At 34.8% G+C, this 57,671-nt stretch carries 63 protein-coding genes (2 of these 63 running past the window's edge); all 63 read left to right on the top strand.

Going from position 1 to position 57,671, the window contains the following annotated elements:
• A protein-coding gene (gene recG, locus O1A01_RS15495) for an ATP-dependent DNA helicase RecG (protein ID WP_270064462.1) crosses the window boundary here: on the top strand, positions 1 to 429 show its end. Its footprint begins 1,620 nt before the window's first position; 429 of the gene's 2,049 nt are visible here — the last part of the coding sequence; the start codon falls outside the window, past its left edge; it ends in the stop codon at positions 427 to 429.
• A gap of 168 nt (positions 430 to 597) precedes the next feature.
• Positions 598 to 1,164, top strand: a complete 567-nt coding sequence (fapR, locus tag O1A01_RS15490; RefSeq protein ID WP_066417683.1) for a transcription factor FapR — start codon at positions 598 to 600, stop codon at positions 1,162 to 1,164.
• A gap of 17 nt (positions 1,165 to 1,181) precedes the next feature.
• Positions 1,182 to 2,192: a phosphate acyltransferase PlsX gene (gene plsX / locus O1A01_RS15485; RefSeq protein WP_066417680.1), complete on the top strand. Its 1,011-nt coding sequence runs from the start codon at positions 1,182 to 1,184 to the stop codon at positions 2,190 to 2,192.
• Positions 2,185 to 3,129, top strand: coding sequence for an ACP S-malonyltransferase (fabD, locus tag O1A01_RS15480; protein WP_066417678.1), 945 nt, complete (start codon positions 2,185 to 2,187; stop codon positions 3,127 to 3,129). Before plsX ends, fabD begins: the two co-directional genes overlap by 8 nt.
• A 1-nt stretch (position 3,130) precedes the next feature.
• On the top strand, positions 3,131 to 3,871 hold the full coding sequence (fabG, locus tag O1A01_RS15475; RefSeq protein ID WP_066417676.1) for a 3-oxoacyl-[acyl-carrier-protein] reductase: 741 nt from the start codon (positions 3,131 to 3,133) through the stop codon (positions 3,869 to 3,871).
• 56 nt (positions 3,872 to 3,927) lie between these two features.
• The gene (gene acpP, locus O1A01_RS15470) at positions 3,928 to 4,161 is read left to right on the top strand and encodes an acyl carrier protein (RefSeq protein ID WP_066417674.1); all 234 of its coding nucleotides are present in this window, start codon (positions 3,928 to 3,930) and stop codon (positions 4,159 to 4,161) included.
• 272 nt (positions 4,162 to 4,433) lie between these two features.
• Entirely contained in the window at positions 4,434 to 5,186 is a 753-nt protein-coding gene (gene rnc / locus O1A01_RS15465; RefSeq protein WP_270064461.1) for a ribonuclease III, read from the top strand.
• A 78-nt stretch (positions 5,187 to 5,264) separates the two neighbouring features.
• A complete protein-coding gene (smc, locus tag O1A01_RS15460) occupies positions 5,265 to 8,831 on the top strand; it encodes a chromosome segregation protein SMC (RefSeq protein ID WP_066417669.1) in 3,567 nt (1,188 codons plus the stop codon).
• 14 nt (positions 8,832 to 8,845) lie between these two features.
• The gene (gene ftsY, locus O1A01_RS15455) at positions 8,846 to 9,835 is read left to right on the top strand and encodes a signal recognition particle-docking protein FtsY (protein ID WP_066417667.1); all 990 of its coding nucleotides are present in this window, start codon (positions 8,846 to 8,848) and stop codon (positions 9,833 to 9,835) included.
• Positions 9,836 to 10,425: 590 nt separating this feature from the next.
• On the top strand, positions 10,426 to 10,755 hold the full coding sequence (locus O1A01_RS15450) for a putative DNA-binding protein (RefSeq protein WP_066417665.1): 330 nt from the start codon (positions 10,426 to 10,428) through the stop codon (positions 10,753 to 10,755).
• Between the two features lie 12 nt (positions 10,756 to 10,767).
• Complete coding sequence (gene ffh, locus O1A01_RS15445; protein WP_066417660.1) at positions 10,768 to 12,114, top strand: signal recognition particle protein; 1,347 nt, start codon at positions 10,768 to 10,770, stop codon at positions 12,112 to 12,114.
• A gap of 126 nt (positions 12,115 to 12,240) precedes the next feature.
• Positions 12,241 to 12,513, top strand: coding sequence for a 30S ribosomal protein S16 (rpsP, locus tag O1A01_RS15440; RefSeq protein WP_066417657.1), 273 nt, complete (start codon positions 12,241 to 12,243; stop codon positions 12,511 to 12,513).
• A 15-nt stretch (positions 12,514 to 12,528) separates the two neighbouring features.
• Positions 12,529 to 12,759, top strand: coding sequence for a KH domain-containing protein (locus O1A01_RS15435; RefSeq protein WP_066417655.1), 231 nt, complete (start codon positions 12,529 to 12,531; stop codon positions 12,757 to 12,759).
• 717 nt (positions 12,760 to 13,476) lie between these two features.
• Positions 13,477 to 13,995: a ribosome maturation factor RimM gene (gene rimM, locus O1A01_RS15430; RefSeq protein ID WP_066413437.1), complete on the top strand. Its 519-nt coding sequence runs from the start codon at positions 13,477 to 13,479 to the stop codon at positions 13,993 to 13,995.
• A gap of 1 nt (position 13,996) precedes the next feature.
• Positions 13,997 to 14,734, top strand: coding sequence for a tRNA (guanosine(37)-N1)-methyltransferase TrmD (gene trmD / locus O1A01_RS15425; RefSeq protein WP_270064460.1), 738 nt, complete (start codon positions 13,997 to 13,999; stop codon positions 14,732 to 14,734).
• Positions 14,735 to 14,863: 129 nt separating this feature from the next.
• The gene (gene rplS / locus O1A01_RS15420) at positions 14,864 to 15,208 is read left to right on the top strand and encodes a 50S ribosomal protein L19 (protein ID WP_066413433.1); all 345 of its coding nucleotides are present in this window, start codon (positions 14,864 to 14,866) and stop codon (positions 15,206 to 15,208) included.
• Between the two features lie 283 nt (positions 15,209 to 15,491).
• On the top strand, positions 15,492 to 16,040 hold the full coding sequence (lepB, locus tag O1A01_RS15415) for a signal peptidase I (protein ID WP_066413432.1): 549 nt from the start codon (positions 15,492 to 15,494) through the stop codon (positions 16,038 to 16,040).
• A gap of 42 nt (positions 16,041 to 16,082) precedes the next feature.
• On the top strand, positions 16,083 to 16,937 hold the full coding sequence (ylqF, locus tag O1A01_RS15410) for a ribosome biogenesis GTPase YlqF (protein ID WP_066413430.1): 855 nt from the start codon (positions 16,083 to 16,085) through the stop codon (positions 16,935 to 16,937).
• Between the two features lie 137 nt (positions 16,938 to 17,074).
• Entirely contained in the window at positions 17,075 to 17,842 is a 768-nt protein-coding gene (locus O1A01_RS15405) for a ribonuclease HII (RefSeq protein ID WP_443081788.1), read from the top strand.
• A 14-nt stretch (positions 17,843 to 17,856) separates the two neighbouring features.
• On the top strand, positions 17,857 to 19,065 hold the full coding sequence (locus tag O1A01_RS15400; protein ID WP_270064459.1) for a hypothetical protein: 1,209 nt from the start codon (positions 17,857 to 17,859) through the stop codon (positions 19,063 to 19,065).
• Positions 19,062 to 19,346 carry an EscU/YscU/HrcU family type III secretion system export apparatus switch protein gene (locus O1A01_RS15395; protein WP_066413419.1) on the top strand — a complete coding sequence of 95 codons (285 nt, stop codon included), beginning with the start codon at positions 19,062 to 19,064 and terminating at the stop codon, positions 19,344 to 19,346. The genes O1A01_RS15400 and O1A01_RS15395 overlap by 4 nt, the downstream gene beginning before the upstream one ends.
• 213 nt (positions 19,347 to 19,559) lie before the next feature.
• The gene (sucC, locus tag O1A01_RS15390; protein ID WP_066413417.1) at positions 19,560 to 20,723 is read left to right on the top strand and encodes an ADP-forming succinate--CoA ligase subunit beta; all 1,164 of its coding nucleotides are present in this window, start codon (positions 19,560 to 19,562) and stop codon (positions 20,721 to 20,723) included.
• Positions 20,724 to 20,741: 18 nt separating this feature from the next.
• Entirely contained in the window at positions 20,742 to 21,644 is a 903-nt protein-coding gene (gene sucD, locus O1A01_RS15385) for a succinate--CoA ligase subunit alpha (RefSeq protein WP_066413415.1), read from the top strand.
• 153 nt (positions 21,645 to 21,797) lie between these two features.
• Positions 21,798 to 22,688 carry a DNA-processing protein DprA gene (gene dprA / locus O1A01_RS15380; protein WP_066413406.1) on the top strand — a complete coding sequence of 297 codons (891 nt, stop codon included), beginning with the start codon at positions 21,798 to 21,800 and terminating at the stop codon, positions 22,686 to 22,688.
• 270 nt (positions 22,689 to 22,958) lie between these two features.
• Positions 22,959 to 25,037 carry a type I DNA topoisomerase gene (gene topA, locus O1A01_RS15375; RefSeq protein ID WP_066413405.1) on the top strand — a complete coding sequence of 693 codons (2,079 nt, stop codon included), beginning with the start codon at positions 22,959 to 22,961 and terminating at the stop codon, positions 25,035 to 25,037.
• Positions 25,038 to 25,620: 583 nt separating this feature from the next.
• A complete protein-coding gene (xerC, locus tag O1A01_RS15370) occupies positions 25,621 to 26,541 on the top strand; it encodes a tyrosine recombinase XerC (RefSeq protein ID WP_066413403.1) in 921 nt (306 codons plus the stop codon).
• An 11-nt stretch (positions 26,542 to 26,552) separates the two neighbouring features.
• A complete protein-coding gene (gene hslV, locus O1A01_RS15365) occupies positions 26,553 to 27,098 on the top strand; it encodes an ATP-dependent protease subunit HslV (RefSeq protein WP_066413401.1) in 546 nt (181 codons plus the stop codon).
• A gap of 14 nt (positions 27,099 to 27,112) precedes the next feature.
• Positions 27,113 to 28,519 carry an ATP-dependent protease ATPase subunit HslU gene (gene hslU / locus O1A01_RS15360; RefSeq protein WP_174522357.1) on the top strand — a complete coding sequence of 469 codons (1,407 nt, stop codon included), beginning with the start codon at positions 27,113 to 27,115 and terminating at the stop codon, positions 28,517 to 28,519.
• Positions 28,520 to 28,544: 25 nt separating this feature from the next.
• The gene (codY, locus tag O1A01_RS15355; RefSeq protein ID WP_066413396.1) at positions 28,545 to 29,324 is read left to right on the top strand and encodes a GTP-sensing pleiotropic transcriptional regulator CodY; all 780 of its coding nucleotides are present in this window, start codon (positions 28,545 to 28,547) and stop codon (positions 29,322 to 29,324) included.
• Between the two features lie 403 nt (positions 29,325 to 29,727).
• Positions 29,728 to 30,117: a flagellar basal body rod protein FlgB gene (flgB, locus tag O1A01_RS15350; protein ID WP_066413394.1), complete on the top strand. Its 390-nt coding sequence runs from the start codon at positions 29,728 to 29,730 to the stop codon at positions 30,115 to 30,117.
• Positions 30,117 to 30,569 carry a flagellar basal body rod protein FlgC gene (gene flgC, locus O1A01_RS15345; RefSeq protein ID WP_066413391.1) on the top strand — a complete coding sequence of 151 codons (453 nt, stop codon included), beginning with the start codon at positions 30,117 to 30,119 and terminating at the stop codon, positions 30,567 to 30,569. The genes flgB and flgC overlap by 1 nt, the downstream gene beginning before the upstream one ends.
• Before the next feature lie 48 nt (positions 30,570 to 30,617).
• Positions 30,618 to 30,878 (top strand): flagellar hook-basal body complex protein FliE, encoded by a 261-nt coding sequence (fliE, locus tag O1A01_RS15340; RefSeq protein WP_066413439.1) that lies wholly within the window; start codon positions 30,618 to 30,620, stop codon positions 30,876 to 30,878.
• A gap of 131 nt (positions 30,879 to 31,009) precedes the next feature.
• Positions 31,010 to 32,593 carry a flagellar basal-body MS-ring/collar protein FliF gene (fliF, locus tag O1A01_RS15335; RefSeq protein ID WP_066413389.1) on the top strand — a complete coding sequence of 528 codons (1,584 nt, stop codon included), beginning with the start codon at positions 31,010 to 31,012 and terminating at the stop codon, positions 32,591 to 32,593.
• A gap of 10 nt (positions 32,594 to 32,603) precedes the next feature.
• Positions 32,604 to 33,623 carry a flagellar motor switch protein FliG gene (gene fliG / locus O1A01_RS15330; protein ID WP_270064458.1) on the top strand — a complete coding sequence of 340 codons (1,020 nt, stop codon included), beginning with the start codon at positions 32,604 to 32,606 and terminating at the stop codon, positions 33,621 to 33,623.
• On the top strand, positions 33,616 to 34,374 hold the full coding sequence (fliH, locus tag O1A01_RS15325; RefSeq protein ID WP_066413385.1) for a flagellar assembly protein FliH: 759 nt from the start codon (positions 33,616 to 33,618) through the stop codon (positions 34,372 to 34,374). Before fliG ends, fliH begins: the two co-directional genes overlap by 8 nt.
• A gap of 6 nt (positions 34,375 to 34,380) precedes the next feature.
• Positions 34,381 to 35,691 carry a flagellar protein export ATPase FliI gene (gene fliI / locus O1A01_RS15320; RefSeq protein WP_066413438.1) on the top strand — a complete coding sequence of 437 codons (1,311 nt, stop codon included), beginning with the start codon at positions 34,381 to 34,383 and terminating at the stop codon, positions 35,689 to 35,691.
• 11 nt (positions 35,692 to 35,702) lie between these two features.
• Positions 35,703 to 36,152 carry a flagellar export protein FliJ gene (gene fliJ, locus O1A01_RS15315; RefSeq protein WP_066413382.1) on the top strand — a complete coding sequence of 150 codons (450 nt, stop codon included), beginning with the start codon at positions 35,703 to 35,705 and terminating at the stop codon, positions 36,150 to 36,152.
• Between the two features lie 5 nt (positions 36,153 to 36,157).
• Positions 36,158 to 36,742: a MotE family protein gene (locus O1A01_RS15310; RefSeq protein WP_066413380.1), complete on the top strand. Its 585-nt coding sequence runs from the start codon at positions 36,158 to 36,160 to the stop codon at positions 36,740 to 36,742.
• 23 nt (positions 36,743 to 36,765) lie between these two features.
• Complete coding sequence (locus O1A01_RS15305; RefSeq protein WP_066413375.1) at positions 36,766 to 37,902, top strand: flagellar hook-length control protein FliK; 1,137 nt, start codon at positions 36,766 to 36,768, stop codon at positions 37,900 to 37,902.
• 5 nt (positions 37,903 to 37,907) lie between these two features.
• Positions 37,908 to 38,549 carry a flagellar hook assembly protein FlgD gene (flgD, locus tag O1A01_RS15300; RefSeq protein ID WP_066413373.1) on the top strand — a complete coding sequence of 214 codons (642 nt, stop codon included), beginning with the start codon at positions 37,908 to 37,910 and terminating at the stop codon, positions 38,547 to 38,549.
• A gap of 23 nt (positions 38,550 to 38,572) precedes the next feature.
• Positions 38,573 to 40,045, top strand: coding sequence for a flagellar hook-basal body complex protein (locus O1A01_RS15295; RefSeq protein WP_333482913.1), 1,473 nt, complete (start codon positions 38,573 to 38,575; stop codon positions 40,043 to 40,045).
• A gap of 36 nt (positions 40,046 to 40,081) precedes the next feature.
• Positions 40,082 to 40,297: a flagellar FlbD family protein gene (locus O1A01_RS15290; RefSeq protein WP_270064457.1), complete on the top strand. Its 216-nt coding sequence runs from the start codon at positions 40,082 to 40,084 to the stop codon at positions 40,295 to 40,297.
• A complete protein-coding gene (gene fliL, locus O1A01_RS15285) occupies positions 40,284 to 40,715 on the top strand; it encodes a flagellar basal body-associated protein FliL (protein ID WP_066413368.1) in 432 nt (143 codons plus the stop codon). Before O1A01_RS15290 ends, fliL begins: the two co-directional genes overlap by 14 nt.
• A gap of 33 nt (positions 40,716 to 40,748) precedes the next feature.
• Complete coding sequence (gene fliM / locus O1A01_RS15280; RefSeq protein WP_270064456.1) at positions 40,749 to 41,747, top strand: flagellar motor switch protein FliM; 999 nt, start codon at positions 40,749 to 40,751, stop codon at positions 41,745 to 41,747.
• Positions 41,740 to 42,915, top strand: coding sequence for a flagellar motor switch phosphatase FliY (gene fliY, locus O1A01_RS15275; protein WP_066413363.1), 1,176 nt, complete (start codon positions 41,740 to 41,742; stop codon positions 42,913 to 42,915). The genes fliM and fliY overlap by 8 nt, the downstream gene beginning before the upstream one ends.
• Positions 42,916 to 42,931: 16 nt before the next feature.
• A complete protein-coding gene (locus O1A01_RS15270) occupies positions 42,932 to 43,294 on the top strand; it encodes a response regulator (protein ID WP_066413358.1) in 363 nt (120 codons plus the stop codon).
• 11 nt (positions 43,295 to 43,305) lie between these two features.
• Entirely contained in the window at positions 43,306 to 43,983 is a 678-nt protein-coding gene (locus O1A01_RS15265; RefSeq protein WP_270064455.1) for a flagellar biosynthetic protein FliO, read from the top strand.
• Positions 43,976 to 44,641: a flagellar type III secretion system pore protein FliP gene (fliP, locus tag O1A01_RS15260; protein ID WP_066413351.1), complete on the top strand. Its 666-nt coding sequence runs from the start codon at positions 43,976 to 43,978 to the stop codon at positions 44,639 to 44,641. Before O1A01_RS15265 ends, fliP begins: the two co-directional genes overlap by 8 nt.
• 15 nt (positions 44,642 to 44,656) lie before the next feature.
• Positions 44,657 to 44,926 carry a flagellar biosynthesis protein FliQ gene (gene fliQ, locus O1A01_RS15255; RefSeq protein WP_066413348.1) on the top strand — a complete coding sequence of 90 codons (270 nt, stop codon included), beginning with the start codon at positions 44,657 to 44,659 and terminating at the stop codon, positions 44,924 to 44,926.
• 1 nt (position 44,927) lies between these two features.
• Positions 44,928 to 45,704 carry a flagellar biosynthetic protein FliR gene (fliR, locus tag O1A01_RS15250; RefSeq protein ID WP_066413346.1) on the top strand — a complete coding sequence of 259 codons (777 nt, stop codon included), beginning with the start codon at positions 44,928 to 44,930 and terminating at the stop codon, positions 45,702 to 45,704.
• Positions 45,705 to 46,793, top strand: coding sequence for a flagellar biosynthesis protein FlhB (flhB, locus tag O1A01_RS15245; RefSeq protein ID WP_066413344.1), 1,089 nt, complete (start codon positions 45,705 to 45,707; stop codon positions 46,791 to 46,793).
• A gap of 27 nt (positions 46,794 to 46,820) precedes the next feature.
• Positions 46,821 to 48,860 (top strand): flagellar biosynthesis protein FlhA, encoded by a 2,040-nt coding sequence (gene flhA, locus O1A01_RS15240; RefSeq protein WP_270064454.1) that lies wholly within the window; start codon positions 46,821 to 46,823, stop codon positions 48,858 to 48,860.
• Complete coding sequence (flhF, locus tag O1A01_RS15235) at positions 48,857 to 49,999, top strand: flagellar biosynthesis GTPase FlhF (protein WP_270064453.1); 1,143 nt, start codon at positions 48,857 to 48,859, stop codon at positions 49,997 to 49,999. The genes flhA and flhF overlap by 4 nt, the downstream gene beginning before the upstream one ends.
• Positions 49,996 to 50,865 (top strand): MinD/ParA family protein, encoded by an 870-nt coding sequence (locus tag O1A01_RS15230; RefSeq protein ID WP_270064452.1) that lies wholly within the window; start codon positions 49,996 to 49,998, stop codon positions 50,863 to 50,865. Before flhF ends, O1A01_RS15230 begins: the two co-directional genes overlap by 4 nt.
• A 12-nt stretch (positions 50,866 to 50,877) precedes the next feature.
• Positions 50,878 to 51,939, top strand: a complete 1,062-nt coding sequence (locus tag O1A01_RS15225) for a protein-glutamate methylesterase/protein-glutamine glutaminase (RefSeq protein ID WP_066413333.1) — start codon at positions 50,878 to 50,880, stop codon at positions 51,937 to 51,939.
• A gap of 11 nt (positions 51,940 to 51,950) precedes the next feature.
• A complete protein-coding gene (locus tag O1A01_RS15220) occupies positions 51,951 to 53,969 on the top strand; it encodes a chemotaxis protein CheA (protein ID WP_270064451.1) in 2,019 nt (672 codons plus the stop codon).
• 79 nt (positions 53,970 to 54,048) lie between these two features.
• Entirely contained in the window at positions 54,049 to 54,498 is a 450-nt protein-coding gene (locus tag O1A01_RS15215) for a chemotaxis protein CheW (RefSeq protein ID WP_412766293.1), read from the top strand.
• An 11-nt stretch (positions 54,499 to 54,509) separates the two neighbouring features.
• Positions 54,510 to 55,133, top strand: coding sequence for a chemotaxis protein CheC (locus O1A01_RS15210; RefSeq protein ID WP_066413324.1), 624 nt, complete (start codon positions 54,510 to 54,512; stop codon positions 55,131 to 55,133).
• Entirely contained in the window at positions 55,133 to 55,627 is a 495-nt protein-coding gene (locus O1A01_RS15205; RefSeq protein ID WP_066413321.1) for a chemotaxis protein CheD, read from the top strand. Before O1A01_RS15210 ends, O1A01_RS15205 begins: the two co-directional genes overlap by 1 nt.
• Positions 55,628 to 55,692: 65 nt before the next feature.
• On the top strand, positions 55,693 to 56,457 hold the full coding sequence (locus O1A01_RS15200) for a FliA/WhiG family RNA polymerase sigma factor (RefSeq protein ID WP_270064450.1): 765 nt from the start codon (positions 55,693 to 55,695) through the stop codon (positions 56,455 to 56,457).
• A 40-nt stretch (positions 56,458 to 56,497) separates the two neighbouring features.
• Positions 56,498 to 56,755 carry a hypothetical protein gene (locus O1A01_RS15195; protein ID WP_066413315.1) on the top strand — a complete coding sequence of 86 codons (258 nt, stop codon included), beginning with the start codon at positions 56,498 to 56,500 and terminating at the stop codon, positions 56,753 to 56,755.
• 3 nt (positions 56,756 to 56,758) lie between these two features.
• The gene (locus O1A01_RS15190; protein WP_270064449.1) at positions 56,759 to 57,211 is read left to right on the top strand and encodes a DUF6115 domain-containing protein; all 453 of its coding nucleotides are present in this window, start codon (positions 56,759 to 56,761) and stop codon (positions 57,209 to 57,211) included.
• Between the two features lie 155 nt (positions 57,212 to 57,366).
• A protein-coding gene (gene rpsB / locus O1A01_RS15185; protein WP_066413309.1) for a 30S ribosomal protein S2 crosses the window boundary here: on the top strand, positions 57,367 to 57,671 show its 5' end (the start). Its footprint extends 403 nt past the window's final position; the window shows 305 of its 708 coding nt (coding positions 1-305); its start codon is at positions 57,367 to 57,369; the stop codon falls past the right edge of the window.

Here is a 57,671-nt window from a genome sequence, read left to right as displayed (position 1 = left end):
GTAAACGTTCCGAATGCGACGATGATGGTTATATACGATGCCGAACGATTTGGGCTTTCCCAATTGCACCAATTAAGAGGAAGAGTTGGACGAGGAGAGCATCAGTCTTACTGTATTTTGTTAGCTGATCCAAAGTCAGAAAACGGAAAAGAACGTATGAAAATAATGACAGAAACGAATGATGGATTCACACTTTCGGAAAAGGACTTAGAATTAAGGGGACCTGGTGACTTTTTTGGAAGAAAACAAAGTGGTGTACCCGAATTTAAAGTAGCTGATATGGTACATGACTATCGGGCGCTAGAAGTTGCGAGACAAGATGCGTATAACATGTTACATTCAGAAGAATTTTGGGTGGATGTTAATTATGAAACGTTAAGAAAGATTGTGTTGGAATCAGGAGTACTAGACGGTGACAAGTTAGACTAGAGCTATTACTAGTCATTAGTTATGACGGTGATTATTTTAAACTTTCATTATTTTCTATAAGAATAGAAAAAGCAGTATGCAAATTATTTTTATGTTGCATTCTGCTTTTTTAATATATATACTACTATTAGTACCTAGTCATAATAGTTCGGATGGAGTTTGATATAGATGAAACGAAATAAAAAAGAACGGCAGCAGTTACTGAAGGAAAAAATAAAAGATAATCCCTTTATTACAGATGAGGAATTAGCTGAATTTTTCCAAGTAAGTATACAAACTATACGTTTAGACCGTTTAGAGCTAAGTATACCAGAATTAAGAGAGAGAATAAAACATGTCGCAGAGAAAACATTAGAAAAAGAAGTACGCTCATTACCAATCGAAGAAGTGATCGGAGAAGTGATAGATCTTGAATTGGATAAAAGTGCGATTTCCATTTTTGATGTAAAAAAAGAGCATGTATTTGTTCGAAATAACATTACGAGAGGACATCATTTATTTGCACAAGCTAACTCTTTAGCAGTTGCTGTTATTAATGATGAGCTTGCCTTAACGGCGAAAGCAAATATTCGATTTACTTCGCCAGTTAAATTAGGACAAAGAGTAGTTGCTAAAGCGATTGTACAAAATGTTGATCGGGAAAAAGGAAGAACAACAGTAGAAGTGAAAAGCACAGTCGGAAATGATGTAGTCTTTTACGGCAGTTTTGAGATGTTTCGTTCTACGAATATGTAAAAGAAAGGAAAATTAAGATGAAAATAGCTATAGATGCAATGGGCGGAGATCATGCACCAAAATCAATTGTTGAAGGTGTGATGAAAGCTATAGAGCATTTTTCTGATATTTCCGTTACATTAGTCGGTAACGAAACGGAAATTAACAAATATTTACATAATAAGACTAATATTACTGTTATACATACAGAAGAAACAATAACTGGTGAAGATGAGCCGGTTAGAGCTGTTAGAAGAAAAAAAGATGCTTCAATGGTGTTAATGGCTAAAGAAGTAAAAGAAGGAAGAGCGGATGCTTGTATTTCAGCCGGAAACACTGGGGCATTAATGACTGCTGGTTTATTAATAGTTGGCAGAATTAAAGGTATTGAAAGACCTGCATTATCACCCACTTTTCCTACAATAGGAGGAGAAGGTTTTTTAATGCTTGATGTAGGAGCTAACGTTGATGCTAAACCAGAGCATTTATTTCAATATGGCGTAATGGGGTCTATTTATTCACAAAAAGTTAGAGGTATTGAAAAGCCGAGAGTAGGACTCCTAAATGTTGGTACAGAGGACAAAAAGGGCAATGAATTAACAAAACAAGCTTATGATCTTTTTAAAGATACCGACACTGTCCATTTTGTCGGGAACGTAGAAGCACGCGACTTGCTAACTGGAGTATGCGATGTAGTCGTCACTGACGGCTTTACGGGGAATGTTGCATTAAAAGCCATTGAAGGAACGGCACTCAGTATGTTTACGATGTTAAAGGAAGTATTAATGAGTGATTTAAAAAGTAAATTGGCGGCAGCAGTACTTAAACCTAAGTTGAAATTAGTAAAAAATAAATTAGATTATTCGGAGTACGGTGGAGCTGCTTTATTTGGTCTGAAAGCACCAGTCGTAAAGGCACATGGATCTTCGGATGCAAATGCTGTTTTTAATGCTATAAGACAAACAAGAGAAATGATTCAGTCAAAAATGGTAGAAAATATCGAAGCTACTATCGAGAAAATGGAATGGACGGAGGAGAAAAATGGGTAAAATAGCTTTTGTTTTTCCTGGTCAAGGATCGCAAACAGTTGGAATGGCACAAGAAATAGCAAATGAACATGCTGATGTAATGGCAGTTTTACATCAAGCAGACAAAAAGTTAGGCTATTCTCTATCTCAATTAATGTTTGAAGGTCCACAAGATGAACTGACATTAACGTTTAACGCACAACCAGCACTATTAACGGCTAGCTATGCGATATTTAAAAAGCTAGAAGAGGCAGGTATTGCACCAGATTATGTAGCTGGTCATAGTTTAGGAGAATATAGTGCCTTAGTAGCATCTAAATCCATTTCGTTTGAAGATGCAGTATATGCTGTTCATAATAGAGGTAAATTTATGGAAGAAGCTGTCCCTGCTGGGGAAGGTACAATGGCAGCAGTTTTAGGGATGGCAGCTGGTGAATTAGAGAAAGTTACGAACGAAGTAACGGAAACTATTGCACCAGTTCAGCTGGCAAATTTAAATTGTCCTGGGCAAATTGTTATTTCTGGGTCAACTGAAGGTGTAAAGGTCGCAAGTGAAAAAGCGAAAGAGGCTGGTGCTAAAAGAGTTATACCGTTAGTCGTTAGCGGCCCATTCCATTCATCTTTAATGAAGCCTGCAGCATCTAAACTAGAGGAAATGTTAAAAGAAATTAAAATTTCTTCACCTACTGTTCCGGTAATTGGTAATGTTGATGCGAAAGAAGTAGTCGATGCTAATGAAATTGAGCAAAAATTAATAGAACAATTATATTCTCCAGTCCGTTGGGAAGAAAGTGTAGAAAGAATGATTGACTTAGGTGTCGATACTTTTATTGAAGTTGGACCTGGAAAAGTACTATCTGGACTTATAAAGAAAATTAATAGACGTGCAACAACATTGCCAGTATACGATATTCAATCGTTACAAGATGCAGTTAAAAAATTACAGGTGGAGGGATAATATGTTAAAAGGGAAAACGGCAATCGTAACTGGAGCATCTCGCGGAATCGGAAAAGCGATTGCGATTGATTTAGCAAAAGAAGGGGCTAACGTAATTGTTAACTATTCAGGAAGCGAAGCGAAAGCAAACGAAGTAGTAGATGAAATAAAGTCGCTTGGTGGTAGTGCTATTGTTTATCGCGCAAACGTAGCCAATATTGATGAGGTGCAAAGCATGGTGAAAGAGGCTGTATCTCAGTTCGGCTCGGTTGATATTTTAGTAAATAACGCTGGAATTACGAGAGATAACTTAATTATGCGTATGAAAGAAGATGAATGGGATGATGTAATTAACATCAACCTAAAAGGGGTATTCAACAGCACGAAGGCTGTTACAAGGCAAATGATGAAACAAAGAGCAGGAAGAATTATTAATATTGCTTCAGTTGTTGGTGTCAGCGGGAACCCCGGCCAAGCTAATTATGTAGCGGCAAAAGCAGGAGTAATCGGATTAACGAAAACAACTGCTAAAGAATTAGCTAGTAGAAATATTACTGTAAATGCAGTAGCTCCTGGCTTTATTACAACAGATATGACGGATAAACTCCCTGAAGAGGTTCGTCAAGAAATGTTAAAGTTAATCCCGTTATCAAGATTCGGAGAAGCTAAAGATATTTCTTCAGTTGTTAAATTTCTAGCATCAGATTCTAGTGCTTATATGACTGGACAAACATTACATGTTGATGGTGGAATGGTAATGTAATAATGCTAGTTTTTTTATAGCACTTCTACTATAATACTTGAGGGGAGGTGAATGTTATGGCAGATGTATTAGCGCGTGTAACAAAGATTATTGTTGATCGTTTAGGTGTTGACGAGTCTGAAGTATCTTTAGATTCAAAATTTAAAGATGATCTAGGTGCTGATTCTCTAGATGTAGTAGAATTAGTAATGGAGCTTGAAGACGAGTTTGATATGGAAATTTCTGATGAAGAAGCTGAAAATATCACAACGGTTGGCGATGCAGTCAACTACATAAATGCAAAGCAATAATTATTTTAAAATGAGGTCCTGCTAATTAGCAGGACTTTCTATTTTTTAAATGAAATAAAAGTTTTTAATCGTTACTTTGTATCTTCCACGTTATTTGGTAAAATAAATATGATATAATACACTTTATCCTGGTGTTAGCGACCGTAAGCCCCCCATCACGTGAAGGGTGTCTAACGGTCGCTAACACCCCGATTGGTTCAACTAACAATCAGCGCAAGCGCTGATTGAAGTTTCACTTTATTATGCGATTAATGTAGTGTTGGAGGCTCTTTATGTATAGAAATAAAAATAAAAGCTTTGAAAAGAGAAGCGAAGTGTTGAAAATAAAATTTCAAACACTACAACAGCAAATTAATATTAACTTTGTGAATGAAAAACTTTTGTACCAGGCATTTACCCATTCATCGTATGTGAATGAGCATCGTAAAAAACCTTATGAGGATAACGAAAGATTAGAGTTTCTAGGTGACGCAGTTTTGGAATTAACTATTTCACAATTTTTGTATAAAAAATATCCGATGATGAGTGAAGGACAACTAACGAAATTACGTGCATCTATTGTTTGTGAACCTTCCCTCGTTTCTTTTGCTAATGAACTTTCCTTTGGGCAATATGTTTTACTAGGAAAAGGAGAAGAGATGACAGGTGGACGAGCTAGGCCAGCATTGTTAGCAGACGTTTTTGAGGCTTTCATCGGAGCTTTATACTTAGATCAAGGATTAGCAACTGTATTCGAGTTTTTAGAAAAATATGTTTATCCTAAAATTAATGACGGTGCTTTTTCTCATGTGATGGATTATAAAAGCCAATTACAGGAGTATGTTCAACGCGATGCTCTAGGCCAGCTAGAATATAAAGTATTACAAGAAAAAGGGCCAGCGCATAATCGAGAGTTTATTTCAATGGTAGCATTAAACGGTAACGAGCTTGGAGTCGGAGTCGGAAAGTCAAAAAAAGAGGCGGAACAACGTGCAGCTCAAATTGCTATTGAGAAACTAAAGAACTCTAAAACAGAGAAGAGTTAAATCCCCCTTAATAGGGGGATTCTTCATGTTGAATGTATATCGTATTAAAATAAATATCATTTGGATGAGGTGAAGGAAATGTACCTCAAACGATTAGAAGTAGTAGGATTTAAGTCGTTTGCAGAAAAGATTAAAGTAGATTTTGTTCCTGGAGTAACAGCTGTTGTTGGTCCAAACGGGAGTGGAAAAAGTAATATTACAGATTCCATTCGTTGGGTTTTAGGAGAACAATCTGCAAAATCTTTACGTGGATCAAAAATGGAAGATATTATTTTCGCGGGCAGTGATAGTAGGAAGCCATTAAATTTTGCGGAAGTAACGTTAACATTAGATAATAATAATAGAATTTTACCAATTGATTATTTAGAGGTTAGTGTAACACGAAGGGTTTATCGTTCGGGAGATAGTGAATATTTAATTAATAATCAAACATGTCGTCTCAAAGATATAGTTGATTTATTTATGGACTCGGGGTTAGGAAAAGAGGCCTTTTCCATCATTAGTCAAGGAAAAGTAGAAGAAATATTAAGCAGCAAGGCAGAAGAAAGAAGAACAATCTTTGAAGAAGCTGCTGGAGTTTTAAAGTATAAAACACGAAAAAAGAAGGCTGAGTATAAATTAGCAGAAACACAAGAAAACCTTAATCGTGTAACAGATATACTGCATGAATTGGAATCTCAAGTAGAACCATTAAAACAACAGGCATCTATCGCTAAAGATTACTTAGAGAAAAAAGAAGAACTTGAAAAAATTGAAGTTGGCGTGATGGTACATGAAATAGAAGAGCTCCATACGAAATGGGAGTCACTGTCTTCAAAAGTAAAAGAGAATAATGAAAAAGAACTAGAACTTTCTACGATGATAAATGAAAGAGAAGCACGTTTGGAGAAATATAAGGATGAATTAAGTGCTTTAGATGAATCTATCCACCATTTGCAAGAAGCGTTATTAATCGTTAGTTCTGATTTGGAAAAACTAGAAGGAAGAAAAGAAGTATTAAAAGAAAGAAAGAAAAATGCTAGTCAGAATAAAGAACAACTAGAGCGTACAGCAATTGAATTAGATGACTATGTTGAAAAGCACGAAGCGAGATTACAAGCGGAAACTTCTGAACTTAAAGCTCTTCGAGAGCAAGTGAAAGAAACAGAAAGATTATTAAAAGAAAAACTAGTTTTACGCGAAGATTTAAATCAAGATATTGAGGAAAAGATAGAGCAACTAAAAAGTGATTATATTGAGTTTTTAAATAAACAAGCATCTTTCCGCAATGAGTTAACTTATTTAAATCAACAACTATCGCAAGAAGAAACGAAGGTGAAGAGACTCGATGAAGTAAATAAAAAATATGTACATGAACGCAAACAAATTGAACTTCGAAAAAATGAAGTGCTCGAAACGCAAGAAAAAAACCGTGAACAGTTAAACTTAGTAGTGGATGAATACCGAAAAGAACAAGTGGAGTTCGAACAGTGGAGAGAATCGTTACAGAAAAAAGAGTCTAGCTTATATAATGCCTATCAATTATTACAACAAGGAAAGTCTCGTAAAGAGATGCTCGAAGCGATGCAAGGTGATTTTGCAGGATTTTTCCAAGGGGTTAAAGAAATATTAAAAGCACGAGAAGAGCAAAAGTTAAACGGTGTACAAGGTGCTGTAGCGGAATTAATACAAGTGAACGAACAGTTTGAAACAGCTATTGAAATTGCCTTAGGAAGTGCTACACAGCACATTGTAGTGAAAAGTGAACAAGATGCGCGTCAAGCGATTTCGTACTTGAAAAAATTTGGATATGGTCGAGCAACCTTTTTACCGATGAATGTAATGAAAGCTAGGAATATTGCGGACTATCAACTATCACAGCTACAAGGACACCCTTCTTTTATCGGAGTAGCGGAAAGTTTAGTTTCGTATAACTCTAATTATAAAAATGTCGTTATGAATTTACTCGGTCATATTGTCATTGCTAAAGATTTAAAGGGAGCAAATGAAATTGCTTCGCTTTTACAACATCGATACCGAATCGTTACGTTAGATGGGGATGTTGTCAATCCAGGTGGATCCATGACAGGAGGAGCTGTTAAGCAAAAAAATAATTCTCTTCTAAGTAGAAGTCGTGAACTAGAAGATATAACAGAAAAGCTTAAAGAAATGGAAACAAAAACAGCCCTAATGGAAGAGCAAGTAAAAGGCTTAAAGCAAAAACTGAAGGTAAAAGAGAAAGATATTGCTAGCTTAAAAGAAAAAGGGGAAAATCTCAGACTAGTTGAACAAGAAATAAAAGCTACACTTAAAGAAATTGAAATAGAAGAGAAAAACATTAATGAACACCTGTCTCTTTATGATTACGAAAAAGGTCAATATGACAGCAATAAACAAAAATCTAGTGATAGAAAAGATGAACTAGAAAAAGAGCTACAAGTAATAAGCGAAAAAATAATATCATTAGATGAAGAAATTGCAGATTTAAATAAGAAGAAGAATGAACAGCATTTAACTAAAGAATCATTAGAAAATGATATTACACAATTTAAAATTGAAGTAGCTAGTAAAAAAGAACGATTGTCTAACCAGGCTGAAAAGGTAAATAATCTTGAAACGGAATTGCTATCTAATAAAGAGAAGTTAATGGAAGTGAAAGATGATTTAGCCTTATTAAATTCTGAAATGACTTCATCCTCCTCGGGCGAAGTCCAGTTAGAACAAGCGGCAAAAGAAAAAATGCAAGATAAAAATGAAACTATTAAGCTAATTGGAGAACGCCGACAGCAAAGACTAAACGTACATGAAAAAGTACACCAAGAAGAAGAAGAGTTAAAAGATATAAAGCGCCAATATAAACTACTTACTACAATCTTAAAAGCGGAAGAAGTACAATTAAATCGTTTAGATGTAGAATTAGATAATAGGCTCGATACCTTAAGGGAAGAGTATATGTTGACATATGAAGCTGCAAAAGAAACATATCCTTTAACGTTGGAAATAGAGGAAGCTAGACGAAAGGTTAAACTAATTAGACTAGCAATAGAAGAACTTGGAACTGTTAATATCGGGTCTATAGAAGAATACGAGAGAGTGTTTGAAAGATATACATTCCTAAATGAGCAAAAAGATGATTTAATGGAAGCGAAAGGTACATTGTTTCAAGTAATTGATGAAATGGATGAAGAGATGAAAAAACGCTTTGAAATTACGTTTACAAATATTCGATCTCATTTTCATGACGTATTTCATTCATTATTCGGTGGTGGACGAGCAGACTTAGTGTTAACAGATCCAAGTGATTTATTGAATACTGGTGTAGACATAGTGGCTCAACCACCGGGGAAGAAACTTCAAAACTTAGGTCTCTTATCTGGTGGAGAAAGAGCTCTAACTGCTATTGCGTTATTATTTTCTATCTTAAAAGTAAGACCAGTTCCATTTTGTATTCTTGACGAAGTAGAAGCAGCACTAGACGAAGCAAACGTACATCGTTTCGCACAATATTTAAAACATTATAGTAAAGAAACTCAATTTATTGTTATTACACATCGTAAAGGTACGATGGAACATTGTGATGTTTTGTACGGTGTAACAATGCAAGAATCTGGTGTTTCCAAACTAGTCTCTGTTCGACTCGAGGATACAAGGGAATTAGTAAAATAGAGAGGGAGTTGTGTATGAGCTTTTTTAAAAAATTAAAAGAAAAAATTACGGTACAAACAGAAACTGTAACTGAGAAGTTTAAGGATGGTTTATCAAAAACACGTGATTCTTTTGCGGGAAAAGTAAATGATTTAGTAGCCCGTTATCGAAAAGTAGATGAAGATTTCTTTGATGAACTAGAAGAAATTTTAATTGGTGCAGATGTTGGTGTTAATACAGTAATGGAATTAATCGACGAATTAAAATTAGAAGTGAAACGTCGTAATATTCAAGATACAAAAGAAGTGAAATCTGTTATTTCTGAAAAATTGGTAGAAATATATGAAAGTGGAGGTAATGCTAGCTCTGAACTGAACTTTCAAACAGATGGGTTAACAGTCATTTTAGTTGTTGGTGTAAACGGTGTTGGGAAGACAACTACAATTGGGAAGTTAGCAAATAAATTTAAACTAGAAGGTAAAAATGTTTTATTAGCTGCTGGAGACACTTTCCGTGCAGGTGCGATTGAACAGTTAGAAGTATGGGGCGAACGTGTTGGAGTAGATGTTATTAAACAATCTTCAGGATCAGATCCAGCAGCTGTAATGTACGACGCTATTCAAGCGGCAAAAGCAAGAAAGGTAGACGTACTTCTTTGTGATACTGCGGGTAGATTGCAAAATAAAGTAAACTTAATGAAAGAGCTTGAAAAAGTAAAGCGTGTAATAGAACGAGAAATTCCTGATGCTCCTCATGAAGTACTACTCGTTTTAGACGCAACAACAGGACAAAATGCCCTGAGTCAAGCTAAAATCTTCTCAGAAGCAACAAACGTTACAGGAATAGCTTTAACGAAACTAGACGGTACGGCTAAAGGTGGTATCGTATTAGCAATTCGAAATGAATTAAATATTCCAGTTAAATTTGTCGGCTTAGGTGAAAAAGTTGACGACTTACAGCCATTCAATGCGGAACAATATGTTTACGGATTATTTGCCGATATGGTAGAACAAGAGCAAGAATAAAGGCATTTTATAAAAAGACGTTGTCCCAAAAGTCAGTAGAGACTGACATTTGGGACTTTTTTTGTAAGTAATCTTACTATGGATCACTAAAATTCCATTAGTAGTATACAGCAAATTGTTTTATTCTATATTTTACTCAAAACATCAATTTTCAAAGCATATACTTATGCATGTGGACCATGTACCATGTAATGAAAGTTGCTGGTTTGGTGTAGGATTGCTAAGTTGTTTTCAATATTTAGAACCGTGAATGGAACGTAGCGGAAGGTGCGAGACTCCAGCGGGAAGAAGAGGAATCGGGAGACCCCGCAGGGCGCAGCCCGAGGAGGCTCCCGTTTCTCCCCCCGGAAAGCGAGTACCTGTAGGAAAGTGAAACGGGTTAACTTAAAACAACCAGTCTATTTTCGGTATTGACCTTTAAGTATCGTAGCAGTGATATTTATGTTGGAATCAAGGCAAAGCATCTGCGGTTTCATATTGAAAAAACACCATTTTACATAATGACAAGAAAAAAACTTGACATCAGTAACAATAGTATGTAAAATAATTGCTTGTAAAGGCATTTCACTTAACAAGGGGAGTGAGCAAAAATGCTTGAAAAAACAACGAGAATCAATTATCTTTATGATTTTTATCAATCGTTGTTAACACCAAAGCAAAAAAATTATATGTCGTTATATTATTTAGACGATTACTCCCTTGGTGAGATAGCAGAGGAATATAATATTAGTCGTCAAGCAGTGTACGATAACATCAAACGTACCGAGCAAATGCTTGAGCAGTATGAAGAAAAGCTTTTGTTATTTCAAAAGTTTCAAGAGCGTCAAAAGTTGTTAACGCAACTTAAAGTATCTATAAATAGTGAATCATCTAAAGAAGAATTACTATTAGTGTTAGAGGCGCTGGAGAAATTAGATTAGGGGGCGGCATACATGGCATTTGAAGGTTTGGCCGACCGTTTGCAAAACACGATTCAGAAAATTCGTGGTAAAGGAAAGGTAACCGAACAAGACGTGAAAGAAATGATGCGTGAAGTTCGTTTAGCACTCCTTGAAGCGGATGTAAACTTCAAAGTTGTAAAGGACTTCGTTAAACGAGTAAGTGAACGTGCTGTAGGTCAAGAGGTAATGAAAAGTTTAACTCCTGGACAGCAAGTCATTAAAGTTGTAAAAGAAGAACTTACAAACTTAATGGGTGGAGAGCAAAGTAAAATTGCAGTAAGTAATCGACCACCAACTGTTATTATGATGGTTGGATTACAAGGTGCTGGTAAAACAACAACTACAGGGAAATTAGCAAACCTATTACGTAAGAAAAACAATAGGAAACCATTACTTGTAGCCGCTGATATTTACCGACCAGCTGCGATAAAACAGCTTGAAACATTAGGGAAACAATTGAGTATGCCTGTGTTTTCACTCGGTGATCAAGTTAGTCCAGTTGAAATAGCTAAACAAGCTATTCAAAAGGCAAAAGAAGACCATCATGATTACGTTCTAATTGACACGGCTGGGCGATTACATGTAGATGAAGCATTAATGGACGAGCTTAAACAAGTAAAGGAAATTTCTCAACCCGACGAAATATTCCTTGTTGTAGACGCGATGACAGGTCAAGATGCAGTAAATGTAGCTCAAAGCTTTAATGAACAATTAGGATTAACAGGCGTTGTATTAACAAAGTTAGATGGAGACACTCGTGGTGGTGCCGCACTTTCTGTTAAGGCAGTAACGAATACCCCGATAAAGTTTGTCGGTCTTGGTGAAAAGCTAGATGCAATCGAAGCCTTCCACCCTGAGCGCATGGCTTCTCGAATTCTTGGGATGGGGGATGTTTTATCCTTAATTGAAAAGGCTCAAGATAATGTTGACCAAGAGAAAGCGAAAGAACTCGAACAAAAGCTTAAAACGATGAACTTTACGTTCGATGACTTTTTAGACCAACTCGGTCAAGTGAAAAAAATGGGACCTTTAAATGAAATTCTAGGCATGTTGCCTGGAGCTAATAAAATTAAAGGCCTAAAAGATGTTCAAGTGGACGATAAGCAAATTGCGCATGTAGAGGCTATCATTCAGTCAATGACAAGAGCAGAAAGAGACAATCCTGATCTCATTAATGCTAGTCGTAAAAAGCGGATTGCTAAAGGTAGTGGTCGTCCAATTCAAGAAGTAAACAGACTACTGAAACAGTTTGAAGATATGAAAAAGATGATGAAACAAATGACAAATATGTCGAAAGGAAAAGGAAAAAAGGGTGGATTTAAGCTTCCATTCATGTAAAAACTTTTCTGAAATCATTTATTTTTACTCTATATTTTCAACTGACAAGAAAAAACACTTTACAAACTTTTAACTAATTGTTATCATACTATCTTGTGTGAAATATTTTCGGAGGTGCTATATAAAATGGCAGTAAAAATTCGTTTAAAACGTATGGGTAGCAAAAAATCCCCATTCTATCGTATCGTAGTAGCAGATTCTCGTTCTCCTCGTGATGGACGTTTCATTGAAACAGTTGGAACTTACAACCCAGTTACTCAACCAGCTGAAGTAAAAATCAATGAAGAATTAGCTTTAAAATGGTTACAAGATGGTGCTAAACCTTCTGATACAGTGCGTAACCTTTTCTCTAATCAAGGAATCATGGAAAAATTCCATAACGCTAAATTAAGCAAGTAATTCTTAGGAGAAAAAATGACAGAACTCATTAGAACGATTGTAACAGCGTTGGTAGATCATCCAGATCAAGTAAGTGTGACAAAACAAGAGACTGATGATGTAGTTTTGTATCAGCTTACAACACACCCAGATGATTTAGGGAAAGTGATAGGCAAGCAAGGTCGAATTGCAAAAGCGATTAGAACAGTTCTATTCGCAGCGGCCTCTCATAATGAAAAACGTGTACAATTAGAGATCTTAGAGTAGGGGAGGCTATTAATAGCTTCCCTTTTTCTATGCTTGTACTCACAACAGAATTCCATACTTCCAATAAAATATAGCTTAATAACTCATTCACTATTGAACGTGTCTAAAGTGAATGGAAAATACTAAACTTATCCAACATCTACTTGTTAGATTTAAAGGTAGACATCCATGTATGTGAAATCTGCACAATGGATGATAAAATTAGGTGGCTCTTGTTTATAAAAGCTGCAATGTTTGAGCTTTCAAGATTTAGAACCGAGAGTGGAACGGAGCGGAAGACACTTGACTCCAGCGGGATGTAGAGGGAAGGTCGAGACCCCACAGGCGAAGCCGAGGAGGCTCGACTCCACGAAAAGCGTAGGCGGCTCGATCAGGTCCCATCAAACTGGACTTTTTCCGCAGGAGATAAAGGAAACACAGCGAACGAATGTGAGCTGATGTTGACTTATCGTACGGAGGAAAAGGAAGTTTGAGCCGGACCTAGCCGCTGAAGCTAGACATCTCCCCGCGGAAAGCAAGTGTCTGCAGCGAAGTGAAACGGACTACCTTAAAACGTATAACAACAATCAATGCTATATATAATGAAATGCTACTTTTCCTAAAGAAACCTATATTCAAGGTAGCCTAGTCAATAATTTCAAATGGTTTCCATAAATTTTTTAGTTTGCAAAAATCTATTTACATAGGTAATACTATTTCTATAAAGAGGTGAATAAAGTGACAAAATGGTTTAATGTTGGAAAGTTAGTAAACACACATGGAATAAAAGGTGAAGTAAGAATTGTTTCAAGAACGGACTTTGCCGACGAACGTTACGAAGTTGGAAATAAACTTTATTTATTTTTACCAAATGAAACAGAACCGATCGAAGTAGTAGTTGAATCACGTCGAGTACATAAGTCGTTTGATTTAGTGAAATTTGAAGGTTTTCATAATGTTAACGAAGTAGAAAAATTTAAAGGCTCAATCGTTAAAGTTCCCGAGGATCAATTAGGAGAACTGGAAGCGGATGAATTTTATTTTCACGAAATTATTGGTTGCAAAGTAATTTCATTAGAATCGAATGAAGAGCTAGGTACTATTAAAGAGATATTAACACCTGGTGCAAATGATGTTTGGGTCGTTAAAGGAAAAGGTGGAAAAGAGATTTTAATTCCATATATCGAACAAGTCGTGAAAGAAGTTAACATTGAAGAAAAGATTGTGAAAATATTACCACTGGAAGGCCTTCTTTAAGATGAAGATAGATGTACTTACTTTATTTCCAGAAATGTTTCAACCAGTCTTCCAAACATCCATCTTAAAGAAAGCTGCAGAAAAAGAAGCAGTACAATATCGTGTTATTAATTTTAGAGACTATTCTTCCAATAAACATAAAACCGTGGACGATTATCCATATGGTGGAGGAGCGGGAATGGTTTTAAAGCCGCAACCAGTTTTTGATGCTATTGAAGATTTAACGAAGGAAGAAACAAAAAAGCCACGCATTATTTTAATGTGTCCACAGGGTGAAACATATACACAAAAAAAGGCCGAACAATTCGCAAAAGAAGACCATCTCATCTTTATATGTGGACATTATGAAGGCTACGATGAACGAATTCGATCTCATGTTGTTACAGATGAAATATCCATTGGTGATTACGTCTTAACAGGTGGTGAGTTAGCCTCAATGGTAGTAATTGATAGTGTCGTAAGGCTATTACCTGGTGTATTAGGAAAAGAGGCATCACATGAACTTGATTCCTTTAGTACTGGGTTGCTAGAACACCCTCATTATACACGACCTGCTGAATATAAAGGTTATAAGGTGCCTGACGTGTTGCTCTCGGGAAACCATGAAAAAATTGAACAGTGGCGTTCAAAAGAATCTTTAAGAAGAACTTTTGAAAGAAGACCAGACTTACTAGATAAATATGAACTATCCGAGCAACAGAAAATTTGGTTAAAAGAGATAGAGAATGAGAAGAACTAATATTGCATCTTCCTTATAAATATGTTAATATATTCTTTGTGACTTAGCTATTGCTATGTTTAAAAACGATGTTCCGCTGCATGAAAAATAGTAATGGAATGAGCATCTGTGGAAAAGGAGAAGAATACTATGCAAAAACTTATTCAAGAAATTACACAATCTCAACTTAAAACAGACCTTCCTACTTTTAAGTCTGGGGATACTGTACGTGTACACGTTAAAGTTGTAGAGGGTACTCGTGAACGTATTCAGATTTTCGAAGGTGTTGTTATTAAGCGCCGTGGTGGTGGAATTAGCGAAACATTTACTGTACGTAAAATTTCTTACGGTGTAGGTGTAGAACGTACATTCCCAGTACATTCACCAAAAATCGATAAATTAGAAGTTATCCGTCGCGGTAAAGTACGTCGTGCTAAACTTTACTACTTACGTGAGTTACGTGGTAAAAAAGCGCGTATTAAAGAGATTCGATAATAAAGGAAAAAGAGCTTGCTTATCAAGCTCTTTTTTTTACACTATAAAAGTTTAGTTTCTCCCGATAAAATGATGATGAAATAGATACGCATATAGGAAAATAGGTATATTTCATCTCTTATAAGTTTTCATCCAAATATGATAAGGTATATAATAGATTAAGCTACAAAAAAAGGCTTGCATACACTAGCAGAATTAATATTTTGTCGAATGTATAGTAGCCCAATAAAAACTTCATATTTATAAGTAGATAAAATGATTCTTAGGTAGTGGAGGAACAAATATGGCAAAAGCTAAAAGTGAACTTTGGGAATGGATAAAAGCACTTGCGATTGCTGTTATATTAGCAGCAGTCATTCGTTATTTCTTTTTTGCACCGATAGTAGTAGATGGAGAATCAATGATGCCTACTTTACACAATGAAGACAGAATGATTGTAAACAAGATCGGTTACAAAATAGGGAAACCAGATCGATTTGATATCGTAGTTTTTCATGCAACGGCAGATAAAGATTACATAAAAAGAATTATCGGATTACCAGGAGATGAAGTTCAATACAGAAATGATGTTTTATACATAAATGGCGAACCGTTTGAAGAACCTTACTTAGACGAGTACAAAAACGGAGTAGATGGATTATTAACAGAAAACTTTACTCTTGAAGAAATTACTGGATCAAAAGTAGTACCAGAAGGACATATATTCGTTTTGGGCGATAATAGAAGATATAGTCGAGATGGAAGACATATTGGTACTATACCGCTAGAAGAGGTGCTAGGAAAGACAAATATCGTTTATTGGCCTTTAAAAGAAATTAGAAAAGTGGATTAAAACAGAAACTCCATAGATTACAGCGTAAAAGGAGTAATTATTATGACAATACAATGGTTTCCAGGGCATATGGCAAAAGCTAGAAGGGAAGTAACAGAAAAGCTGAAGCTAATTGATATCGTATATGAATTAGTAGATGCTAGACTTCCCCTTTCATCACGAAACCCAATGATAGATGAAATTGTTGCAAATAAACCAAGAATTATATTATTAAATAAAGCTGATATGGCTGATACGGAAAAAACTAATAGATGGCTCGATTATTTTAACTCACAAAATAACAACACGAAAGCTATCGCAATCGATGCGCATCAAGGAAAAGGGCTAACCAAAATTCATTCCTTGTCAAAAGAATTATTGAAAGAGAAATGGGATCGAATGATAGCAAAAGGAATTCGTCCAAGAGCAATTAGAGCGCTAATTGTAGGGATTCCAAATGTAGGTAAATCGACGTTAATTAATCGACTTGCCAAAAAAAACATCGCTAAAACAGGAGATAGGCCTGGTGTTACGAAAGCACAGCAATGGGTAAAAGTGGGGAAAGAATTAGAGTTATTAGATACTCCAGGAATTCTCTGGCCAAAATTTGAAGATCAAGAAGTCGGTTTAAGATTAGCTACTACTGGTGCGATAAAAGACACTATTATCAATTTACAAGAAGTAGCAGTATATGCTTTGCGCTATTTATCCGAATATTATCCTTCACGCTTGCATGAAAGATATGGGCTAGAGGAAATTCCTGAAGATGTGGTAGAATTGTTCGATGCAATTGGTAAAAAAAGAGGTTGTATTATGTCTGGTGGTTATATTGATTACGATAAAACAACTGAAATTATCATACGTGACATTCGTACGTTAAAGCTCGGGAAGATAACTTTTGAAATACCAACAGAGTAAAAGTAAGGAGGCTGATTTTTTTTGCAGCCTCTTTATTCGTTTTTATATTACTCTTTGTTTACATAATGGGTAATTTCACTGTGTTCTCTTTAAAACCAACAAAAAGTAACCGATATATATAGAAAGGAGTTAGTGTTATGAAAATGTCTATAAAACAAGTAGAGGAAGAGCTTGTCCGAATTAATTCAGAAAATAGCCCTTTCTTTCAACTTTTAGTAAAGGACGAAAGAAAAGGAGTTCAAGCGTTGCTTAAAAAATGGCGAATGGACAAGAAGAAGGAAGATGAATTGCGTAAGCAGTTTGAAGAAATGAGTATTCATGAAAATAAACTCATTCAAGAAGGTTTTCAATATATTGCAGGCTTAGATGAGGTGGGGAGAGGCCCACTTGCTGGTCCAGTAGTTTCGGCGGCTGTCATTTTACCGAAGAACTTTTATCTACCAGGATTAACTGACTCGAAAAAATTGTCAGCAACGAAAAGAGAACTTTTTTATGAAAAAATAAAAGCAGAAGCAATTAGCATTGGAATTGGTATTGTGGATGCAAATACAATTGATGAAGTGAATATTTACGAAGCTACGAAACTAGCTATGATACAAGCTATTAACAAACTTCATATAAAACCGGATTATTTACTAATTGATGCAATGAAATTAAATGTGAATATACAACAAGAATCAATCGTTAAAGGGGATTCGAAAAGTATTTCAATTGCAGCGAGTTCTGTCATTGCAAAGGTTACCCGCGATTCCTATATGATTGAATTAGGAGAAAAATTTCCTCAGTACGGTTTTCGAAGTAATATGGGGTATGGTACGAAAGAGCATGTTGAAGCAATAGAAGCTCATGGTGTTTTGGCTGAACATCGACGCTCTTTTACACCGATTAAAGATATTGTTAGTTGATAGGAGGAAGAGAGTTGCACATAAATGCACACTTTTCATCTCGAATTGATCCCAATCAAGCTACTAGCCAAGGACAACTGTTTAATGGGAAGGTGTTACATAAAGAAAATGGACTGTACACGATTATTTCAAAGGGTGTAGAAATGGTAGCCACTGTGACGGGCAATATTGAAGTGGGAAAATCATATATCTTCCTATTAGATAACAACGTCCAAACGAAAGGAAAGGAAACGGTTTTTTCACTACAATTGATAAGACCAACTGCTGATCAATCTAGTCAGCCTTCGTTTCCTATTGAAAAAGCGGATAGCAGCAACATACTATGGAAAAAGCTCACTCCATTTTTTAATAGTGATAAAAGTGAGGAACTACATATAAAATCAACCATCAATACCTTTGTTAATAGTCGTGGCGATAGTATACCTGCACAAAAATTAATAGAGATAATGTCGCTACCATTACTACAAGGGTTAGGAAAGTCGGTACAAACATTACTTTCTCATTCTGAAGCTAATAGCAGCACTGCTTTAAACATAAATCATACTGTCCAAAAAATGTTAGCTCCTATAACTGTTACACCATCCATATTGCAATCGAAAGAAAATTTTATGATATTTTTACAATCGATAAACGATATATTGCAAAGCTTAAATTATGAAGCAAATGTAAAAAATAGCAAACTATCGGAACAACTATTAGAGAATAATCTGAAATTTTACGTTACAGAATTAATGAGCGCAACTAATAATAAAAAAACGGAAAGTCTGTTGAATACAATAGTACAAACAATTAACGGGTACCAACTCTTCGCTAGAGAAGAAGGTGGGATACAACAACATTTGTTCCCTTTACTTTTTTTGAATGAAGGTAAATACACGGACTGGTATATGCATCTTACGAAATATAATGGTGAAAAAGATGATAATGCTGAATCTACGAGAATACTTTTTCTATTAGATTTACCAAATATATCTCAAACAATGGTCGATTTACAAGTATTCCGTCAAACACTCTCGATTACAATTGTAAATGAGCATGCTAGAAGCCTTCAACGGGCAGTAGAAGCTCTTAAACCCATTTTAAAGGGGAATGTATCAAAATTAGGTTTCCGTTTAAGTAGGATTAAACTACTCCCTTTAGAGGAAGAAGAGTATTCAGTAAGAACCGTTTTTGTAAAAGCAATATTAGCACCGCTACAAAATGAAGTGGATATTAGATTATGAAAAAAGAAGAGATAAATAATAGAAAGAAAGCCGTTGCTTTAAAATATGAAAATAGTATGGCGCCGTTCGTATCGGCAAAAGGTAGTGGTATTATTGCAGAAAACATTATAAATGTTGCCAAAGAACATAATATTCCTATTCAAGAAGATAAAGCATTAGTGGAACTGTTAGCACAATTAGAAGTGAATGATACTATACCAGAAGAATTATATGAAGTAGTTGCAGAGGTTTTTGCGTTCGTATATCAACTAAACAATGCAAACGAAAAAAATAAGCTATAGTGTTAAAATAATGTAAATTCAAGAGGAATTTATTCCATTTGTTACATGTTTTATATCCCTTTATTAACTTAATATATTTTTTAAGTGTAGAAAGGAGAAATAATTTTTTGAAAATAGTATAATATTTTTGTAGAAAGGTAGACAAGTGCAAGTACATTTTATAAAATGAAAGCGCAGTCTATTTTTGTCATACATAAGATTGGAGGATGGGAAATGAATATCCATGAATATCAAGGGAAAGAAATCCTCAGAAAATACGGGGTTGCTGTTCCAAATGGTCGCGTCGCGTTTACTGTTGATGAAGCAGTAGAAGCTGCAAAAGAGTTAGGAACAGAAGTTTGTGTTGTGAAAGCACAAATCCACGCAGGTGGACGTGGGAAAGCTGGTGGAGTTAAAGTTGCTACTAAAGGTTTAGAGCAAGTTCGTGAATATGCGAGTGAAATCTTAGGTAAAACGCTTGTAACTCATCAAACAGGTCCAGAAGGAAAAGAAGTAAAACGCTTACTAATAGAAGAAGGTTGCGACATCAAGAAAGAATATTATGTCGGTTTAGTACTTGACCGCGAAACTTCTAAAGTAGTTCTAATGGCCTCTGAAGAAGGTGGAACTGAAATTGAGGAAGTGGCGGAACAAACACCAGAAAAAATCTTTAAGGAATACGTTGATCCTGTAGTAGGATTAACTGGTTTCCAAGCACGTCGAATTGCTTTTAATATTAACATCCCTAAAGAGTTAGTAGGCAAAGCGGTTAAATTCATGATGGGCTTATACCAAGCGTTTGTCGAAAAGGATTGCTCTATTGCAGAAATTAACCCGTTAGTTATAACTGGGGATGGAAATGTTATGGCATTAGATGCGAAGCTAAACTTTGATGCAAATGCATTATATCGTCATAAAGATATTTTAGAATATCGTGATTTAGATGAAGAAAACCCTAAAGAAATCGAAGCTTCCAAGCATGATTTAAGTTATATTGCGCTTGATGGAAATATTGGTTGTATGGTAAACGGTGCAGGTCTTGCAATGGCAACAATGGATATTATTAAACATTACGGTGGAGACCCTGCTAACTTCCTAGATGTTGGGGGCGGTGCAACTGCTGAGAAAGTAACAGAAGCTTTCAAAATCATCCTTTCTGATGAGAAAGTGAAAGGTATTTTCGTGAACATCTTTGGTGGGATTATGAAGTGTGACGTTATAGCTACTGGAGTAGTAGAAGCTGCTAAACAAGTTGGATTAAGCGTACCTTTAGTTGTACGTTTAGAAGGTACAAACGTAGATTTAGGAAAACAAATTTTAAAAGAGTCTGGTTTGAATATTGTAGCAGCTGAATCTATGGCAGATGGAGCACAAAAAATCGTAGCACAAGTAGGCTAAGAAAGGCAGGGGACATACATGAGTGTATTTATAAATAAAGATACTAAAGTAATCGTGCAAGGAATTACAGGTTCAACTGCATTGTTCCATACAAAGCAAATGCTTGAATACGGAACTAAAATTGTAGGTGGAGTAACACCTGGTAAGGGTGGTACAGAAGTAGAAGGAGTTCCTGTTTTTAACACTGTAGCTGATGCAGTTAACGCGACAGGTGCTAACGCTTCTGTAATTTATGTTCCAGCTCCATTCGCAGCAGATGCAATTATGGAGGCAGTAGATGCAGAATTAGATTTAGCTATCTGTATTACAGAGCATATTCCAGTAATGGATATGGTAAAAGTTAAACGTTACATGGAAGGTAAGAAAACCCGTTTAGTAGGACCGAACTGTCCGGGGGTTATTACTGCTGATGAATGTAAAATTGGTATTATGCCTGGATATATTCATAAAAAAGGCCACGTTGGTGTAGTATCTCGTTCTGGTACTCTTACTTATGAAGCAGTGCACCAATTAACACAAGCTGGCATTGGCCAAACTACTGCAGTAGGTATTGGTGGAGACCCTGTAAACGGTACAAACTTTATCGATGTTTTAAAAGCGTTTAACGAAGACCCAGAAACTTACGCGGTCATTATGATAGGTGAAATAGGTGGGACTGCAGAAGAAGATGCAGCTCTATGGGTAAAAGAAAATATGACAAAGCCTGTTGTAGGATTTATTGGTGGACGTACTGCGCCTCCAGGAAAACGCATGGGTCATGCTGGTGCGATTATCTCTGGTGGAAAAGGAACAGCAGATGAAAAAATTCGAGTTATGAATGAATGTGGTATTCAAGTTGCTGATACACCATCTGTAATGGGTGAAACGTTAATTAACGTATTGAAAGACCAAGGTCTTTACGAAAAGTGTAAAACACACTAATACAATCTCGAGAATAGGAATAGTCCTACAAAACTATTCCTATTCTTATTCATGTTTAATATTACGTACGAATTACCTATGTTTAATTTCTCCGCGTCTCCCCAAACTCTTCTATTTAAATTATCAATTCAAGCTAAGGAAAGGAGCATAAAGATGAACAAATGGACTTTTCGTCTATTGTTATTGGACCATTGTCCTTCTGTTACTTGGGCAATGAAGAAAAATCTTTTACTTCATGACCCAAATCTTGTGAACCTATTAAAGTATAGTTCTTTACAACTAGCCAAAATACTAAATGTTTCTGTGAAAACAGCTGATAAAATTCATCATCATTTACATGAGTTTAATATGTTACCATTATTAAAAGTTTATGAAAGAGAAAATATTTTAATTATTACTATTGGTGATAAAAGGTACCCTCCGTTATTAAAACAAATTTTCGATCCCCCATTTGTGTTATATTGTAAAGGAAATATAAAACTCTTACAGACAGAAAAGCTATTAAGTGTAGTCGGAACACGCAACCCGACCGCTTATGGCAAAAAAGTCATTCCTTTTATAGTTAAGCCGTTATTGTTACAGAACTGGCATGTAATTAGTGGGTTAGCACTAGGAATTGATGAGTTAGTACATATAGAAGCTATTAAAAACGGTGGTAAAACAATAGCGGTGTTAGGCAGTGGTGTGCTCCAAATATATCCTGAGAAAAATAAAGGTTTAGCTAAAATCATCGGTAGCGAACATTTATTAATTTCTGAATATCCCCCATTAACAAAACCGTTAAAATGGCATTTTCCACAAAGAAATAGAATTATTAGTGGTTTATCTATGGGAACATTAATAATAGAAGCAAAAGAAAAAAGTGGTTCGCTTATTACAGCTGATCAAGCGATGGAACAGGGAAGAGAGGTTTTTGCAGTTCCGGGTCCTATTTATGAACAAACGTCATTTGGAACGAATAAATTAATACAACATGGGGCAAAACTTGTAACAAATTATGAAGATATCTTAAATGAAATTCCTTCATTTAGTAAGAAGTTTTAGAAATTTTATATATTTTACTTTACAACTATATGTAGGTTTGTATTATTATAGGGGACGATACTATTTTCGTTCTGCAAACTTTACTATTAATAATTTCTGCTTAAGAAGGAATGAATAAGAAAAGAAAGAATAATATATAAATCACTAATCAGTAAGAGTAAATCAGTGACAAAAAATAATATTATTAAACTTTGATTGACAAAATGAGAATTAGTATTTCATAATGATGAAGATTTAATTGGAAATTTACCCTCTTGAGGAGGACTATGGATGTCAGATTATTTAGTGATAGTTGAATCACCAGCAAAAGCAAAAACGATAGAAAAATATTTAGGTAAAAAATATAAAGTAAAAGCCTCTATGGGACATATAAGGGATTTACCTAAAAGTCAAATGGGTGTTGATGTAGAGCAAAATTTCGAACCTAAATATATTACAATACGTGGAAAAGGCCCGGTTCTAAAAGAACTTAAAACGGCTGCAAAGAAGGCGAAAAAAATATACCTTGCGGCTGACCCGGATCGTGAAGGGGAAGCAATCGCTTGGCACTTAGCCAATAGCCTTGATATTGATACTGCTTCAAATTGTCGAGTGGTATTTAATGAAATTACAAAGGATGCCATTAAAGAATCTTTTAAGCACCCTAGACCGATTGATATGGACGTAGTGGATGCTCAACAAGCACGTAGAGTACTTGATCGCTTAGTAGGTTACAATATTAGCCCATTGTTATGGAAAAAGGTCAAAAAGGGACTTAGTGCTGGTCGTGTACAATCAGTGGCAGTTCGCTTAATTATAGAACGCGAGCAAGAAATAAAAGAATTTATTCCAGAAGAATATTGGACAATTAAAGCTGAATTTCTTACGAAAAATAATAAATCGTTTGAAGGTACATTTTACGGGATGGATGGTAAAAAAATTGAACTAAAGAGCGAAAGTGAAGTTCAATCTGTACTAAAGAAACTGGAGGAAAATTCTTTTTCTGTTAAAAATGTAACGAAAAAGGAAAGAAAGAGAAACCCATCCCCGGCTTTCATTACGTCTTCACTTCAGCAGGAAGCTGCTAGGAAGTTAAACTTCCGTGCTAAGAAAACGATGATGTTAGCACAGCAGCTTTATGAAGGAATTGACCTTGGTAAAGAAGGAACAGTAGGTTTAATTACATACATGCGTACTGATTCAACTAGAATATCGGATACAGCAAAGCAAGAAACAAAAGAATATATAACGAGTAATTTTGGTAAGGAATTTGCAATACCGATGGAAAAGAAAGAATCAAAAAAGGCTAATGCGCAAGATGCCCATGAGGCAATTAGACCGACGTCTACTTTTAGGGACCCTAACTCTGTTAAAGAGTTTTTAAGTCGAGATCAATTTAGACTGTATAAATTAATTTGGGAACGACTTGTTGCAAGTCTTATGTCTCCAGCTATTTTGGATACAGTTAGTGTTGATATTGTTCAAGGTGATGTTCTATTTAGATCTACCGGTTCAACTGTCAAGTTTCCTGGGTTTATGAAGGTGTATGTGGAAGGAAATGATGATGCAGACGAAGAAAAAGAAAAAATGTTACCTCCTTTAAAGGTAGGGGATGGCGTATTTTCGAAAGATATTACACCTAAACAACATTTTACACAGCCGCCGCCTCGATATACGGAAGCAAGACTTGTTAGAACGTTAGAAGAGCTAGGAATAGGTAGACCATCTACGTACGCTCCAACACTAGATACAATCCAGAAACGAGGATATGTCGCTTTAGACAATAAACGTTTTGTTCCTACAGAATTAGGAGAAATTGTATGTGAACTAATTCTAGAGTTCTTCCCAGAAATTATTAATGCAGAGTTTACGGCAGATTTAGAAACAAACCTAGACAATATTGAAGAAGGTAAAGTGAACTGGGTAAGCATAATTGATGGTTTTTACCACGAATTTGAAAAGAGACTAGAAAAAGCAGAAGCAGAAATGCAAGAAATTGAAATTAAAGATGAACCTGCTGGAGAAGATTGTGACCAATGCGGGCATGAAATGGTTTATAAAATGGGTAGATACGGTAAATTCATGGCTTGTTCTAATTTCCCGGATTGTCGAAACACGAAAGCTATCGTAAAAGAAATAGGTGTTCCGTGTCCGAAATGTGAAAATGGAAATATTGTAGAGAGAAAAAGTAAGAAAAAGAGAATTTTCTTCGGCTGTGATCAATATCCAACATGTGACTTTTTATCATGGGATAAGCCAATTGCACGTAAATGCCCGAAATGTGAGTCATTACTCGTAGAGAAAAAGTTGAAAAAAGGTATTCAAGTGCAATGTGTAGAATGTGACTATAAAGAAGAACCACAAAAATAAATCAAAACGTTTGCACTTTACAGCATTTTAGGTTATTTTATATATGATTTGTTTTCGTAGTGGTAATGAAGTAGTTTTATTCGAAATATTGAGCGCATGTACTCAATGAGTAGGGGGACTGACACGAACATCGTCAGCCCCTTTTCCTATGGTTTAGTTTAAATCATGAAAGGAAATAGTAAAGGTATAAATTATTGTTGATTTTCAGACACATTTATTATGGAAACAACATATGAAGGATTGCTAGATTAGAACAAGGACATTTTTTTTGGGAGAACTTTACGTTATGCTTTAGCCATTAGCTATCGGATTAGTTGAGGAAATAATGTTACTCGTATATTATAAGGATAGAGCTAGTTGAAACTATAGGGCCAACATTACGTGAACAAATTGGAAAAATCCTCAGTAGAAGAACCAGAAATTTTTCCTTATGTCCTTATTTACTGAAAACACTTCCAATTTTTAAAGTACTGAAATATTAGCATCTAAGACAATTCAGAATTTTGTAAAAAGTATGTAAAATTAATTGCAAGGGTTACTAAATTGTGATAATATTTAGTAGCCCTTGTGAGGTGAATAAAAAATGAAAAATGAAATAGCTCCTATCCAATCTTTTTTACAATATTTACAGGTGGAGAAGAATTACTCTACTTATACCGTTGAATTCTATAAAAAAGATATTGAAGACTTTTGGCGTTTTTTAATAACAGAAGGTGTTCATACATATAAAGAGGTAAGTTATAGAGAAGCGAGAGCGTACTTAACAAAGTTATATAAAGAAAAATATGCTAGAAAAACGGTAGCTCGAAAAATATCAAGCATAAGAAGCTTTAATAAGTATTTGTTAAGAGAGGAAAAGCTGAAAGAAGATCCTTTTTCGTTAATACATGTTCCGAAGCAGGAGCAAAGATTACCTCAATTTTTGTATGAAGAAGAGATGGAAAAGCTTTTTACAGTATCTGATTTATCATCGCCAATAGGGCAAAGAGATCAAGCGATACTTGAAGTGTTGTATGGTACTGGTATTCGTGTTAGTGAATGTTGTAAGATTGACTTGTTACATATCGATTTTCATTTAGGAACAATATTAGTTCATGGAAAAGGTAGCAAACAAAGATACGTTCCTTTTGGAAGTTTTGCGTCAGAAGCTTTAAATTTATATATATCAGACGGTCGAAAAAAACTTTTAGAAAAATCAAGGCAAAACAATCAGGAAAACTCTTTGTTTTTAAACTTTCGAGGTGGCCCACTTACTCCTAGGGGGGTAAGAGTGATTCTTGATAATATTGTTTCAAAAGCTAGTACTACTTTAAAAATAAGTCCTCATTCGTTAAGGCATACGTTTGCTACGCACATGCTAAACGAAGGAGCCGACCTTAGAGTTGTTCAAGAATTGTTAGGTCATGCTCATCTTTCTTCAACACAAGTGTATACACACGTAACGAAAGAACATTTACGCAAAACATATATGCAAGCCCATCCTAGAGCAAAGGATGGTAATTAGGAGGAATATATATGGGTTCTTTTCATGCAACAACAATCTTCGCAGTAAAGCATAAAGGTCAGTCTGCAATGGCTGGTGATGGCCAAGTAACTTTTGGGAATTCTGTCGTGATGAAACATACAGCTAAAAAAGTAAGGAAGCTCTTTAATGGTAAAGTAATAGCTGGTTTTGCTGGCTCGGTTGCAGATGCGTTTACTTTATTTGAGATGTTTGAAGGAAAGTTAGAAGAATATAACGGAAACCTTCAACGTGCTGCTGTTGAATTAGCGAAAGAGTGGAGAAGTGATAAAGTTCTTCGTAAGTTAGAAGCTATGTTAATCGTAATGGACGAATCAACGTTATTACTTGTTTCTGGTACAGGTGAAGTGATTGAACCGGATGATGGAATATTAGCAATCGGTTCAGGTGGAAATTATGCTTTAGCTGCAGGTCGTGCTTTGAAAAGGTTTGCATCAGAACATATGTCGGCTAGAGAAATAGCGAAAGCAGCGCTAGACATGGCGGCAGAAATTTGCGTTTATACGAATGACAACATTATAGTGGAAGAACTTGATTAGGAGAGTGGATGCATATGCAAACAAGCTTAACTCCAAGACAAATTGTTGATAAATTAGATCAGTATATTGTAGGTCAAACGAAAGCAAAGAAAGCAGTTGCAGTCGCGTTAAGAAACCGATATAGAAGAAGCTTACTACCTGAGCAGCTGCGAGATGAAGTTGTTCCGAAGAACATCTTAATGATTGGTCCAACTGGTGTAGGTAAAACTGAAATTGCTAGAAGAATTGCTAAAATGGTAGGTGCACCATTTGTTAAGGTAGAAGCCACAAAATTTACTGAAGTTGGCTATGTTGGAAGAGATGTTGAATCGATGGTTCGTGATCTTGTAGAAACATCTGTTCGGATTATAAAAGAAGAAAGAATGGAAGCAGTAAAGGATAAGGCAGAAGAAAATGCTAATACAAGACTTGTTGAATTGCTCGTACCTGGTAAGCAAAAAGAAACAAATTATAAAAACCCATTTGAAATGCTTTTTGGTGGTACTAATCAGCAAAATGAACAACAAAGTCAAACCTCACATGCGGAAGAAGCGAATATTAGGACAGAAAGACAAAGAGTTGCTCACCAATTAGCGCTAGGTGAATTGGAAGATCGTTATGTTTTCGTAGAAGTCGAAGAACAAGCACCATCCATGTTTGATATGCTTCAAGGTTCGGGTATGGAACAAATGGGCATGAATATGCAAGATGCTCTTAGTAACCTTATGCCGAAAAAGAAAAAGAAACGAAAATTAACAGTACGTGAAGCTAGAAAAGTTTTAACGAATGAAGAGGCTCAAAAATTAATTGATATGGATGAGGTTACGCAAGAGGCAGTTGTCAGGGCTGAGCAAAGCGGTATTATCTTCATTGATGAAATTGATAAAATTGCGAAAAAGTCAGGGAACAGCTCTTCGGCCGATGTTTCGAGAGAGGGAGTACAACGCGATATTTTACCTATCGTAGAAGGCTCTACAGTCGTAACGAAATATGGTCAAGTAAAAACAGATCATGTATTATTTATATCTGCAGGCGCATTTCATATGGCGAAACCATCTGATTTAATACCAGAATTACAAGGAAGATTTCCGATTAGAGTAGAATTAACAAAGCTATCTGTTGAAGATTTTTATCGTATATTAGTCGAACCAGATAATGCACTTACTAAACAATATATCGCTTTAATGGAAACGGAAGGTATACAACTTGAATTTTCTGACGATGCTATTCGTAGGATAGCCGAAGTTGCTTTTCAAGTGAATCAAGATACAGATAACATTGGAGCTAGGCGTTTACATACAATATTAGAGCGCTTGTTAGAAGATTTGTCATTTGAAGCACCTGACATTAATCTAGAAAAGATTTCGATTACACCACAATATGTAGAAGAAAAATTAGGAACAATTGCAAAAAACAAAGATTTAACACAATTTATATTATAGCTATATATGTAGGAGGAAAATGAAAATGCCTTTATTAGAAAGAACTAGAAAAATTAATGCAATGTTACAAAGAGCTGCAGGTAAACCTGTAAACTTTAAAGAAATGTCTGAAACTTTACAAGAAGTTATTGAAACGAATGTTTTTATCGTAAGTAGAAGAGGAAAATTATTAGGATTTGCTATTAATCAGCAAATTGAAAATGAAAGAATGAAAAAAATGTTAGAAGACCGTCAATTCCCGGAAGAATACACAAAAAACTTATTTCACGTGACGGAAACTTCTGCTAACCTAGATATTAATAGCGAGCATACTGCTTTTCCAGTGGAGAATAAAGACCTATTCCAAAGTGGGCTAACGACTATTGTTCCAATTATTGGTGGGGGAGAGCGTTTAGGTACATTAATCCTTTCTCGCTTACAAGATCAGTTTGGTAACGATGATTTAATTTTAGCGGAATACGGTGCAACAGTTGTTGGAATGGAAATACTAAGAGAAAAAGCAGAAGAAATTGAAATTGAAGCAAGAAGTAAAGCAGTTGTGCAAATGGCAATTAGTTCTCTTTCTTATAGTGAATTAGAAGCGATTGAGCATATTTTTGAAGAATTAGATGGTAATGAAGGGTTACTAGTAGCTTCTAAAATAGCTGATAGAGTAGGAATTACACGTTCTGTAATCGTTAATGCACTTCGTAAACTTGAAAGTGCCGGCGTTATCGAATCACGTTCTTTAGGAATGAAAGGTACTTACATTAAAGTACTAAACAATAAGTTTTTAGTGGAATTAGAGAAAATTAAATCTCATTAAGAAAAAAGTGTAGTGCTTATGAATGAACTGGTAGTTTTGGAATTTAGCTTCCTTTAGAAGAGCTGTGAAAGAAGTAGTCATACTTACATTGGGAAGGTGAATATTCTAGTTAAGCTACAACTGAATGTGACTAAATAAGTACATTTTATTATAAGTAATAACCAAAAAATAGCGCTTATGATGCGAAAGCATTATAAGCGCTATTTTTTTTTGTTAGTTTGTAGTTTTAATGGAGTGGGTCAAAAGTCCTTGTTGAAAAATAAGTCTAAATGACGACGGATTTTAACATTTCGTTCATGGACATATTTAACTTGGTAATTTACAATTAGTGATAGGCGTTTTCAAAATTCGACAAAGCTTTACAATACATTTCGACAATACTTTTTTATTTTTGGGGGTTATGATGAAGATTTTTTCAAGTTCGATTCAGTCATTAGAGAGAGGGCTGCAATACTCTGCTAAAAAGCATGAAGTAACCTCACACAATATTGCAAATGTAGATACACCGAACTATAAAAGAAGAGAAGTCCAACCGACATTTCAACAAATTTATAATTCTGCATTATCAGCAAATAAAACAGATAAGAGACATTTAGATTTCTCCAATAGTCCATCTAGTACTCATTCTGTTAAAACAGCAATAAACTCTTATTCTCATAATGGTAATAATGTAGATATAGATAAAGAAATGTCTGAGTTAGCGGAGAATCAAATTTATTACTATACATTAGTAGATCAATTAAGTGGAAAGTTTCAGTCATTACAAAATGTAATTAAAGGAGGGAGGAATTAATGTCTATGTTTAACTCTATGAACATATCTGCTTCAGCCTTAACAACACAACGTTTGCGTATGGATGTTATTTCTTCCAATATGGCAAATGTAGATTCAACGAGAGCTACATATGAAAATGGTCAATGGCAGCCGTATAAGCGGAAAATGGTCGTTGTACAGCCGAACGAACAGAATAGCTTTAAATCTTTTTTACAAAAAGCAACGAATGGTAACAATGTTGGCGCTGGAGTGAGAGTAACAAATATTGTAGAAGATGATGCTCCTTTCCGATTAGATTATGACCCAACGCATCCAGATGCAAACGAAGAAGGTTATGTACAGTTACCTAACGTTGACCCGTTAAAAGAAATGGTAGATCTAATGAGTGCTTCAAGGTCATACGAAGCTAACGTCACTGTTTTTAATGCATCAAAAGGTATCATGATGAAGACTTTAGAACTAGGTAAATAAGGAGTGTGAAAAATTTTGACGGTAAAAATAAATAACGCATTATCTTGGATGCCTCAAACTAACAATATGGCAAAGCCTATTGAAGTTCAAAGTCAATTTAGTAATTATTTGAAAACGGCACTGAATGAAGTAAATAATAATCAGCTAGCATCTAATAAAGCTACAGAAATGTTAGTGAATAACGAAGGTGTAGAATTACACGACGTATTAATTGCTCAACAAAAAGCTAGCATTTCCCTCCAATTAACAATGGAAGTAAGAAATAAAGCGATTGAAGCTTATCAAGAAATAATGAGAATGCAAGTTTAATATATAAGGCAAGCTTTTATCTTAACTTACCTTTGTTAAAACTAATTCCTTTATAAATGAAATCAAAGACAAAATGCGGTTATTAACTGCATAGATGTACTGCGAGATAATAACCGGGGGATAGGAAAAGAATGAAAGAGAAATTAATTATATATAAACAAAAAATTACAGAATATTGGAGCGCTAGAAAAAAATATCAAAAAACGGCTATTATTAGCGGATTCATTGTTTCAATACTCGCAATATTCGCTATTATATATTTTACAAATAAAACGGATATGGCGCCGTTGTATAGAGATTTAACGTATCAAGAGACTGGTCAAATCAAGGAAGTTTTAGATTCAAGAAGCATTCCTTATGAGATTAGTCAAAACGGTACGGCGATATTAGTTCCTCAAGAACAAGTAGATGCATTGAAGATAGATCTTGCTGCGGAAGGTATTCCGAAAAGCGGTAGTATCGACTATTCCTACTTTAGTGAAAGATCTGGCTTTGGAATGACAGACAATGAATTCCAAATGTTAAAATTAGATTCGACACAAACAGAGCTAGAAAATTTAATAAAAAGTATCGACGGAGTTAACGATGCGAAAGTAATGATTTCAATGCCACAAGAAGGTATTTTTGTGCGTGATTCATCTCAAGAAGCATCGGCATCAATCGTTTTAAATACAAGATCTGGTCAACAATTTGATCAAGCGCAAATTAATGCCCTTTATCATTTAGTAGGAAAAAGTATACCAAACCTCTCTACAGATAATATCGTCATAATGAACCAATATTTTGAGTACTACGATTTAAAAAATTCAACAGATCAAGGCAATAATATTACGATTGCATCACAGTTAGATTTAAAGAGAGAAATTGAGCGTGATATACAACGACAAGTTCAACAAATGCTAGGAATGATGATGGGGCATGAAAACGTAATCGTTTCCGTTACAACGGATATTGATTTCACACAAGAGAATAGAGAAGAAAATCTTGTAACTCCAGTTGACCCGGATAATATGGAAGGCATCGCGGTTAGTGTGGAAAGAATAACAGAAACATATACGGGTGCTGATAATGAAGCAGGAGGAATTACTGGAACGCAAGATAGTGACATTCCGAGTTATGTAGCAGGCGGCGCTAGTGGATCTGGCGACTATGAACGAATGGAAGAAAGAATTAATAATGATGTAAATCGAATTCGTAGGGAAATAGTTGAAAGCCCATATAAGATTCGGGATATGGGAATTCAAGTTATGGTACAACCACTTGATCAACAAGATTTAATGGCGCAACAAAATACCGTAAATGATATAAAACAAATTTTAAGTACAGTTGTACGTACTTCGATAGATAAAGATGCACTTGGTGAAAATCCGTCCGTTGAAGAAATGGAAGACCGTATCGTTGTATCTTTACAACAATTTTCAGGTCAAGTTAGCTTTGACAGGGAAGAAAATTCGTTCATTCCTTTATGGGTTTATATCAGTGTAGGTGCTTTAATCGCACTCGTTATCATTTTACTATTCTTATTGTTCAGAAAACGGAAAGATGACGAAGAAGAGGAAGAATATATAGTAGAAGAAGAAAAGATTATTAATATTCCGGATATAGGAACTGAAAAAGAAACCGAAGCTTCAGCTCGAAGAAAACAGTTAGAAAAACTTGCAAAAGAAAAACCAGATGAATTTGCAAAACTATTAAGAAGTTGGTTATCAGAATAGGAGGGGCAACATGGCAAAAGCATCAAATTCAAAATTTTTTACAGGTAAACAGAAAGCAGCCATCCTCCTAATCTCTTTAGGGCCTGATGTATCTGCATCTGTATATAAGCATCTATCGGAAGAAGAAATAGAAAAATTAACTTTAGAAATTTCAAGTGTTAGAACTGTTGATTCCCAAATTAAAGAGAATGTTTTAGAAGAGTTTCATCAAATTGCTGAAGCACAAAATTACATATCACAAGGTGGTATATCTTACGCCAAGGCAGTTTTGGAAAAAGCATTAGGTGTTGATCAGGCAAATGCAATTATTAATCGTCTTACTTCTTCTTTACAAGTAAAACCATTTGATTTTGCTAGAAAAGCAGATGCATCGCAAATTTTGAACTTTATTCAAAATGAACATCCACAAACTATTGCGTTAGTACTTTCCTATTTGGAGCCAACTAAATCTGGACAAATTTTATCCGAGCTCCCACAAGAGTTACAGGCTGATATAGCGAAAAGAATTGCAGTTATGGATAGTACTTCACCAGAAATTATTAATGAAGTGGAACAAATTTTAGAAAGAAAATTATCAGCTACTGTCACTAGAGACTATACAAATACTGGCGGAGTTGATGCAGTCGTTCAAGTATTAAATCAGGTGGATAGAAGTACGGAACGAACAATTCTTGATTCGTTAGAGATTCAAGATCCTGAACTAGCGGATGAAATTAAAAAGAGAATGTTTGTATTCGAAGACATTGTTACATTAGATAATATGGCAATCCAACGTGTAATTCGTGATGTTGAAAACGAAGATCTATTATTAGCACTAAAAGTAGCAAGCGAAGAAGTAAAAGAAATTGTGTTTAAAAATATGTCTAAACGAATGATGGAAACAATGAAAGAAGATATGGAATATATGGGTCCAGTTCGTTTGAAAGATGTAGAAGAAGCGCAGTCTCGTATCGTTGGAACAGTTCGTAATTTAGAAGAAGCTGGTGAAATTGTCATTGCGCGCGGTGGAGGAGACGATATTATTGTCTAATATTATAAAATCTCAATATTCTACTATAAAATCAGCCAAACCGATAAAATTAACGCCAATAACGTTACAAAACGATCAGGATGAAGCATTGTATGTTGATGAAGGGCAAGCCTATCTCGAGCAAATCGAACGAGCAAAGGATGAGGCTTCCGGAATAATTCAAAAAGCTAATCAATATAAAGAAGAAGTGTTGCAACAATTGTTAGCGGAAAAGGAAAATTGGGAGTCTGAGAAAGTAATATTAAAGCAAGAAGCTTTTAACGAAGGCTATAAAAATGGCTATGATTCAGGTGAATCCGAAGCGAAAAAAGATTACGAGACGATAATAAATAATGCAAATACAACAATGAGATTAGCAAAAGAACACTATACTGAAAAATTAGACATGCTAGAAGAAGAGATGTTAAAAATTTCTATCAAAATAGCAGAGAAGATAGTGGGTACGGCACTCTCCTTAGATGAAATGCAATTCGTTTCATTTGTGAAGCATGCATTAAAAGAAGTGAAAGAAAAAGAGGAGATAAAGGTTTTTGTAAGCCCTAATCGTTTTTCTCTATTAATAGATAATAAAGCAAGCCTACAAAGTGTAGTAAATAATGTAAGTGAAATATTGATATTTGCCGATAAGGAGTTAAGTGAGTCTTCATGTTGGATTGATTCTTCAGCTGGGAGAATGGATGCAACGGTTGATACACAATTAGAGCAAATTAAAGAAAAACTACTTCAACTAGTTCAAAAAAAGGATGCATAATTCATGATGATAATTGACCAAATATTACAGGAAATTGAATCTTCTCATTCTTTTAAATTGTATGGGAAAGTTAAAAAAGTAATAGGTTTAATGATTGAATCAAAAGGTCCCGAATCATCGATAGGTGATGTTTGCAATATTATCCTTGATAAAAGACGGAAAAAAATTGTTCAGGCTGAAGTAGTAGGGTTTCGAGAAGATCATATATTGCTTATGCCGTTCACTTCAGTCCAAGATATAGGTCCTGGATGTATCGTCGAAACAACACATAAGCCATTACAAATACAAGTAGGCGAAGCACTCAAAGGAATGGTCTTAAACCCACTAGGTTTACCTCTCGCTGAAGGGGAACAATTACCAGTAGGACTTAAAGGTTATCCTACAGAACAAAACCCTCCAAATCCAATGACGAGACCACCTGTTCAAGACGTTTTAGAAGTTGGTGTTAAAGTGATTGACGGTTTGTTAACGGTTGGTAAAGGGCAAAGAATAGGGATTTTCGCCGGAAGTGGAGTAGGTAAGAGTACGCTGCTCGGTATGATAGCCCGCAATACGTATGCTGATATTAATGTTATTGCACTAGTTGGAGAGCGTGGTCGAGAAGTTAGAGAATTTTTGGAAAAGGACTTAGGTCCAGAAGGAATGAAAAAGTCAATCGTTATTGTTGCTACATCGGATCAACCAGCGTTAATGAGAATAAAGGGAGCGTATACAGCTACTGCAATCGCTGAGTATTTTCGAGATAAAGGTTTAAACGTTTTATTAATGATGGATTCTGTTACCCGTGTTGCTATGGCACAACGAGAAATAGGCCTAGCAATTGGGGAACCTCCTACAACAAAAGGATACACTCCTTCCGTATTTTCTATTTTGCCAAAATTATTGGAACGTACTGGCACAAATGAAAAAGGATCTATAACAGCATTTTATACAGTATTAGTGGACGGGGACGATATGAACGAGCCAATCGCTGATACAGTCCGAGGGATATTAGATGGACATTTTGTACTCGATAGAGAGCTAGCGAATAAAAACCAATACCCTGCGATTAATGTATTAAAAAGTGTTAGTAGAATAATGAACAATTTAATAGATAAGGAGCATAAAGACGCTGCTGATACACTTAGAGAAAAACTTTCTAAATATTATCAAGCGGAAGATTTAATAAATATTGGAGCATATAAACGAGGAGCTTCTAAAGAGATAGATGAAGCAATAGCGATGTATCCTAATATCATTCAATTTATTAAACAATCGGTTACAGATAAACTTTCCTATGAGCAAGCGATTGAGCAATTAAAAAATGTAGTAAGGTAGGATGATTCCAATTGAATGATAAGTTATATAAACTTCAAAATATATTGAAAATCAAGCAATCGGAAAAAAATGTTATCCACTCTGAATATAAAGAGGCCATTGAACAATTTGAAAAAGAAGGTAATCAGTTATATAGCCTACTGAAAAAGAAAGAAGATTTAGAGGAGTCCATTCATAACAGGATTAGTACTGGAATCAAGGTAGAACAGTTAATGCAACAACAATATTTCGTAACTAATCTTGAGAAATCTTTATTAATCCAACAGAGAAAAGTAAGTCATGCGAGAGCTTTTATGAATCTAAAGGAAGAAAAATTAAAAGAGCAAGCTGTAGAATGCAAGAAATATGAAAAGCTTGTTCAAAATTATACAAGTATGATTCAGGAAAAGGCGAAAAAATTAGATATTCAATTTTTAGATGAACTATCAATACTTCAATTTACGCATCAACCAAATAGGTGAATTATATGGCAAAAGTTAAGAAAAAAGTTCAAACGGAAGAACCGAAAAAGTATAGTTTTCTTCAAAAACTATTTTACCTTTATATCATCCCATTTTTGTTTTCCATTACGGTTGCATTGTTGCTATTAACGTATTGGGGGATTAACGTTTTCGAGGAGATTAAGCAATTTACTGAACAACGTTCGATACAAATGGAAGAGGAAAAACAAGAAGATGAGGAAGAAATGAATAGTATAGATACTTCGGAACAACTAGATACAAATACGAATAACACCATTATACAACTAGAAAATGAAGTGATTGAAAAACAAAATGAAATATTAAGATTAACAGCCGAGTTGAAAATAGCAAGTGAAACCATTGATGAGTTGAAAGAGCAACAGGATGAAATAAATTTATCTATTAAAGAAGTAGCAACTATGTATGAAAGAATGTCTACTAAAAAAGCAGCGCAAATTTTAAAAGAACTAGATGAAGATATGACATTGCAAATATTAAAGAAGTTAAGTGTAAATAAAAGATCCGCTATATTAGGACAACTTGATCCAGAAGTAGCAGCTAAATATACGGAGCGTTTAGCTTCTAATTAACGTTGGAGATGAGGTGTGATTAGTTGGAAGTACCAATGTTGTTAGATGTAACAAATGTAAAAGCATCTTCTGGTGTTCATAATAAAAATAATCAAACAAAAGAAAAGAATGCTGAGACAGATTTTTCTACTATTCTTTTAAAAACGGAAAGATTATTACACGATGAAAGTCTAGCTAATGTTATTCCAGATAATGTTTCAATAGATCTTCCGATTTTATTAGAAACTACAGATGTTGTAATGGTAGAAGAGTTACTGGATCAATTTATTAATATTCTTAACGAATTTCCAGATCAAGAAAAAGATGAAGAGTATACGCATTATTTGCAATCAATCATTAACCTTATTTCTTCCAATGAAACAATAACAGCTAAACTAGATGTTACTTTTCAAGATATGGATAAAAAATTGGATGCACCAATATTAAAACAACTTTTACAGTATTTCAAAAAAGTAATGGACAACACGGAAGATTCGAATGTAAAAAAAGTGTTAACAGAAGAGCTACCAAAACTGGAAAAATTAATGCAACTAATTGAAAGTAAACTATTCGCAGCGTCTCCCTCTTTAAAGGAAGAACGAGCTATTATGCCATTTACTGCGAAACAAGTTGTAAAAGAGGCAGCATCACCGATACCGTTGTCCACTTTTCAGGTGGAGCAATTCCAAACACCTAAACAATCTATAATACATGTAACTTTAAATACAGCATCTGACAATGTAGCTAGAGAGCAATTAATCTCAAGAATTGAACAGTTGTTATTGAAGAGTAATGTTCAAACGATAAATGGAAATAAACAATTTACAATGCGTTTGCATCCAGATCATTTAGGAACATTACATATAAAAATTCAACAAACGGATGCGGGTCTAATGGCAAGAATTATTGCTCATTCAAAAGCAGCTCATCATTTGCTTGAAAATAGTGTTGGGAATTTAAAATCTAGTCTAGTGGCAAGTAACGTACAATTAGATAAAGTCGAAATTGTATTTCAAGACCAAGAAAATAGACTATTGAATCAAGAACGACAGCAAAAAAATGATCAACAAAAAGAACATAATCAATTCGAAAATAAAGAGCTCGAAGATAATGAGACAAATGATACACAGCTGTTTGAATCCATCTTAAATGAACAGTTAGATTCTTCAATAGATAGGTGAAATAAATGACAAAAATTACGAGTGATCTTTATATAGAAAATATACCAACTGCGACGAATAAGCAAAATGACATAATGGGAAAAGATGACTTTCTTCGTCTATTAATTGCCCAACTTCAAAACCAAGACCCTTTAAATCCGATGGAAGATCGTGAGTTTATTGCCCAAATGGCAAACTTTTCAACTCTAGAACAAATGACGAATTTAAATAAAAGTATGGAGTCATTTGTAGAAAATCAGCATATGCAAAACATTTTATCTCTTCAACATTACATTGGGAAAGAGGTTTCTTGGGAAGAAACGGTATCAGAAGGAGATACTCAAACAGTTATTAATAATACGAACATTGTGAAATCTATCTCTCTTAAAAACGGACTTGCCAGTTTTATATTAGATAATGATAAAGAGGTTAGCATTTATCAAATTAATTCCGTTACGAATCCGGTTGACGAAAGTTCTAATTCCATTATTTCTGCTTCACATTTAATTGGTAAAAAAGTATCAATTAATTGGAAAAATGAGGAGTTAAACAATCTAGAAGTCACGTCTGTTTTGACGAAAGCTGGTCAGACGTTTATAACCGTTAACAATGATGCATTATTAAATGAAAAAATACCACTTAATTCGCTAATTCGAATATCTAATTAATATTTTCTAAGGAGGAAAAAAAGATGCTAAGATCCATGTACTCCAGTATCGGAGCGTTACGCAACTTTCAAACGAAATTAGATGTAATTGGAAATAATATCGCTAATGTAAATACTTACGGTTTTAAGAAAGGACGTACAACTTTCCAAGAAATGATGGTCCAACAAATTTCAGGCGCTAGTGGTCCAGCAGGAGGAAGAGGTGGAATTAATGCTGTCCAAGTTGGTCTAGGCTCAACATTAGCTTCTATTGATAGCATTCAAACACAGGGGTCATTACAAACAACTGCAAGACCGCTAGATTTAGCGCTTTCTGGTGATGGATTCTTTGTCGTAGGTACGATTGCTGACGTAACACGAGTAAACGTAGATTCCAATACAAATTACGGTAATAATAGAATATTAGGTGGAGCAATTGATAGTTCAGTTGCACTAAACTATACGCGGGCTGGAAATTTTTATTTAGATAATAATGGCTATATTGTAAATGCGAACGGAATGTATTTAATAGGAGACACAGGTGAAAAAACTGTACCAACCGAAGCTGTAATAAATGCATCAAATGCAGCATTAAACTCTGCTGAAAACTTCTTTGAAGAGTATCGCAATTTCCGTAATGATACGAACAAACTTATTGATGTAGCATCAAAATATTTAGAGGCACAACGTACATTTGTGGACGCACAAAAGGCAAACGAAGAGGCTGGAGGAGCTGATCCAATTTTAGCTGCCGCAGCCACTGCCGCAGAAAACTCTCGAGATAATGCGAAAGAAGAATTTGATAGGTTTTATGATTTATTTGGACCTAGATTAGAAGAGTTTAATACAGCAGGTCAAACAATTAATGAGTCAATTACTCAATTTATTAGTAACACAGGTGAATTAGTGTATCAATTATCAGATCCAATTGCACAAGAATACGATAAAGTTATTTCGGATGAAGCCAATGAAAATGAATTAAAAGATTTTGTATACTATGCACAAACAGTTAAAGAGTCATTAAATAACGCCTACCAAACTTTTGAAAACTTTGTAGCAAAAGCAGAACTAGTTCAATCGCCATCTTGGTCGGATTCACTAAGTGGTAGCCCAGGGTTAATTCAAATTCCACCAAATGCAAGAAGTTTTAGTATCTCTTCTGATGGAACAGTATCGTTTATTGATCAGTTAGGCAGCTTGAAAATTGCTGGTCGATTAATGGTTGCAAAGTTTCCAAATGATGCCGGGTTAGAAAGAGTTGGAGAAAACTTATTCCAACAGTCCAATAACTCGGGTTCGATTGATAAAAATGGTGACGGTATTCAATTAAGTGAATTGTTTGCACCAGGAACGAATGGAGCTGGAGGAATTGTAGCAGGGACGTTAGAAATGTCAAACGTTGACCTTTCCGAAGAATTTACAGAGATGATAACAGCGCAACGTGGATTCCAAGCAAACACACGTATTATTACAACTTCAGATGAAATCTTACAAGAACTAGTAAACTTGAAAAGGTAAGAAGGTAAATAAAATATCTTCTAGTAGGCGATAAAAATGATTAAATTAACAAAGTTAAATGGAAAAATATTCGCACTTAATGCGTGGCATATAGAACAAGTAGAAGAAACCCCAGATACTGTTGTCACTTTAACAAACGGAAAAAAGATAATCGTACAGGAAAGAATGGCTGAGGTAATGAACTTTAGCATTTCGTTTTATCAATCGATTAATGAAAATAGGGGCATAGGAGGACCACATGTTCCAAAATAAATTATTAAATAAAATGATGATTATTATTCTTGTAATTGCTTTACTTGGAATTGTAGCTTTTTTTACGCTTGATAAAATTTATGCTAAGCCTACAGATGGAGAGCCTTCTATTGATGAAATTCTTCAGTATTCTCAAGACTTAGAAGAAATAACGACTAACTTAAAAAATGGTGGCTATGTACGAATTCAATTCAAGGTACAAACAGATAGTAAAAAAGCTAAAAACGAACTCATAAAAAGAGATTTCCAAATTCGTAATACTATTATTCATTTGATTTCTGATAAAGATAAAAAGGATTTTTCAGGTAAAGAATCCCTTCAAAATATTGAAGAGGAAATAGAGACGGCATTAAATGAATTTATGGAAGAAGGAAAAGTAGTAAGTGTTTATATTACTTCCTTCCTTCTTCAAAATTAATGGTAGGTATTGGTAGTAGAAGGAGGTGACTTTATGTCAAGTGAAGTAATGTCACAAAACGAAATTGACGCTTTATTATCTGCGCTCTCTACTGGTGAAATGAACGCAGAGGAATTAAAAAAAGAACAGGCAGAGAAGAGAGTAAGAGTATATGACTTTAAAAGAGCTTTACGTTTCTCTAAAGATCAAATACGTAATTTAACACGTATACATGAAAATTTCGCGAGGAGTTTAACGACTTACTTTTCTGCGCAGCTTAGAACATATATTCAAATAAATGTCGCTTCCGTTGACCAGTTACCGTATGAGGAGTTTATTCGTTCCATTCCGAAAATGACGATATTGAATGTGTTTGAAGTACCACCTTTAGAAGGAAGAATCGTAATGGAAGTTAACCCTAACATCGCATATGCAATGTTAGATCGCCAGCTAGGTGGAAGCGGTAGTAGTTATAACAAAATTGATAGTTTAACAGAGATTGAAACCAAATTAATGACCGCCTTATTTGAAGGAGCCATTGAAAATATTGGTGAAGCCTGGGATTCTGTCGCGAAAGTAGATCCGATTTTATCAGATTTAGAAGTTAATCCACAATTTTTACAAATGGTATCACCTAACGAGACAGTTGTCGTCATTTCGTTTAATATTACAATTGGTGAAATTAGCGGAATGATTAATATATGTATTCCTCATGTCGTACTAGAGCCGATTATTCCAAAATTATCTGTTCTTTATTGGATGGAAGAAAAAACAAAGGCACGACAAGACCATGAAATTGCAGCGTTAAAGCAGGCAATAAGAGGCACTCATTTGATATTAAAGGCAGAGTTAGGAAGTTCTGATATATATTTCTCTGAGTTGTTAGACTTGTCAGTAGGGGATGTATTACCATTAAGACAAAAAATTGACCAACCAATTATCGTGAAAGTTGACGAAAAACCTACATTTAAAGGGCAAGTTGGAAAGTTGAATCAACAAATGGCCGTTCAAATTTTAGAAGAAATAGAGGAGGGAGTAGGGGAAGATGAATGAAGGCATGTTATCACAAGATGAAATAGATGCGCTACTTCGAGGTACGAACGATGATAACGATACGTCCCTCTTAACGAAAGTAAAAGATTTACAAGATCACTTTACGGAAATGGAGCAAGACGCCCTTGGAGAGATAGGTAATATCTCTTTTGGTAGTTCAGCAACAGCTCTATCAACCTTATTAAATCAAAAAGTAGAAATTACAACTCCTAAAGTTACATTAGTGGATCAAGAAGAGTTAGAATCAGAATTTCCGGAACCTTATGTAGCAATAAGAGTGAACTATACTGATGGTTTTTCCGGTATGAATATTCTCGTAATTGAACAGAAAGATGCTGCGATTATTGCAGATTTAATGTTAGGCGGAAATGGACACTCTCCAGCTGAATTATTAGATGAAATTCATTTAAGTGCTGTCCAAGAAGCGATGAATCAAATGATGGGATCGGCCGCCACTTCGATGTCTACTGTTTTTTCCAAAAAAGTAGATATATCGCCACCATCAGTCTTATTATTAGACTTTAAAGTCGGAGAAGGAAAAGACGAAATTCCGAATGATGAAATGCTTGTAAAAGTTGCTTTTAATTTAAAAATCGGTACGCTTATTGATTCATCTATTATGCAAGTATTACCATTGCCGTTTGCGAAAGCTCTAGTAGAGGAATTATTGAATCCTGGAGGGGTAGAACCTGTAGTTAAGGAAGAGGTTAAAGTAACTAACTACAATGAAGTGGTAACTCCTGAGCCTAGCTCCGACTATCGTAACGAAGTAGTACACGAGAGCTATAGGCAACCTGAACAGCACACAAGCGTTCCACAACCACAGGCTGCGCCATTACAACAAAACGTTAATGTTCAACGTGCTGAATTTACTTCTTTTTCAGAAGGACCTGTTCAAGAAACAGGATCAAACAACCTAAATATGTTACTAGATATTCCACTCCATTTAACAGTCGAATTAGGAAGAACAAAACGAACAGTTAAAGATATTTTAGATCTATCAACAGGATCTATTATTGAGTTAGATAAATTAGCTGGTGAACCAGTTGATATTTTAGTAAACAATAAATTAATTGCTCAAGGGGAAGTAGTTGTTATAGACGAAAGCTTTGGAGTAAGAGTAACTGACATCATAAGTCAAACAGACCGCATAAAAAAGTTACGCTAAATTAGGAGGAAAAAGAATGGGAAAAACAATTTTAATTGTCGATGATGCAGCATTTATGAGAATGATGATAAAAGATATATTAACTAAAAATGGATATGATGTAGTGGCAGAGGCTGCCGATGGTGTACAAGCTGTTGAAAAATACAAAGAGCATCATCCGGACTTAGTTACGATGGATATAACGATGCCAGAAATGGATGGAATTACAGCATTAAAAGAAATTAAACAAATCAACCCGAATGCGAAAGTAATTATGTGTTCTGCAATGGGGCAACAGGCAATGGTAATTGATGCAATCCAAGCTGGAGCGAAAGACTTTATTGTTAAACCTTTCCAAGCAGATCGAGTTATTGAAGCAATTCATAAAACACTATCATAGAGGTGTCTTCTTTGTATGCTCACATAAGTAAAATTTTTATTGTTACTATAAGTTTACTAGTCATCTTCCCTTTTTCTGCATTAGGTGCAGAAAAGGGAGATGGAATGCTAAATGAATTATTTGATCAGGAGAGTCCGTCTAATCAAAAGACGGAAGCTAATGAAAGTACTGTAAGTAGAGAAGGAGAAGAACGTATAGAAGCGTTTGAAAGCCCTACTATTACAGCATGGGATTTTATTAAAATGTTTCTCACATTAGGTTTTGTTTTACTATTACTATACTTTACTTTGAATTTTATTAATAAGCGTAATCAATGGATAGGTGCTAGCAAAACAGTACTTAATGTTGGAGGTACAACGTTAGGTAACAATAAATCAGTTCAACTAGTAAAAGTTGGAGACTCTATTTTCGTATTAGGGGTAGGAGATTCTATTAACCTACTGAAAGAAATTACGAATGAAGAGGAAAAAGAAGTGATCTTAAATTCTTATAAGGATCGAACAGAAGGCAATCTTGCACTAAATAAAGTTCCAATTAAGCAAGTGTGGAGTAAGGTGACAGGAACTGAAGAAAAGGGAGCTCCGTCTATTTCGTTTTCTTCCCTTTTAAAGAAACAATTAGGGGATATCTCTCAAGAGAGGAAAAAGAGAATGGAAACAATAGATAGGAAGGTCCACGACGATGAATGATTTATTACAAGCGTTAGGTAATAATGATGCTTCAACAGTCGCCACCTCTGTACAACTTCTATTACTATTAACTGTTTTATCAATAGCACCAGCAATATTAATAATGATGACAAGCTTTACTAGAATTATTATCGTATTATCTTTCGTTAGAACGTCTCTAGCTACTCAACAAATGCCACCAAACCAAGTACTAATTGGCCTGGCTATGTTTTTAACATTTTTTATTATGGCCCCGACTTTTGGTCAAATAAATGAACAAGCGTTAACCCCTTTATTTAATGAAGAAATTACGTTAGATGAGGCTTATGAGCTAGCGACCGTTCCTATTAAAGAATTTATGAGTAAACATACTAGACAAAAAGATTTAGCACTATTTATGGATTACACAGGAATGGAACGTCCAGAAACGTTAGAGGATATCCCTTTGACCGTTCTCGTTCCAGCATTTGCAATTAGTGAATTGAAAACAGCATTTCAAATTGGCTTTATGATTTTTATTCCATTTTTAGTAATCGATATGGTTGTTGCGAGTGTTCTTATGTCAATGGGGATGATGATGTTACCCCCAGTTATGATCTCGTTACCTTTTAAAATTTTACTATTTGTATTAGTGGATGGTTGGTATTTAGTAGTTAAATCATTATTGCAAACATTTTAAAGTAGGTGAAGAAAGATGAGTCCAGAGTTTGTAATATCGATGGCTGAAAAAGGCGTTTATACCATTCTTTTAATTAGTGCACCCTTATTGCTATTAGCGTTAATTGTTGGGTTAATAGTTAGTATATTTCAAGCAACTACTCAAATACAAGAACAAACACTTGCATTCATACCTAAAATTGTAGCCGTGTTAATTGGACTTGTCGTATTTGGACCATGGATGTTAACGACAATGCTTTCGTATGCAATGGATATTTTTGAAAATATTCATCGGTTTGTGAATTAGTATGATCGATTGGTTAAACTATTTTCCAGCCTTTTTGCTAGTGTTTGTGAGGGTAACCACCTTTTTTGTAACACTCCCTCTCTTTTCTTATCGGAGTGTACCTGCAAATTTTAAAGTAGGTATTGCATTTTTTTTATCATTAATTATGGCTTTTTCATTAGACTTGCCCGTTATTGAAATAGATGGCTTTTATATTTTACTTGTTTTAAAGGAATTATTAGTAGGGTTATTAATTGGACTAATTGCTTATATGATTATGGCGGCCATTCAAATAGCAGGTGGATTTATCGATTTTCAAATGGGGTTTGCGATTGCAAACGTCATAGATCCACAAACAGGGGCACAAAGTCCAATTATCGGGCAATATTTTTATATTTTTGCATTGCTACTATTACTATCGGTAAATGGACATCACTTAATGATTGACGGGATTTTTTATAGTTATCAATTAATAGATTTAACGCAAGGTTCGTTACCAATGTCCGATGAGAATGTACTAGAATTTGTAGTTCAAGTTGTGAATACGATGTTTCTCGTAGCCTTTCAATTAGCTATTCCAATAGTGGGAGCACTTTTTTTAGTTGATGTAGCTCTTGGTATTGTGGCTAGAACAGTTCCACAACTAAATGTATTTGTTGTCGGTTTACCGTTAAAAATAGGTGTTAGTTTTATAGCAATTTTAGTATCTTTTACGATACTCTTTTCACTCATTTATAACTTGTTTGAAATGATGCTTTATGCTATGAGAGGTTTAATGGATTTACTTGGAGGAATGTAGATGGTTCATCAATTAAAGCTAGATTTGCAGTTTTTTGCCGGAGAAAAAACAGAGAAAGCAACTCCGAAAAAAAGGCAAGATACGAGAAAAAAAGGACAAGTTGCTAAAAGTTCTGATGTGAACACAGCTATCGTATTGTTAGGGGTTTTTCTAACTTTATTTGCCATTGGTCCTTTCATGAAAGATAGTCTTATGAATCTATTTAAACATTCTTTTCAAGTATATATGCATGAAACCATCACTATACAAAATGTTCATTTAATCTTTTTAGATATATTAGGAAAATTGTTTGTCGTACTTGGTCCAATTATGTTGGCCGCTATCGTTAGTGCAATTGTTGCGAACTATCTACAGGTTGGAACGTTGTTTGCTCCTGAAGCAATAAAAATGAAATTAAATAAGTTGGACCCTATTCAAGGTTTTAAACGGATCTATTCAGTACGAGCTTTAGTTGAGTTAGTAAAATCTTTATTAAAAATATTATTTGTAGGGTTAGTTGCTTTTTCTATTCTGTGGTTTAGTGTTTATGAATTGTTAAAGCTCTCACAACAAAGTGTTCATGCCGCTTTAGCCTTTTTAGGTAGAATGACCGTTCAAATGGGTCTGTTTGCAGGTGCGGCTCTTCTATTTTTATCTGTTTTTGACTATTTTTATCAAAGATACGATCACGAAAAAAACATTAGAATGTCAAAACAAGATATTAAAGACGAGTATAAGAAATCGGAAGGTGATCCGTTAATTAAATCCAAAATAAAGCAAAAGCAAAGAGAAATGGCCATGCAAAGAATGATGGCGGATGTACCAAAAGCAGATGTTATTATAACAAATCCGACTCATTTTGCTATTTGTTTAAAATATGATGGAGATAAAATGGATGCTCCTTATGTAATAGCTAAAGGAGTAGACTTTATTGCATTAAAAATACGTGAAGTTGCAAAAAGTCATAATATTACAATTGTTGAAAACAAGCCGTTAGCACGGGCTTTATATAGTCAAACAGAAATAGGAGATCCCATTCCAGAAGAGTACTTCCAAGCAATTGCTGAAATATTAGCGTATGTGTATCGTCTTAAAAATCAAGTTAAATGAGTTGTTTATTGAAAGGTGAGGTAATAAATGTCAGCAAGAGATTTATCTGTATTACTTAGTGTAATACTTATCGTTGCGATGTTAATCGTTCCATTTCCAGCATGGATATTAAGTATACTTATTATTATTAATATTTCCCTTGCCTTAGTTGTTTTACTTACAACGATGAATGTTCAAGAACCGTTACAATTTTCTATTTTTCCGTCCCTTTTACTACTATTAACTCTTTACCGTTTAGGTCTAAATGTTTCTACTACAAGGTCTATATTAAGTAAAGGGGATGCAGGTAGTGTAGTAGAAACGTTTGGAACCTTCGTAGTAGGTGGGAGTGTGATTGTCGGTTTAGTCGTATTTATCATTCTTGTCATAATCCAATTTGTTGTCATTACAAAAGGGGCGGAACGTGTATCAGAAGTTGCTGCTCGATTCACACTTGACGCGATGCCAGGAAAGCAAATGGCAATTGATGCCGATTTAAATGCTGGACTTATTTCGGAGCAATCCGCTCGTGAACGACGTGAGAAAATATCGAAAGAAGCAGACTTTTATGGAGCAATGGACGGTGCAAGTAAGTTCGTAAAAGGGGACGCGATCGCAGGTATTATCATCGTTTTTATAAATATTATTTTCGGTATAGTAATCGGAATGATTCAGTTAGACTTATCGTTTGGAGAAGCAGCTGCTAAGTTTACGATGCTTACGGTTGGAGATGGAATTGTCTCGCAAATTCCAGCTCTTTTAATTGCAACATCAACAGGTATTGTTGTTACTCGTGCAGCTTCAAATGGTAATTTAGGAACAGACATTACATCGCAGTTATTTGCCTATCCTAAAATGCTTTATGTTGCTAGTGGAACTATTTTTCTACTAGGTATAGGTACACCGATTGAACCGATTTTAACAACTCCGATCGCTTTGGCATTAGGAATTGGAGGATTCTTCATCTCCAGATCAAAACAAAGAGAAGAGATACAAGAGGAGATTATTGAAGAAGAAATAGTGACAGACGAGCTGAAAAGCCCAGATAGTGTCGTGAATTTACTTTCGGTTGATCCGATTGAATTTGAGTTTGGTTACGGACTAATACCACTAGCGGATTCGAAGCAAGGTGGAGATTTGCTAGATCGTATTGTCATGATTAGACGTCAATTAGCACTGGAACTAGGACTTGTCATACCTGTAGTGAGAATAAGAGATAATATACAATTACAACCTAATGAGTACAGGTTAAAAATAAAAGGAAGCGAAGTAGCGAGAGGAGAAGTGTTGCTAGATCATTATTTAGCAATGAGTCCTGGGGTAGAAGAAGAATCTATTGAGGGAATCGATACGATTGAGCCATCGTTTGGCTTACCAGCTAAATGGATATCAGAAGATACAAAAGATGAAGCGGAAATGTATGGATATACTGTTGTAGATCCTCCGTCCGTTGTATCAACACATATAACAGAAAAAATTAAACAACATGCTCACGAGTTATTAGGTCGTCAAGAAACAAAACAATTGATTGACCATTTAAAGGAAACTAGTCCTATTTTAGTAGAAGAAGTAACGCCAACTCCGTTGAACATAGGAGATGTACAAAAAGTACTTGCTAAACTGTTAAAAGAAAATGTTTCTATTCGAAATTTACCAGTGATTTTTGAAGTATTAGCCGATTACGGAAAAGTGACGGTTGATACAGATCTACTAACAGAATATGTTCGACAGGCTCTAAATAAACAAATTACAAACCAATACGTTGTCCCTGGAGATACGTTAAAGGTTGTAACCCTTTCAGGTAAAATTGAAAAATTAATTGCGGATCATATTCAACAAACAGAACACGGGAATTTCCTTAGTTTAGATCCAAACACGTCAATGGAAGTTGTGCAAAAGGTCGCGGAACAAATGGACCAATTTAACATTTATGGACAAACTCCAATTTTACTTTGCTCTCCAGCGGTAAGAATGTATGTAAAGCAACTAATCGAAAGATACCTTCAACAAGTTCCAGTTTTATCATATAACGAGCTAGAAGCAAGTGTAGAGGTTCAAAGTATTGGGGTGGTGAACATGAACGAATGAGAGTAAAAAAATTTAAAGCTAATTCAATGGCAGAAGCAATGAGGCTAGTTCGACAGGAGCTTGGAAATGATGCGGTTATTTTAAACTCAAAAGCGGTACATAGCTCTCGATTTTTCGGATTTCTAACGAAAAAACAGTTCGAGGTCATTGCTGCAATTGATGAAATTACGTCGATAGATTCAATTAAACAAAAAAGAAAACCTACCGAACATAAATCTACTTCTATTGTAAAAGAAGCTGTAACTATTCCTGATAACGGTGAGGTTCAAAATGATTTATTAAAAAACGTTGCTGAAATGAAGAAAATGTTAAAAAGTATTGAGAAAAACCAACCAAAAAAACAGCTATGGACGGAACCGATGATACAGTTGGAAGAAAAGTTACTAAACATAGATCTTCCAAATCAATTTGTAGAAGAAATTATGAGTTTTATTATAGATGAAGTAACGGAAGACGAAAAAAACAATTATCGTTCGTTAATCACTTTAGTAGATAACTATGTACAGGAAAGTTTAATTCCAGTTATCGATAACCAGGAAAGTTTAAAAAAGAAATACGTTTGCTTAGTAGGACCGACTGGAGTGGGTAAAACAACTACCCTTGCCAAATTAGCTGCTCACGCTACTTTGCACGAAAATAAAAAGGTCGGATTTATTACTACAGACACGTATCGAATTGCTGCAATTGAACAGTTAAAAACGTATGCCAATATTTTAGATGCACCATTAGAAGTTTGTTATAACGGTGAAGATTTTCAAAAAGCAAAAGCAAAGTTAGCCCATTTAGATATTATCTTTATTGATACTGCTGGAAGAAACTATTTAAAAGATGAATTTATAAAAGATTTAAGAAAAACGATTGATTTTAACAATGAGATGGAAACGTACTTAGTACTATCCTTAACATCTAAATTTGCCGATATGGAGAAAATAACGGAACAATTTTTACAACTTCCATTTGACGCTTATATATTAACAAAAATAGATGAAACATCAGCGGCCGGTACAATGTTTGCGTTAATGAAAAAATATGAAAAACAAATTTCCTACATTACAGAAGGGCAAGCAGTACCAGAAGATATTAAAAAAATTACATCGGCAGAGTGGACATCATATTTGCGAGAAGGGTTATCTAAATGAACGACCAAGCAGCATCACTGAGAGAAAAAATAGTAACAAAAAATAATAAACTCCATTTCAAAAAATACAGGACATTAGCAATTATTAGTGGTAAAGGAGGAGTAGGGAAATCTAATTTTTCCCTAAACTTTTCCTTATCACTTCAAAAAGCTGGTTTTTCTGTTCTATTGATAGATTTTGATATTGGTATGGCAAATATAGATGTTCTCATGGGTAAATCTAGTTTCGGTTCCATTATTGACCTTTTAAATAATGGGAAAAGTCTTCGTGACGTTATCCAAAAAGGACCTGAAGGCTTATCGTATATACCTGGGGGCTCAGGCTTAGCAGAAATATTTAAAATGGATAAAGAAACGGTACAACATTTGTTAAAAGAGCTTCAAAATGAGGCTATTCATTATGACTATTTACTTTTTGATATGGGTGCTGGTATGACAGAAGAAAACTTAAAGCTACTTCTTGCAATGGATGAAATTGTAGTTGTTACTACGTGTGAGCCAACCTCTATTACAGATGCTTATGCTGCATTGAAAATTATTACAATTTCTAACAACGAAATTCCACTATCTATTGTAGTAAATAAAGTTTTTGAAAGGAAACTCGCTGACAAAACGTTTTATCGTATTCAATCTGTGAGCAGAAAGTTCCTCCAAAAAGAAATTGGATTTTTAGGATCTGTTCCAGATGATCGGTATGTAACAAAATCGGTTATGGAACAAACTCCGTTCTTATTGGCTTATCCGAAATGTAACGCTAGCAAAGCGATTACTAATATAGCTACTTCATTCGCACACGAGGGAAGGATAACATCGAAAACAGATACACCGATGATATCGAAACTTTTTCATCTTTTCTTTGAGAGGTAGGGTAGTGACAGCATGAATAAAATGGTAAAAGTATTAGTAACAGACGACTCTCTCTTCATGAGGAAAATTATTTCCGATTTTCTAAACGCACATCCACAAATTAGTGTCGTCGCGACTGCTAAAAATGGACAAGAAGCATTAGAAAAAATTAATGAGTTTTCTCCAGATGTTGTTACATTGGATGTGGAAATGCCGGTTTTAGATGGTCTTAGTACGTTAGAAAACATAATGACACATAATCCACTGCCTGTCATTATGCTCTCTAGTACGACTGAGTCAGGAGCTGTAAATACAATAAAAGCAATGGAATTAGGTGCGATTGATTTTATTCCAAAACCTTCTGGTTCTATATCACTAGACTTATATAAGGTGAAGGAGGAATTAATAGAAAAAGTTCTTTTAGCTTCTACTGTAATACCACCAAAAAAAAATTCACAAAAAACAGAAAGAACAAAAAGTGAAAATAGTAAAAAATACCTAAAAGTTTTTAACGGTAAAGTCGATAATACAATTATAGGAATAGGCACATCTACTGGAGGTCCAAGAGCATTACAAGAAATATTATGCTCACTCCCAAAACAAACAGTGGCACCTATATTTATCGTTCAACATATGCCACCTCATTTTACAAAATCTTTAGCAAACAGATTAAATTCTGTAAGTGAAATAACTGTTGTTGAAGCAGTGCATGGTCAAAAAGTAGAAAAAGGTACAGCGTATATTGCTCCGGGGGGGCTACATATGGAAGTGGCTGAACAATTTGGTGACTTAACTATTCAGTTAAGTGAAACAGAACCATTCAAAGGGCATCGACCTTCAGTCAATAAACTCTTTTATTCTCTAAGTCTACTAAGAAACTACAAAAAAATAGCTGTAGTGATGACAGGGATGGGAACTGATGGTACAGATGGAATCCTTCAATTAAAAAAAAATGATGAAAGTACAGTTATTATAGCTGAATCTGAGGAATCTTCCGTTATATTCGGTATGCCGAAAGCTGCAATCCAAACTGGAAAAGTAGACGAAATTGTACACTTGCAACATGTTACGAATACTATATTGAAATATATTTAGGGGTGCTGAAAATGGAACTCAACCAATATTTAGATATCTTTATTGAAGAAAGTAAAGAGCACTTACAGTCAATAAACGATCAGTTACTACTTTTAGAAAAAAGCCCAGAAAGTCTAGAAATTGTAAATGAAATATTTCGATCTGCTCACACGCTAAAAGGGATGTCTGCGACGATGGGGTTTGAAGATTTAGCTAGTCTTACCCACCATATGGAAAACGTATTAGACGGCATTCGGAATGAAAAAATTGCTCCATCCTCAACTCTTTTAGATGTTGTTTTCTCTTCCGTTGAATATTTAGAAGAAATGGTAACATCGATAGCAGGTGGCGGCGACGGGAAAAAAGATGTAACGGAAGTTGTAGCTTTATTAAACCAAATTGTAAGCGGAGAAGCCGTTGAAGTAAGCAATACTAGTGAAAATAATAGCACTAGTACAAATTACGATTCTTATGAACTTACAATCTTAGAACAATCAGAAGAGCAAGGGTATTTCCCTTACGAGGTGACGGTAACGTTACGAGATGATTGTATGTTAAAAGCTGCTAGAGTTTTTATGGTTTTTGAAGTGGTAGAAAAACTAGGTGAAGTAATTAAGTCAGATCCACCGGTTGAAGTATTAGAAGAAGAGAATTTTGATAATTTTTTTACAATTACTATCGTTTCTAAAGACTCAGAAGAAAGTATACAACAAAGAATTTTTAAAGTATCAGAAGTAGAAAAGGTTGATATACAAGTTATAAACGTTAAACAACTTCAAGAAAATGAAAAAGAAGGTTCTAATGTTGCAGTAGAAGAAATTACACAAGCGATAACAGAAGTTGCGGTAACAGATGTAGTTGTTAATGAAGAAAAGAAATCAACCACTAAAAAAGTAGCATCAAATAAAACGATTAGAGTAAACATTGATCGATTAGACGTATTAATGAATTTGTTTGAAGAGTTAGTTATTGATCGTGGTAGATTAGAGCAAATCTCAAAAGATTTAAAGGTAACAGAACTCCAAGAAACAGTAGAAAGAATGTCTAGAATTTCAAACGATTTACAAAATATTATTCTAAATATGCGTATGGTTCCAATTGAAACAGTCTTTAATCGTTTCCCAAGAATGATAAGACAGCTTGCCCGCGATTTAGGTAAAAAAATAGATTTTCAAATTATTGGTGCAGAAACAGAGCTAGATCGAACGGTTATTGATGAAATTGGTGATCCGTTAGTACATTTAATTCGAAATGCAGTAGATCATGGAGTAGAAATGCCAGACATAAGAAGGCAAAACGGGAAAGAGGAAGAAGGTCAAATTATATTACGTGCATTCCATAGTGGTAATCATGTTTTCATTGAAATAAAAGATAACGGTTCAGGTATTAGTAAAACAAAAGTACTTGAAAAAGCTATTGAAAGAGGTATTTTGTCAAAAGAGAAAAGTGAAACATTAACGGATAAGGAAGTGTACCAATTAATCCTATCATCTGGATTTTCTACTGCAGACAAAATATCAGACATTTCAGGTCGCGGTGTCGGACTTGATGTTGTTAAAAGTACGATTGAATCGTTAGGCGGAACGATATCGATAGACTCTGAAGAAGGGAACGGAACGACTTTTTCAATTCAATTACCTTTAACGTTATCGATTATTTCTATTCTATTAACAGAAGTAGGCGCTGAAAAGTACGCAATTCCCCTTTCTTCTATTATTGAAACAGCTATTATTAATAACAGTGAAATTCAACATGTTCACGGTCAACAAGTTGTTCAATTTAGAGGAAAGGTTGTGCCACTAGTATTTTTAGATCGAGTATTTGATGTATCCAAGGTGGATGACTGCAACAGTGAATTGTCCTCTATCGTAATTGTGAAAAAAGGAGAGAAACTTGCTGGTTTGGTCGTAGATTCCTTTATTGGGCAGCAAGAAGTAGTGTTAAAGTCTCTTGGACAATATTTAAATCACACATTTGCTATTTCAGGTGCCACTATATTAGGTGATGGACAAGTAGCACTAATTGTAGACTGTAATACGTTAATTAATTAATAGGTTTATAGACTTAAACTAACTTTGATAGAGCCAAATAAACAGTCAACAATTAAATGAAGGAATGGAGGAGAGGCGGATGAGTATGGCGCAGGTTGGAGAGAAACTAATCGCATTTGAATTAAATAATGAGCAATATGTGATCCCGGTCAATCAAGTGAAATCTATTGAAAAAGTGCTTCCAATTACTAGAGTACCAAATGCACTTCCATATGTTAAAGGTGTAGTTAACTTACGTGGGGTTATTACACCAATTATCGATTTTAGAACGCGTTTTAACATCGAAGAGAAAGAATATACGAACACTACACGTATATTAATAACGATTTTTGATGATATAGAAGTCGGATTTATTGTAGATGCAGCTAACGATGTAATAGATATATTAGAGGAAAATATTGAACATCCTTCTAGTGTAGTAGGTTCGGTCGATCTAGAGTATATAAAAGGTGTTATAAACTTTAATAACTCTTTATATGTTTATTTAGATTTGGAGCAAATACTGAAGAAAGACGAAATACAAAATTAGGGTTTGAAACAATGAATACTTATGATGATTCAGTAATGGATGTGTTGAAAGAGCTCAGTAATATTGGAGCGGGTAATGCTGCAACAGCACTTTCATTATTGTTAAACAAAAAAATTAAAATGAATGTACCTACTGCTAAAATAGTTTCCTTTAACGAAATTATGGATTTAATTGGAGGAGCTGAAAGACCGGTAGCTGCCGTCTTTCTAAAAATGGAAGGTGAAATTGAGGGTAGTTTATTTTTTGTATTATCTCTAGAGGATGCTACTCGATTTGTTCAACAATTAACACATGACCCAACTACAAATTTTGAAAAATTTCAATACGAAGAAATGGCTATATCTGCCTTGCAAGAATTAGGAAATATAATTGCCGCACATTACTTATCAGCCATTTCAAATAGTATTGGTCAAAAATGTACTCCTTCTGTCCCAATAGTAGCGATTGATATGGTTGGTGCTATAGTTACAGAAGGACTATTACAAGTTTCGGAAGATAGTGACCATGCTATTTTTATTGATACAAGGCTAGAGGAAATTACAGACGATTCTATACATCAAGCTAAAGGTCATTTCTTTTTAATTCCGTATCAAGAAAGTTTAGAAAAAATAATGAGGACTTTAGGTGTCAAGTAATGGTTACAGTAGAACGTGTAATTGTTAAGGTAGGTATTGCGGACATTAATTATGTTGTTTCTCCTGGAGTTATTAGAACTTCTGGATTAGGCTCCTGTGTAGGTGTCGTGTTATATGCTCATTCAATAGCAGGTATGGTTCATGTTATGCTGCCGAGTTCTACGCTAGCTAGAACAACAGATTTTAACCATAGTAAATATGCAGATACAGGTATTGATGCTCTAGTTAACCTTTTATTGGATAAAGGAACTAAAAAAAGAGATTTGCGTGCTAAAATCTCTGGTGGCGCACAAATGTTCCAATTTCAGCACAGTAATGATACGTTACGTATCGGTCCAAGAAATGTAGAGGCAGTAAAAGATAAATTACTAGAGCATAGTATCCCTATTCTCGGAGAAGATTGTGGTGGGAATAGCGGTAGAACGATAGAATTTAACCCAGCCTCCGAAAAATTAATGATTAAAACAGTTAATAAAGGTGTTACGTATATATAAATACAGTTATACAATGGCTAAAAGCAAAAGGAGTCTTGCTCTAAATTATAGGGAGGTAACCAAGGATGGCAACAGTTTCTTCAAGCAAAGACCAGCACTATTGGGATCTTTGGAAACAAAAAAGAGACCCGGATGCTGGGAATTATATCGTAAAAAAATATTTGCCCCTTGTTCAATATCATGTACAAAGATTAGCGGTAGGACTGCCAAAAAACGTAAGTAAAGATGAATTAAGAAGTTTTGGGTTGATAGGATTGTATGATGCGATTGAAAAATTCGATCAATCCCGAGACTTGAAGTTCGATACTTATGCCTCTTTCCGAATTAGAGGATCCATTATTGATGGGCTACGAAAAGAAGATTGGCTTCCTAGAAGTGTGAGGGAAAAGGCAAAAAAAATTGAGGCAACAATAGAAAAAATCGAGCAGTCTACTCGTAATAGCGTTACATTAGATGAGATAGCAACAGAATTAAAAATACCACAAGATGAAATTGCGTCCACTATGAATGAAGTGTTCTTTGCTAACGTCTTATCAATTGATGAAATTCCTAAAGATATGGATGAGTCTTCCCCTTCCTCGTACTCATTAAAAGATAATCGTGCAATTCAACCAGACGACCACTTAATTAAAGAGGAGATGCTACAATCCTTAGCCGAAAAAATAAGTGGATTATCTGAAAATGAACAACTAGTAGTTAGTTTATTTTATCAAGAAGAATTAACATTAACAGAAATTGGACAAGTGTTAGGGTTAACAACTTCAAGAATATCACAAATTCATTCAAGAGCACTATTTAAGCTACGGAAAGAGCTTACAGTTAAAGAGTAAACTGTTTGGCAAAAACGTGTGAAGATTAGGATGTGAAAATGTGGGTATTAAATTAGTTGAACTCCAGGTAGCACTTCATCGAACAGTCGATTTAGGTAAAATTCAAACTCAGCATAATAACCACGGAATGGTAATTCAAGCCCACATAGCTGAGCAGAAGAAAAAACAGGATGAAATTAAGCGAAAGAAAGTTAATGTTATAAAGAGTGAAGAAAAAGAAAATACTTCTTCTACCCAAACAAAACAACCTTTTGAACGACATCCGCACAAAGGGAATCATTTTGATTTAAGAGGTTAAATTATGCTATTTTTATTTATTATAAATTTAATAATAGGCTTAACAGCGATTTTATTGTTTTTTATTTTATATACGAAAATGTCGAAAATGCATTCTCTTGAAAACGAATATCGCCAACTATTAAAGGAAGCGGAAGAAACAATTAGTAGTTTTGTGTATGAATTAAAAGAAGATAATGAAAGATTATTAAAAAAACTATCTACAAACAGTGCGAGGGAACATCATTCAGATAAAGAAAATGTAATACAACAAAATTCGTTCGTTTACAGAGAACATGCAACGAAAAGTGAAGATTTAAAAGAATTATTACAATATGACGAGCATTCACAACCTTTAAGTACGTATGAGCAAGCAAAGGAATTAAAGAATAATGGATATTCTATTGATGACATCGCTCAAAAGTTAGGTAAAGGCAAAACAGAAATAGAATTATTATTGAAATTTCGACAGAATTAGAATTTTGACTTGAAATCTTATATATTGTTGTGATATATTTAACCTCGGTGTTATAAATACACACGTTTATTAATTTGAGCAATGGTGCTGAATATTCAGTTCTGTTCAAAGATGAGATAAGCGGAGGATAAAAAAACCATTCAGGAGGAAAAAACATGTCAGTAATTTCTATGAAACAGCTTTTAGAAGCTGGTGTACACTTCGGGCACCAAACACGTCGTTGGAACCCAAAAATGAAAAAATATATTTTCACAGAGCGTAACGGTATTTACATTATCGATCTACAAAAAACTGTGAAAAAAGTTGAAGAAGCTTACAAGTTTGTGAAAGAATTAGCTGGTAACGGCGGAACAATTCTTTTCGTTGGTACAAAAAAACAAGCTCAAGATTCTGTTAAAGAAGAAGCTGAGCGTTCTGGAATGTACTTCGTTAACCAACGTTGGTTAGGTGGTACTTTAAC

The sequence above is a fragment of the Sutcliffiella sp. NC1 genome (genome assembly GCF_027594365.1).
Lineage (GTDB): Bacteria > Bacillota > Bacilli > Bacillales > Bacillaceae_I > Sutcliffiella > Sutcliffiella cohnii.
The sequence above is the reverse complement of the archived record's forward strand: the minus strand, read 5'-3'. Positions and strand labels throughout refer to the sequence as shown.

Coding starts and splice junctions, on each gene's coding strand:
- hslU (WP_174522357.1), top strand. CDS start 27,113: ATGCAAACAAGCTTAACTCCAAGACAAATTGTTGATAAATTAGATCAG.
- ftsY (WP_066417667.1), top strand. CDS start 8,846: ATGAGCTTTTTTAAAAAATTAAAAGAAAAAATTACGGTACAAACAGAA.
- O1A01_RS15435 (WP_066417655.1), top strand. CDS start 12,529: ATGACAGAACTCATTAGAACGATTGTAACAGCGTTGGTAGATCATCCA.
- O1A01_RS15210 (WP_066413324.1), top strand. CDS start 54,510: ATGAATACTTATGATGATTCAGTAATGGATGTGTTGAAAGAGCTCAGT.
- O1A01_RS15220 (WP_270064451.1), top strand. CDS start 51,951: ATGGAACTCAACCAATATTTAGATATCTTTATTGAAGAAAGTAAAGAG.
- flgB (WP_066413394.1), top strand. CDS start 29,728: ATGAAGATTTTTTCAAGTTCGATTCAGTCATTAGAGAGAGGGCTGCAA.
- plsX (WP_066417680.1), top strand. CDS start 1,182: ATGAAAATAGCTATAGATGCAATGGGCGGAGATCATGCACCAAAATCA.
- flhF (WP_270064453.1), top strand. CDS start 48,857: ATGAGAGTAAAAAAATTTAAAGCTAATTCAATGGCAGAAGCAATGAGG.
- O1A01_RS15290 (WP_270064457.1), top strand. CDS start 40,082: ATGATTAAATTAACAAAGTTAAATGGAAAAATATTCGCACTTAATGCG.
- rnc (WP_270064461.1), top strand. CDS start 4,434: ATGTATAGAAATAAAAATAAAAGCTTTGAAAAGAGAAGCGAAGTGTTG.
- trmD (WP_270064460.1), top strand. CDS start 13,997: ATGAAGATAGATGTACTTACTTTATTTCCAGAAATGTTTCAACCAGTC.
- O1A01_RS15200 (WP_270064450.1), top strand. CDS start 55,693: ATGGCAACAGTTTCTTCAAGCAAAGACCAGCACTATTGGGATCTTTGG.
- codY (WP_066413396.1), top strand. CDS start 28,545: ATGCCTTTATTAGAAAGAACTAGAAAAATTAATGCAATGTTACAAAGA.
- O1A01_RS15225 (WP_066413333.1), top strand. CDS start 50,878: ATGAATAAAATGGTAAAAGTATTAGTAACAGACGACTCTCTCTTCATG.
- fliY (WP_066413363.1), top strand. CDS start 41,740: ATGAATGAAGGCATGTTATCACAAGATGAAATAGATGCGCTACTTCGA.
- fliE (WP_066413439.1), top strand. CDS start 30,618: ATGCCTCAAACTAACAATATGGCAAAGCCTATTGAAGTTCAAAGTCAA.
- ylqF (WP_066413430.1), top strand. CDS start 16,083: ATGACAATACAATGGTTTCCAGGGCATATGGCAAAAGCTAGAAGGGAA.
- acpP (WP_066417674.1), top strand. CDS start 3,928: ATGGCAGATGTATTAGCGCGTGTAACAAAGATTATTGTTGATCGTTTA.
- hslV (WP_066413401.1), top strand. CDS start 26,553: ATGGGTTCTTTTCATGCAACAACAATCTTCGCAGTAAAGCATAAAGGT.
- topA (WP_066413405.1), top strand. CDS start 22,959: ATGTCAGATTATTTAGTGATAGTTGAATCACCAGCAAAAGCAAAAACG.
- flgC (WP_066413391.1), top strand. CDS start 30,117: ATGTCTATGTTTAACTCTATGAACATATCTGCTTCAGCCTTAACAACA.
- flhA (WP_270064454.1), top strand. CDS start 46,821: ATGTCAGCAAGAGATTTATCTGTATTACTTAGTGTAATACTTATCGTT.
- O1A01_RS15395 (WP_066413419.1), top strand. CDS start 19,062: ATGAAAAAAGAAGAGATAAATAATAGAAAGAAAGCCGTTGCTTTAAAA.
- fliI (WP_066413438.1), top strand. CDS start 34,381: ATGATAATTGACCAAATATTACAGGAAATTGAATCTTCTCATTCTTTT.
- ffh (WP_066417660.1), top strand. CDS start 10,768: ATGGCATTTGAAGGTTTGGCCGACCGTTTGCAAAACACGATTCAGAAA.
- O1A01_RS15405 (WP_443081788.1), top strand. CDS start 17,075: ATGAAAATGTCTATAAAACAAGTAGAGGAAGAGCTTGTCCGAATTAAT.
- fliL (WP_066413368.1), top strand. CDS start 40,284: ATGTTCCAAAATAAATTATTAAATAAAATGATGATTATTATTCTTGTA.
- fliG (WP_270064458.1), top strand. CDS start 32,604: ATGGCAAAAGCATCAAATTCAAAATTTTTTACAGGTAAACAGAAAGCA.
- O1A01_RS15190 (WP_270064449.1), top strand. CDS start 56,759: ATGCTATTTTTATTTATTATAAATTTAATAATAGGCTTAACAGCGATT.
- sucD (WP_066413415.1), top strand. CDS start 20,742: ATGAGTGTATTTATAAATAAAGATACTAAAGTAATCGTGCAAGGAATT.
- fliF (WP_066413389.1), top strand. CDS start 31,010: ATGAAAGAGAAATTAATTATATATAAACAAAAAATTACAGAATATTGG.
- fliM (WP_270064456.1), top strand. CDS start 40,749: ATGTCAAGTGAAGTAATGTCACAAAACGAAATTGACGCTTTATTATCT.
- flgD (WP_066413373.1), top strand. CDS start 37,908: ATGACAAAAATTACGAGTGATCTTTATATAGAAAATATACCAACTGCG.
- flhB (WP_066413344.1), top strand. CDS start 45,705: ATGGTTCATCAATTAAAGCTAGATTTGCAGTTTTTTGCCGGAGAAAAA.
- smc (WP_066417669.1), top strand. CDS start 5,265: ATGTACCTCAAACGATTAGAAGTAGTAGGATTTAAGTCGTTTGCAGAA.
- O1A01_RS15450 (WP_066417665.1), top strand. CDS start 10,426: ATGCTTGAAAAAACAACGAGAATCAATTATCTTTATGATTTTTATCAA.
- fliP (WP_066413351.1), top strand. CDS start 43,976: ATGAATGATTTATTACAAGCGTTAGGTAATAATGATGCTTCAACAGTC.
- xerC (WP_066413403.1), top strand. CDS start 25,621: ATGAAAAATGAAATAGCTCCTATCCAATCTTTTTTACAATATTTACAG.
- sucC (WP_066413417.1), top strand. CDS start 19,560: ATGAATATCCATGAATATCAAGGGAAAGAAATCCTCAGAAAATACGGG.
- O1A01_RS15270 (WP_066413358.1), top strand. CDS start 42,932: ATGGGAAAAACAATTTTAATTGTCGATGATGCAGCATTTATGAGAATG.
- dprA (WP_066413406.1), top strand. CDS start 21,798: ATGAACAAATGGACTTTTCGTCTATTGTTATTGGACCATTGTCCTTCT.
- O1A01_RS15230 (WP_270064452.1), top strand. CDS start 49,996: ATGAACGACCAAGCAGCATCACTGAGAGAAAAAATAGTAACAAAAAAT.
- fliR (WP_066413346.1), top strand. CDS start 44,928: ATGATCGATTGGTTAAACTATTTTCCAGCCTTTTTGCTAGTGTTTGTG.
- rpsP (WP_066417657.1), top strand. CDS start 12,241: ATGGCAGTAAAAATTCGTTTAAAACGTATGGGTAGCAAAAAATCCCCA.
- O1A01_RS15295 (WP_333482913.1), top strand. CDS start 38,573: ATGCTAAGATCCATGTACTCCAGTATCGGAGCGTTACGCAACTTTCAA.
- fapR (WP_066417683.1), top strand. CDS start 598: ATGAAACGAAATAAAAAAGAACGGCAGCAGTTACTGAAGGAAAAAATA.
- fliQ (WP_066413348.1), top strand. CDS start 44,657: ATGAGTCCAGAGTTTGTAATATCGATGGCTGAAAAAGGCGTTTATACC.
- rplS (WP_066413433.1), top strand. CDS start 14,864: ATGCAAAAACTTATTCAAGAAATTACACAATCTCAACTTAAAACAGAC.
- O1A01_RS15205 (WP_066413321.1), top strand. CDS start 55,133: ATGGTTACAGTAGAACGTGTAATTGTTAAGGTAGGTATTGCGGACATT.
- fabG (WP_066417676.1), top strand. CDS start 3,131: ATGTTAAAAGGGAAAACGGCAATCGTAACTGGAGCATCTCGCGGAATC.
- O1A01_RS15215 (WP_412766293.1), top strand. CDS start 54,049: ATGAGTATGGCGCAGGTTGGAGAGAAACTAATCGCATTTGAATTAAAT.
- lepB (WP_066413432.1), top strand. CDS start 15,492: ATGGCAAAAGCTAAAAGTGAACTTTGGGAATGGATAAAAGCACTTGCG.
- fabD (WP_066417678.1), top strand. CDS start 2,185: ATGGGTAAAATAGCTTTTGTTTTTCCTGGTCAAGGATCGCAAACAGTT.
- O1A01_RS15310 (WP_066413380.1), top strand. CDS start 36,158: ATGGCAAAAGTTAAGAAAAAAGTTCAAACGGAAGAACCGAAAAAGTAT.